Source organism: Thalassospira sp. SM2505 (assembly GCF_054901115.1).
Genome location: NZ_CM142731.1, coordinates 3,111,879 through 3,162,500, shown reverse-complemented (window position 1 = coordinate 3,162,500; position 50,622 = coordinate 3,111,879). Strand labels below are relative to the sequence as shown.

Sequence of the window (50,622 nt, the reverse complement as noted above, 5' to 3'; positions counted from 1 at the left end):
GAAATCTATTTAGGTAGAGCGTCAGATGAATACCTTCGGGGGTAGAGCACTGAATGGGCTAGGGGGCCTCACCGGCTTACCAAACCTAATCAAACTCCGAATACCGAAGAGTACTATCTGGCAGACAGACTACGGGTGCTAAGGTCCGTGGTCGAGAGGGAAACAGCCCAGACCGCCAGTTAAGGTCCCAAAGTTGTGGCTAAGTGGGAAAGGATGTAGGACGGCCAAGACAACCAGGACGTTGGCTTAGAAGCAGCCATCGTTTAAAGAAAGCGTAACAGCTCACTGGTCTAAATAAGCTGTCCCGCGCCGAAGATGTACCGGGGCTCAAGCCACACACCGAAACTGCGGATTTGTTCCTTATGGAACAAGTGGTAGCGGAGCGTTCCGTAAGCCTGTGAAGGTGTGCCGTAAGGCATGCTGGAGGTATCGGAAGCGAGAATGCTGACATGAGTAGCGATAAAGGGAGTGAGAACCTCCCTCGCCGAAAGCCCAAGGGTTCCTGCGCAAGGCCAATCCGCGCAGGGTGAGTCGGCCCCTAAGACGAGGCGGAAACGCGTAGTCGATGGGAAACAGGTTAATATTCCTGTACCCGTGAGAAGTGACGGCCTCTGGAAGTAGTTTTTCCTTATTGGATTGGAGAAGCTGCCAAGGAGGTCCAGGAAATAACTCTCACATATGGACCGTACCCCAAACCGACACAGGTGGGCAGGTTGAATATACCAAGGCGCTTGAGAGAATGGTGTTGAAGGAACTCGGCAAATTGCCCCCGTAACTTCGGGAGAAGGGGGCCCACCGTGAAGGCAACTTTACGGTGGGGGCACAGACTAGGGGGTGGCGACTGTTTACTAAAAACACAGGGCTCTGCGAAGTCGCAAGACGACGTATAGGGTCTGACGCCTGCCCGGTGCCGGAAGGTTAAGAGGAGATGTGCAAGCATTGAATTGAAGCCCCGGTAAACGGCGGCCGTAACTATAACGGTCCTAAGGTAGCGAAATTCCTTGTCGGGTAAGTTCCGACCTGCACGAATGGCGTAACGACTTCCCCACTGTCTCCAACACCAACTCAGCGAAATTGAATTCTCCGTGAAGATGCGGAGTACCCGCGGTCAGACGGAAAGACCCCGTGCACCTTTACTACAGCTTTGCAGTGGTATCAGGATGTGAATGTGCAGAATAGGTGGGAGGCTTTGAAGCCATGGCGCCAGCCATGGTGGAGCCACCTTTGAGATACCACCCTTTTGCTTCCTGATATCTAACCGAGGTCCGTTATCCGGATCCGGGACCCTGCATGGCGGGTAGTTTGACTGGGGCGGTCGCCTCCCAAAGAGTAACGGAGGCGCGCGATGGTAGGCTCAGGCTGGTCGGACATCAGCTTAAGAGTGCAATGGCAAAAGCCTGCCTGACTGCGAGACTGACAAGTCGAGCAGAGACGAAAGTCGGTCATAGTGATCCGGTGGTCCCGCGTGGAAGGGCCATCGCTCAACGGATAAAAGGTACGCCGGGGATAACAGGCTGATACTCCCCAAGAGTCCACATCGACGGGAGTGTTTGGCACCTCGATGTCGGCTCATCACATCCTGGGGCTGGAGCAGGTCCCAAGGGTTTGGCTGTTCGCCAATTAAAGTGGTACGTGAGCTGGGTTTAGAACGTCGTGAGACAGTTCGGTCCCTATCTGCCGTGGGCGTAGGATACTTGAGAAGAGCTGTCCCTAGTACGAGAGGACCGGGATGGACGCACCTCTGGTGTACCGGTTGTTCCGCCAGGAGCATCGCCGGGTAGCTAAGTGCGGAAGGGATAACCGCTGAAAGCATCTAAGCGGGAAGCCCCCTTCAAGACTAGGTATCCCTATCAGATCCCTGGAAGACCACCAGGTTGATAGGCTGGGTGTGGAAGCGCAGCAATGTGTGAAGCTAACCAGTACTAATTGATCGATCGGCTTGATTGATCCCTCTTGCTACTGATCTGCAATGACTTGCGCAGCGGTAAAATCATGCAAGACCAATACATACAACAAAACTTCGCAACTAAATCACGATCTCCGATCTCTTCGCTGTGTTTGGACGGCCCGGTGGCCATAGCGGCCGGGAACCACCTGATCCCATCCCGAACTCAGAAGTGAAACCAGCCTGCGCCGATGGTACTTTGTCTTAAGGCACGGGAGAGTAGGTCACCGCCGGGCCTTCCAAATACAGCAATCATATTCCCTATATACACACGACATTCAGAAACCCTCGACCTTAACCGGTCGGGGGTTTTGTCGTTTCTGATGATAAATGTCGGAAAAAACGGTGAGGCTTGGCCTTGATGGTGTCTTGCGCATGATATGCGCGGTAAAGTCTGTTTCTTCCACAGCGAAGCTCTTGTTTCTTAGTTCGCGAGAAAAGAATACATTAAGTTCTCGGAGGTTCTGTTGATGCCCTGATCGCGTCGTCAAATGCGATCTGTGATGGAAGTTCCGCCATATCGTGGCACCATCAACAGGATATATTAGATGAATCACCTCAAAAACCATCAAATCTTTGAGTCACAGGACTTGCATGAAACGCAAGCCTTTCTGTCGGATATGAACAGTATTGACACAATTGACGCGATTGGTAAAAACGCCATCACAGATGTTTCTATTCATTCTGCAGCCCTTGCCGATATTGTCCTTCTCGGTGCATCTTTTGGGGCTGGGCGCATTCATCTCAAAACCCCGGCGACCGAAACCGATGACTTGTTCCTTCTGTTTGTGAATGGCGGAAATGGTCAGGTCAAACACGGGGCGCATGAATTTGAAATTTCGCCCCAACGCGGGCTGATGCGCAACATGCGTGTGCCGTTGTCCGCGATTGAGGAAGAGTTTTCGGCTCTTGGTGCACATTTGCCGGTTTCAACCTTGCGCGAACATGCCCATGCCCTGACCGGGCGCGATATCTTTCGCAACGAACTGGTTTTCGATGCGGCAATCGATGTGACATTGCCGGGCCAGAGACATGTTGTAGACACGCTTCACTATATCGCAAATGCGCTTGACGGGCCGCTCTATGATCTTGAAAACACGATTATTTTAGGCGAATTGCGTGATCTTCTTCTGACCAGTATTCTGATGCAGTTGCCAAACTCCTATTTGGACGTTTTGCATGACCGTCCATCGACAGTTGCCTTGCCGCGATATGTCAAGCGCGCCCGTGATTACATCCATGAATATGCGCAGACTGCTATTCATCTCGCCGATCTGGTTGCTTATGCTGGATGCGGCTATCGCACGCTTCTGTTGGGATTCAACGATGTCTTTGGCATGGCGCCCATGGCCTATGTCAAGATTGTCCGTTTAAACCGGGCTCATAATGATCTGCTTGAAGCTGCCCCGGGAACGACGGTTGCCAAGGTTGCCGGGAAGTGGGGGTTTGGCCATGCCGGACGGTTTGCGCAAAGCTATGCCATGCATTTTGGCGTTTCACCGTCCGAAACGCTCAAACGTTGTCGTTAACTGCGACATGAATCCTGTTCGATTATTGGCCTGAACAAGGCAAGGCGATCCACTTTTATGCATTGCCTGTCCACTTATGGTTGGTAATCGGCGTGCGGTATTTATTTCTTCTGGTTTGATGAAAAACTTCTGCTTAATCCTGCCCCATGGCCGGGAAGAGGGGAGCGTTTTCAATGCCGTGCTTCCTGCGCGATATTCGTCATGCGGGGCCCTAATCCCGGATGCAGAAACAAAAAAGCAAGAAGGGTCCGGGCATGCAGATCAGACGACTGACGCCAATATTAAACTATGCGGGGTTGCTGTTGCTTGCCCTGTTGATGATGATCGTGATGGATCAACCTGCTTATGCAAGTCCGCAATGGAAGAACTTGCAAGGAGGGCCCGAATGCGGCGGCGTTGATAAACGCGGCAAACTGCAAGAACCGTGCGGACGCGTCTCTGCGAAGTTTCAGTCAAAGGCTGTCGGAAAATGCCCGGATGGATCATTTTTCGATTTGGGAACATGGACCTGTTATGCCTGCCCAGACGGATATAACCGCAACGCAAAAAGCATCAGCGGTGAGAAGGCCTGCGATAAGCCAACGGGCGTAAAGCAGCTTATGAGCGCCACGTTTCTTGGCAAAAAGGAATGCCCCGCCGGTTCGTTCCTTGATAAGCGCAATGGTGGCGAATGCTGGTCCTGCCCAAAGGGATATGGGCGTACTGCGGCCTCTGTCGATAAATGGAACGCCTGTGGCATGGTCATGAAAAAGGCCGTTAGTGCCACTTTCGAAGGACGTGCCTGCCCGCAAGACTCCTTTATCGATCCGCGCAATGGTGGCGAATGCTGGAGCTGCCCGGAAGGTTTCAACCGCACAGCAAATGCGGTCACCGGGAAAAATGCCTGCGTGAAAACCATTGATTTCTTGCCGGCCACGAAAATCACCGCTTTGACCTGCCCCGCGGGTCAGATTTTCGATTTTATCGATGGCGGGGCCTGCTGGTCTTGTCCTGAAACCTACCTTCGGACAAGCTTCTCGGTAAAAAGTGCCAAAGCCTGCAAGGCGACCGAAATGAAGTGGATTTCGCCAAACCGGGACATGCCGGGTTTGTTTGGCCTGAGCCCGGCGGTCGAGGAATTGGCACTTGAACTGGTGCGTGATCGCACAGAAATTGACGAGATCATTGCACAGACCGTGCTTGAACTTGATGACACGACCCTCGAAGAATTGTCCAATACCGAATGGTTGCTGATTGAAAATGAACCATGGCGTAGTGAAGCCCTGTCCGCCTTGATCGCCAAGCGCCTGATGAAAGCAGCAACAACCGCGCCAGGACAACGGACTGCACTTGAAAAACGACTGCTTGAAGATGTCGGAAAACAAATTCAGTGGAACCGTCAATTCATTGCATCGCAGCTCCGTCAATTATTTAACAACTGGCAAAAGACAAAAGATCTCGAATTCGCGGAAAGCAGTAGTCACAACATGTTGGCATTTGCAGGTTCAGTTACTGAACCGCCAAATTTCAACGAGGTTCTCTCTGCCACCTTGCAAGCCGGTGCAATGGCCGGCACCTTCGGAAGCGGTGTTGGGGTCGGCTTCTTTTTGCAAACCTTCAAGGCTGTGTTCCCGTATCGCAGAGTTATATCAAAAGCAGGAACCAAGGCGGGGGCCGCAATTGCAGGCCAAGCAGCTAAGGCAGCGACACAAAGTACCAAAGTCCTGACCACGATCGTCACGCCGCTGGGCAAAATCTCGGTCACCATGACACGCTTGGTAACCGGTGCATCAGGTCCGGTAATGACCGCCGTCACCACGGCAATTACCATTGCCATGGAACTCGACAAGTTCATCAAGATCGAAGCCGCCGAAGGCAAGATACGCCAAGCTGAAACGATTGCCAGCCGCCCGGCCGACATCACGCTTTTGTTGCAAGAAAAAGCCGGTGATGAGCAGTTGATGTATCACTGGACCACTCTGACAGCCGGTGATACGCGCCCAAGTGCGAACTATGCCCGCGCGATTGCGTCGATCAAAGCCGGTGGCACTGTTGCTGCGTCAACTGGGCCGGTTATGCCGGTTATTGTCGGGGGAACAGCCTATGATGGTGGCAAGGCGGCAATCGCAGCTGAATCGAAAGTCCTTAACGACGGTTTGAAAAAGCAGGAAGCCAAAGTTGCCGGGACTTTCCGCCTTGAATTCACCGCAAGACCGGGGCTTTGCCTTGTTAAGCAGGAAGGCGACAGTCTTGTTGCTGTCCTTGGCGAATGCAATACGCCTGAAGCACCATGGGTATTTCCAAATGCTCGCACCAGAGAACTCGTGGTTATCGACAATTATTGTCTGAGCATCGAGGCCGAGAAACTTGGTGTTAACGACCCGGTATGGATCCGTAAATGTTCCAGCGCAAACCTCAAGACCTGGGGGCTCGATCAAGCGGGGCAAATTCGATATGTCGGGACGGGCAAACGCATGTGCATGACCGTAGCCGACGCGAAACCTGCTATTGGCTCTGTGGTGAAAATGGAACCCTGCAAAGTCAAAAGGATTGAGTCGCAGGTTTGGCGTCCCTGGACTTATGCCGGTTAATTCAAACAACACTTAAACAGAAGCAGTTCGGTCAAAACACAGAAAATGTGTCGGCCGGATTGCTTCTGATTTCATGGGGAAATTGTCGGCATCCACTCATTGGTGCTGACAGGTGGGGATATCATTTTGCGTCAGTTTACAATTGAGCGTTCCGTTCATGGACGTCGCCGCATTTGCCGTCATGCCTTGATGGGGGTGTCTCTTTTGGCACTTGTCGGGTGTCAAACCACGGGCATGGATGGGGGGCAAACGCGATCTGGCGTGGTCATGTCAATCGACAAGCCGCTTGAATATAACAAATCTGTTCTGGGCATGCCCGCCGAAGACAGTGCAATTCAGGTGCTGGTGCGTGACAGCATCGATTTCCTGAAACAGGGAAATGCCAAAGAAGCATCAAGATTGATCAATCTTGCCCTTAAGCTTGATGTGACCAATCCGGATCTGCAATTTCTAAACGGGTTGACCTATCACTTGATGGGCGTTCTGGGCGATGCATCGAAGTTCGAACTTGCCGAGCAGGGCTACAAGCAATCCTTGAAATTTGATCCGGGAAACCTGCCATCGCGCTATCAGCTTGGCCTGCTTTATATGGATCAGCGGCGCTATCCATTGGCGCAGGAAAACTTTGCTGCCGTTGCGCTTCATCATAATGATGATCCTGCTGTTTTATACAGTCTGGCATCCGCGTCCTATTATTCCCGGGATCCTCGGACGGCTGCTGCTGCGTTGAAACGTTTGATGGAAATTTCCCCGGAATCACGGGAAAACCCGGAAATCCTCAAAGCGACGGCACTGGCACTTTCGGCGATGGATGACCGGTCATCTGCCCAAGAGTTCATTGCGACATATCGTGACGTGATCAAGGATGTAAACCGTGCACGCGACCTTGATCGGCGTGTTGAAGGCTGGCAGTCCTTTTATGAAAGCGAAGGCAAATATATTCAGACCCAGTTTAGCGGGGAGCCATTTGTCGAACCGGAAAGTGACGGTGAAATATCCCCGTTTGACAGCAACCCGTTCGGCCAGACTACGGAACCTTCCGATCCCTTCAGTAGTGTACGAGACCCGTTTGGCGAACAGAATACCAACCAGACATCAACCGAGTTCGTTGATTCCGGGATGGTCGTGGTTGATGTGGTTCTGATCGGAACGCAGGAAGATGTCCGTAATTCACGGGGCATCAATCTTCTCAACGGGTTGCAATTGCAGTTTGGTGATCCGTTAACCGGTGCGGCCGGGTTGGGATATGGTTCAACGAAAACCAAGGATTATCTGGGAACCGGGCTTGAAGAAAGTACGCAGACAATTACCCGCCAAATCGGTATTCCGGCGGTGACCTATTCGCTTAACATCGCCAATTCGGCGGATGCCAATAATCAGGTTCTCGCCAAGCCAAGCCTTGTCGCGCAGGCCGGTGAAACTTCGGAATTCTTTTCAGGAACAGAAATTCTTGCCGCCGCCGTTTCCGGGGGCAGTGGGGACAGTGTTTCGGTCCAGAAAGAAGTCGGTGTGAAATTGGCGGTTACGCCTGAAATTCTGCCCAATGACATGATCCGTCTGCATGTTGTTGCGGAACGAACCTTTTTGACCGATCCGTCCAATTCGGTTGTGTTTGAATTCCGTCTTGATACCACCAAAACCAACGTCAATTCGACCGTGACCATGAAATTTGGTGAAACCCTGATCCTGGGTGGTCTGAGTGAACGCGAAACGTCAAAGACGGCGGACGGTGTTCCGGGTTTGATGGATATTCCGGGCCTTAACTACTTCTTCTCCCAACGGGTTGAACGTGAGTTTGAACGTTCCATCCTGATCCTGATGACACCGCGCCGTCCGGTCTATACCCGGCAGGCCGGGGCTGATCGTGACGCCGTAAATGGTGAAATGTCGGAACTGGAACAGGAACTTGCCAAACTCGAACGGCGCCATGGTGACTGGTACACCCCGCGACCGACATTTGATGTTCTGCGTGAACATCTTGAAGGCAAGGCATTCTTTGAAGAGTTCCGTGCTGGCGATGTTCAGATCGATGCATGGCAAAGCAATCCTGAATCTCAGCAAATGATCGCATCCGTACGGGATCGACTGCTTGAAAACTAGGGTCTGGCCTTGGATAGAAGTCCAGTCAATGGACAGGCAAAGTAACAGCAAGGGTGGATAGACCAATGAAATGTTGTTTTCGGGTTCTTGTTTCCGGGATCTGGTTCCTGTGGGCCGGATTGGCAGTGGCACAGGAAGGCGATTCCGGCCCTTGGGTTCAGCTGCCCGGAACGGCTGTCGATATCTCGATCAATGAAGACGGGCAGGCTTATTCCGTTGCATTGGACGGGGGGACGTGGCGATGGGATATGGTAGAACAACGCTGGCGGCGAATGTCGGGTGATTTTGCCCGGATATCGGCTGCGATTGGCAATCGCCCTTGGGCGATCAATTCACTCGGCGAGCTGTCACAATATAACGGATTGTGGTGGGAGCCGCGTGAAGTAGATGTTCTGGATGTTGCCGCCGATACCCAAGGCAATGTCTTTATCGCCAAGATAAATGGCGACATCTGGAAATGGTATGCCTTGCGCAATGAATGGCAACCGATTACCGGAACGGCAAAACGCCTGACCATTGGTAAATCCGGGCTGCCATGGGCGGTCACAGATACGGCCAAGGTCCGCGCCTATGACGGTGATGTCTGGCGGACCTATCCGGGGCGCGCACGCGATATTGCCTTTGGTGCGACGGATGTTGTCGCCATGGCCGATGACGAGGGGCTTGTACGTATTTGGCTGGCCGCGCGCAAAAGATGGGAAATTGTCGGAGGTGTGAAGGATATTGTCAGTCTGGCCGTAACGCCGCAAGGCAACATCTGGGCGGTCCGAAATGATGGACTGATCTTTGCCAATGGCGGGCTGACGAGTGATGGCACCTCAGATGAGGTAACTGATCTTTCTGCGACAGTACCACGCCCAAAAGAAGCCAATGCGCCGGTCAATGTCGCAACCGATGCCGTTGCCGAAGTTGCAGCAGCACCCGTTGATGCCGCGCCATCTGCGGTTGCGCCCGGTGTGGTCGTGCCGGGGTCAAGCAACGCCGAGGCAACCTCGTCAGGCGATAGTTCAGGCGGGAATAATATCTTTACCGATCCGGTAACGGTCACGACAACCGATGCTATTGTCTTTGTAAATACACTGAAATCTGCCGCATCTCTTGCGATTGGCGGGGATGGCAGTGTATTTGGCCTTGATGGTGCGGGCGGGGTTTTACGGTGGTCGAACCGGCGAAACGAATTTGAAAGCTTTCCCGGTGAATTGGTGCGCGTCACCGTTGATCGCGACGGCAATCCATGGGGCATTTCCGCACTCGGGCGGGTGTTTCGCCATACCGGTACTCTTTGGAAGCAGATCACGGGCGCGACCGGATCAGATATATCCGCAGGCTATGACGGGACTGTTTTGCTGACCAATGCCCAAGGCCGGATTTTTCGTCTGAACGATGCCCAAACCCGTTTTGAAATGATTTCGGGAACCGGGGCATCCCTGATTTCCGCCGGGCCTGATGGTACGCCTTGGGCGGTTAGATCCGATCAGCTTGTTCAGCGCTGTGACACCAATCCGTGCGAGGTTTTTCCGCAAAAGGCCAAGTCGATCTCGGTTGGGCCGGATAACAGCGTTTATATCGTATCAGCCAATAATTTGCTGATGCGACTGGATCAGGACGGCAAATTCAACCGGGTTCAGACACCGGGGCATACGCCTGCGACAGTAGCGGTTGGTCCGATGGGATATCCTTGGGTGGTCAGTGACAAAGGGATCGCATTATCCTCAAAGTTCTTTGATCGTGACGAAGGTTCTGACCTGATGGTTGCCAATGCCACCAGTGGTGACACGGTGGGCACGGGTGAAACCGACCAGGTTGTCAGTACCGAAACATCCGGCATTGTGTTTCGAAAGAACATGCGATTTTCAACCGTGCCGATGGATCAAAGAACCAGCGCGGGGCAAGTCGCAACCGCCTCAGATGGTTCTGTCATTATTGGCGGCGGCGACCAGGGATTTGAAAAATATGACGAAAAACGCAAAAAATTCGTCCAGTTCTCGTCAAATCTGGTGGATTCGTCACGCACTTTTTCCGCCATTGATATCGCGCCAAATGGCGATATTTGGGCCATAGCTTCAAGTGTGACCGCAGAGCTTTACCGTGAACGTGATCAGGTCGTTAAGGAGTATTCAGTTAGTGGATATTCCCCGAGTGAAGTGACCGTCGCACCGGATGGGACTGTCTATGTGACTTTTAGATCAGGCAGCGACACGTTCCTCTATAGCAAGGCGGAAACCTCCGAAGAATTCAAGCGTTTCAGTGACTTCAGTATGGTTCTTGTGCCAGGGGCCGGGCCGGGAAACGATATCTGGATTGTTGATAGAAACAATCTGGTCCGGCAGTGGAATGGGTCAAGCTTTGAGCTGCGGCCAAAACGCGGAAGCCAGAAGGCTTCAACGATTGATGTGGGCGCGAACGGAACGGTTTATATCAGGGACACCAACAATAATGCCTTGCGCAAATGGAATGGTGCCAATGACAGCTTTGACGAAGTCAATAATGCACCGCTAGGTTCGATTGCTGTCGATGCTGATGGGCGTCCGTGGATTGCAACCGGCGGCTCTTCTCCGACCATCAGTCGCGCCAGAGACTGACGGGCTATAATCCTGCGCGCGGGCAGACTTTCCCAAGCACGTTAAATCCCCGCCAATGGTTTTGTCTTACTTGAAGGCAGGCATGTCATTGGCGGGCGAGGCTGCGCGCAGGCTGATCAGATAATCCTGACTGATGTCATGCACTTCCATGATGTGCGCATACAGCAATTCTTCGGTCGCCTTGCTGTCGCCGCGTAAGATTGCATCGACAATGCCCTGATGTTCCGCGTGCGAGGATGCAAGGCGCGCAAGGCTTGTGAATTGTACCCGTCTGAACGGGGCAACCCGGCGCCGGACAGATAATGTCACATCGACCAGAACTTCATTATGCGACCCACGATACAGCGTGTTGTGAAACGACCGGTTCAGGGTTTCATAGCCATCGCTGTCGCCAAGCCGGACTGTCTCGGCCAATTCATGATGGATCTTTTCAAGATTGTGCCGTTCACCACTGGTCATGCGCTTTGCTGCCAGTCGCCCGCACATGGCTTCAAGTTCGGCCATGCTTTCAAACATCGCTGTCAGGCGTTCGGGGGTGGCGAGTGAAACATAGACCCCCTTGTTGGGAATCTTTTCGGCAAGTTCGGTCGCGGTGAGCAATTGCAGCGCTTCGCGAACCGGGGTGCGCGACACGCCAAACCGTTTGGCCAGAAGCGGTTCTTCCAGTCTTTGCCCCGGTGGCAGCTTTCCCCTGACGATATCGTCTTCAAGCACCTGACACAGCTGCTGGGCAATGCCAAGCGGTTCTGTCTGTTCGGTTGGCGCAAAGAGCGTTTGACGAAGCTCGGTCATCTGATGTTTGAGCCCTTCTTGCGAGGTCTGGAAGCATTTCCCTTTTGGTAATGTATACACGAATTTTACCGGGAAATCCAAGCATCCTGCTGCTTGTAAAGCGGGGTGTGATTCTTCAGTCATGTTTTGCACAATAATTATGCATAAATAATATGCTGCATATAAAAATGATCATAAATAATGCATCGTGCGTGGTGATTGACGTGTCGAAATATTATTAAGTTATTGAAAAATATAGATTGGCATGTGTGTTGCAGGATGTATACACAATGCGGATTGCATTCCGTTGAGATTACTTTTCATAGAAATAGCTATCTCTATCAGGGAGACATCAATGACAAACGTTAAACGGCGCGACTTTCTGACGAAGTCGGCAATCGGGGCTGCAGCCACCGGGGCCGCCGTCATCGCAGCACCAAACATCGTGCGTGCAGAAGAAACCTTTAACTGGAAAATGACCAATGCCTATGGTCCGGGTTCGCCATTTTATGTGACCGGTCCGGGCAGCCCGGAAGACTTCTGTGCGCGGGTAAGGGAGATGTCGAACGGGCGTCTCAATATCCAGCATTTCGCCGCAGGCGAGCTGATCCCGGCCCTTGAGGGCTTTGACGCCGTTCAGGCCGGTACGGTCGAAATGAATGCCGCCAATGCTTATTTCTGGGCAGGTAAAATCTTTGCAGCCCAGTATTTCACCACGGTTCCGTTCGGCCTGAACTTCCAGGGCATGAATGCATGGCTTTATCATGCGGGCGGGCTTGATCTGTGGCATGAAGTTTATAAGCCATACGGGCTTGTTGCCTTCCCGATGGGCAATACCGGCGTTCAGATGACCGGCTGGTTCCGCGAGCCGATTGAAAGCCTTGATGACTTCAAGGGCCTGAAAATGCGTATTCCGGGTCTGGCGGGCAAGGTCTATCAGCAGATCGGTGTTGAAGTGAAGCTGCTTCCGGGCGGGGAAATCTTCCCGGCACTGGAACGTGGCGTGATTGATGCTGCCGAATTTGTCGGTCCCTATCAGGATCGTCGTCTTGGTCTGCAGAAGGCCGCAAAATATTACTACACCACCGGCTGGCATGAGCCGTCCAACGTGACCGAGCTTCTGATCAATCAGAAAGCCTGGGAAAGCCTTCCGGCCGACCTTCAGGCGATTGTCAAGAACGCGGCACAGGCCTGCAACCTTGACAGCCATTCCTGGTGCGAAGCCAATAACGCAGCAGCCCTGCGTGATCTGGTCGAGAACTTTGGCGTTACCGCCCAGACACTTCCGGACGAAGTGGTGACCAAACTTAAGGGCATCACCAAGGAAACCCTTGAAGCCGAAGCTGCCAAGGATCCGGTCACCAAAAAGGTCCATGAAAGCTTCATGGCGTTCCGTGATACGCATCACGAATGGGCCGCTGTCAGTGAAAAGCCCTATCACGGCATCATTTCATCCAAAGACGGGATGAGCTGATATGAAGTCGACCCGTACTGAGCCGTTATTCGACCGTGTTCTTGGCCTGATTGTTGATATTGCCGGATGGGGGGCTGCGATCAGTGGTCTGGCCCTTGTGCTGGTGGTCGGGGGGAATGTGTTGTTGCGCTATCTGTTTAACTCCGGAAGTGTGGCTATGCAGGAACTTGAATGGCATCTGGTGTCGCCGATTGCCCTGATGGGCATGGCTTACGGGATGCGCCACGGCGGTCATGTGCGGGTCGATTTTCTTTATGAACGTCTGGGCCCCAAAGCCCAGGCGATCATTGACCTGTTTTCAGCACTCCTGATGGCTGTTCTTGGCGGGGCATTGATCTGGTTTTCGATCCCCTATGTCGAACAATCCATCATGATGGGCGAAGGGTCCCCCGATCCGGGAGGCTTGCCATATCGCTTTTTGCTGAAGGCCTTCATTCCTGTCGGATTTGGCTTGTTGCTTGTTCAGGCAATTTCGCAAGCCTTGATGAATTATCGCCAGATCCGCGTGGAAGATGACGCACCCGCCTATAATACGTCCGCCGCGGTTTCGCAGAGCGGTGCAGGAGACTAATCAGACATGACCGGAAATGAATGGCTGGCCATCGGCATGGTCGGGGGCTTCTTTGGCTTCCTCGTGCTCGGTGTGCCAGTGGCGATCTCGCTTGCGATTTCGGGATTTGCCTTTGGGATTATGGGGTTTGGCACCGGCCTGTTTAACCTGTTGCCCGCACGTGTCTACGGGGTTGTGACCAACTATACGCTGCTTGCCTTGCCGCTTTTCATCTTCATGGGCGTGATGCTTGAAAAGTCGAAGCTTGCCGAAGAACTGATTGATGTGATCGGCCATGCCATGGGCCGCCTCAAGGGCGGCATGGGGTTGGCGATTGTCATTGTCGGGGTTCTGATGGGGGCATCGTCGGGCGTGGTTGGGGCAACCGTTGTGACGGTCGGATTGCTGTCGCTACAGCCGCTGATCAATCGCGGTTATGACAAGGGGGTGGCAAGCGGGGTGATCTGCGCGTCCGGAACGCTTGGGCAAATCATTCCGCCCAGTCTGGTTCTGATCCTGCTTGCCGATATTCTGGGTGAGTCTGTTGGTACGCTGTTTGCCGCGGCAATGGTGCCGGGATTGATCCTTGCCGGCATGCTTGGGCTTTATCTTGTGCTGCTTGGTATTTTCAAACCGGAAATGGTACCGGCCATCCCGCAGGACGAACGCGATGCACTCGGTTCGCGTGATTTGCTGATCAAGATCGTTAAGGTGGTTTTGCCGCCGCTCGCCCTTGTGTTTGCTGTGCTTGGATCAATCGTCGGCGGTATTGCAGCCCCGACCGAGGCCGCATCGATGGGGGCACTTGGTGCTTTGTTGCTCGCACTTTTCACCGGTCGGCTAAGTCTTGGTGTGATGCGCGAAGTCCTGCACGATACCCTGATCACCAGTGCAATGGTGTTCTTTATCCTGATCTGTGCGCAGCCCTTTGGTCTTGCCTTCCGGGGGCTTGGCGGCGAAGGCCTTGTTCATGCGATGTTTGAATGGGTGCCGGGCGGGGATATGGGCAACCTTCTGTTCATGATGGGGGTGATCTTTATTCTTGGCTTCTTCCTTGAATGGATCGAGATTTCCTATATCGCGCTTCCGATGTTCCTGCCGGTATTTCTCAATAGCGGGATCGACATGGCATGGCTTGCCATTCTGGTGGCGATGAATTTGCAAACGAGCTTCCTCACACCTCCCTTTGGCTGGGCACTGTTCTTCCTTAAGGGGGTTGCACCGCCTTCGGTGTCGACAACTGATATCTATCGCGGGGTGATACCGTTTATCGGCATTCAGGCGCTTGCCCTTATATTGCTGTTTATCTTTCCTGAGCTGACAAGCTGGTTGCCTGATCTGATCGGGTGGTGATGAAATCATTCTACGATGTGAAAAGCCGCTGAACTGAAAATCAAAACGGCGCTATGAACAAAAGTCACGGACATGCCGGGGAGCAAGCCCGGTATGTCCGAAGCGTTACGGCAGGGAGGCCGAAAGACAATGTTACGTTCCAGAACCGCCCTTGGGGGCATGGTTACCGCCCCGCATCATCTGGCCGCACAGGCCGGGCGTGATATCCTGCGCAACGGCGGCAACGCGGTCGAGGCGATGATTGCCGCAGCCGCCACCATTGCAGTTGTCTATCCGCATATGAATGCGATTGGCGGCGACGGGTTCTGGCTGATCGCAGAACCGGGCAAGGATCCGGTTGCCATTCGGGCCTGTGGCGGGGCGGCAGAGGCGGCAACGCCGGACTTTTATCGCGAACAGGGTCATGCGGCGATCCCGGCGCGCGGGCCGCTTGCCGCACTGACGGTGGCGGGGGCGATTGGTGGCTGGATCAAGGCAGCCGAAATTGCCAAGGGGCTTGGTGGCAAGGTTCCGCTGGCACGTCTGCTGGAAGATGCCGTACATCATGCCAAAACCGGCGTTCCGGTAACACAGTCCCAGGTCGAGCTGACCACCACCAAGATGGCGGATCTTAAGGATGTGCCTGGCTTTGTTGAGACCTATGCCGCCAATGGCATTCCCGAAATTGGTGACGTGTTAAAGCAGCCCGCCCTTGGCGCGACGCTTGAACATCTGGGCAAGGCCGGACTGGATGATTTCTATCGCGGTGACGTCGCGCGCAGCAACGCCAAGGGGCTGTCGCTGGTTGGAAGCCCGATTGCACTTGCCGATCTGGAAAGCTATCACGCCAAAGTCATGACACCGCTTTCGGTCAGACTTTCGGCCGGAACGGTCTTTAACATGGTGCCGCCGACCCAAGGGGTTGCGTCATTGATGATCCTTGGCCTGTTTGATCGTCTTGGTGTCAGCGCGGCAGACGGATTTGATCATATCCATGGACTGATTGAATCGACCAAGCGCGCCTTTATCGCGCGCAACAATCATGTCGGCGATCCCGACCGCATGACCATTGATCCGATGGATTTGTTGTCTGATGCGACGCTTGATCGCGAAGCTTCCAAAATCAGTATGAAGACGGCACTGCCCTGGCCGCATATCGCCAAACCCGGTGATACGATCTGGATGGGAACGGTTGATTCAAACGGCGTTGCCGTAAGCTATATCCAGAGCATCTTCTGGGAATTCGGATCGGGCATCGTTGTGCCCGAAACCGGCGTTTTGTGGCAGAACCGCGGGGCAAGCTTTACGCTTCATGATGGCCCAAATCAGCTCGGACCGGGACGCTTGCCGTTCCATACGCTTAACCCGGCGATGGCACGCCTGAATGACGGGTCGGTTCTGACCTATGGCACCATGGGGGGCGAGGGACAGCCGCAAACCCAGTCAGCCGTCTTTACCCGAAATGTCCTGTTTGGTCAGGATTTGCAGGAAGCAATCACCGCGCCGCGCTGGTTGCTTGGCAAGACATGGGGCGATGAAACCACCACCCTTAAACTCGAAAACCGCTTTGATCCGGCCCTGATTGAGAAACTGAAATCAGCCGGTCACGCGGTTGAGGTCGTTGGTCCCTATGAAGACATGATGGGCCATGCGGGCGGCATCCGGTTGCGTCCGGATGGTGTGATGGAAGGGGCGACGGATCCGCGTGCGGATGGGACGGTTGCGGCCATTTGATTTAAAGTGATCCAGTACCAGCTTTACGCTTTCGTGTTGTGGTTGTGGGAGTTGAGGTTCGGTTAAACTAACCATTTTCTTTTAAGGTGCGGTTCGCTACCTTTTACGAAACTGAAAATTGCCTGAAGATCAGGTCAGTAACGTTCGTAAAGGAAGTAAAGCTGTGAGCGCTTTTTCTGCAATCCTTATTGGTTTGACCGTTCTTCTTGTACTTCTGCTGCTGTACGGCGTGAGCATATACAACCGCTTGGTGTCGTTGCGTCAATCAGCCCGCGAGGGTTGGAGTGGCATTGATGTGCAACTTAAACGTCGCAGCAACCTTGTTCCAAATCTTGTCGAAACCGTGAAGGGCTATGCAAAGCACGAAAAGCAGTTGTTTGAAGAAGTGACTGAGTTGCGCGCAAAAACATCTGACGCAAGTTCGTCAGATGCAAATGCAAGGCAGGAGTTGGAGGGGCAAATGTCGACTGCGCTGATGCGGATATTTGCCGTAGCAGAGGCCTATCCGGAATTGCAGGCGGACAAGACCTTCATCGAGCTTCAGCAGTCTTTGTCTGAGCTGGAAAATCAGATCCAGATGGCGAGACGCTATTACAATGGCACCGTGCGGGATCTCAATATCGCCGTGCAATCGTTTCCAAGCAATATCGTCGCCGGTAGTTTTGGCTTTGTTGAGGGCAGCTACTACGAAGTTGAGCACGCGATTGAGCGTCATGTGCCTGGCGTGAAGTTTGATTGATGTTTGCTAGGGCGTCCAAAAAATCCATCATTTGGATGAATGCCGGTCCTGCTATCAGGCTGTGGCTTTGGTTGGCAGTGTTCATGACGCTGATAGTCTCCAATGCTTCCGTTTTTGCGCAGGCTATCGGGGCCGCGTCGGGCGAACGGATAACCACATTCAGATCGGAGGTTTTTGTTCAGCAAAACGGCGGCATTCGTGTCATTGAAGACATACATGTCGAAGCGCAGGGAGAGCTGATCAAAAGAGGTATTTATCGTGATTTTCCATTGGTTACGATGAATGCTTTGAAGTTCTATGATCTTGCCGATATTCAAATCGAAAGTATTTTGCTTGATGGGCGGATCGTGCCGTACCATACGGAAAAGCTGGATGGTGCAATACGGATTTACATGGGCGATCCACAGCGCACCCTGTCAATTGGTGAGCACAAGTTCACAATCACATATTTCCTGAATAATCAGATATCGCTCGGAGAAGGTGTCGACGAGCTTTACTGGAACGTCACCGGTAATGACTGGCAGTTTTCAATCGATATTGTTGACGCAAAAGTTCATCTACCTGTTGGGGCCGAGGTCAATGATCTGGCCGTATATGTTGGACCCCAAGGCCAGAAGGGGGGCCGTTATGAGGTCCTGTCAGGTGCAGGAAACTTTGTAGAAGTTAGAAATGCAGTTGCCTTGTCAAAAGGAGATGGGCTGACCATTGCGGTGTCATGGCCATCCGGATATGTGAGCCATCCTGCTTTCGTCAATGCAGTAGGAAAGCTTGTTTCCGATAACCTCGGAATTTTCATCGGCATGACTTTGTGCTTGCTGCTTTTGGTTTATCTGACGTTCTCCTGGCGCAAATTTGGCAAGGATCCAAAACCACCAACTGTTGTACCTCGGTTTGAGCCGCCTGTTGGAAGATCTGCAGCAGAAGTCGGGTTCCTGTGGTGCAATGCAAAAGGCGGTCAGAATTTCGCAACCAAGGCATTCGCCGTTGTGTTGACGAGTTTGGCGGTAAAGAGATGCCTGACGATCAGTGTGACCGGTAAGGGGGAATACATCCTGTCAAAGCTGCCAGGCGTGCGCGATGACCTGCCAGATGACGAGCAAACTGTCTTGAACTCGTTGTTGCGCCAATCGGATGTCAAGGAAATCACCATTGGCCGCGAGTACCGAAAGGAAGTTGAAAGTGCACGGAACTCGTTGCTTAACCGGTATTCTGCTGCTCAAAGATCCGGTTATTTCGTTCGGAATGACTTTCCCTGGAAAATTGGTTTTGTAATGGCCGTACTGGCCGTCGCTGCCGTGGTTATGCTTGACCCTGTAATTGGTGCGCGTGATCCAGAATCTTTCATTGGTACTGCGATTGGAAGCATCATGCTCGTAGGTGCCATAGTTCTGATCTTTAATTTTTTGCAGGCAATTCTGGCAGGGATTGTCGACCGAGGTAAGCCTGTCGAAAGGGCGATAGGAAAATTGGTTATAGTAAGTTTGGGATTTATGGCTCCGGCATGGGTTTTTGGCTTTATCCTGCTAGGAGCGATGTCACCCGTTGCGTTATGCGTTGCTGTTTTTGCTATTGTTGTCTGCTGCCTGTTCCGCATCTGGATGGAAGTTCCAACACAAGAATTCTTGAAGCTCCATGCCGAGATTGAGGGATATCGTCGTTACCTTACTGTGGCGGAGCAGGACCGAATGAACTTCATGAACCGCGAAATGGGGGATGCTATTGCGATTTTTGAAAAGCATTTGCCGTTTGCTATGGCGCTCGATGCAGAAGACGTCTGGACGCAGCGGTTTGAAGATTATCTGCGTTCATTGCCCTCAGAAGCCGATGGTCGGAACAAGGAATATAATCCAGCGTGGTACAGAGATGGTCGTGGGTGGCAGAATATAGGCAGTTTCAGTAGCAGCTCTGTCGGCCAGCTAAGTGCTGCTGCGGTATCTTTCGGTGCTCCAACAATTTCTTCTGCCGGAATTGCATCTGGTGGTGGCGGCTTTTCCGGCGGCGGTCGAGGTGGTGGCGGCGGTGGCGGTTGGTGATAGCGATGTTGCGTGTCCAGAAAAAAAGCCCCGCAAATGCGGGGCTTTTTCGTTTAGGTAAACTCCCACTCGATCACATGGCGATAGGTTTCACCGGGATTGAGCCAAGGGCTTGGGAAGTCTGTGCGGTTAGGGCTGTTGGGATAGGTTTGGGGTTCCAGCGCAATGCCTGCGGATGTGTGCAGGGGAACACCGGTTTCGGTTTTCATCGTCTCGTTGAAATGCTGGGCAAGGTAGAATTGTAGCCCGGCCTCGGTCGAGAACAGTTTGATCGAACGGCTGCTTTCAGGATCGGACAGGGTGGCGATTGGGCGCAGTGCGCCGCGATCACCGGTCAGGCAGAAATTATGATCAAAGCCCTGTGTGGCGTTGGGCTGCATGTCTGAAATGCGGGCCGGGCTGCGGAAGTCATAACCGGTCCCGGCCACGCCACGGGCATCCGCAAGAGGGATCAGCTTGTCATCGACCGGAAGCCATTGATCGGCATTGATCTGTAAAACGTGGTCCGCTGCGGTTTGATCGAATTTGCCCGTCAGGTTCCAATAGGCGTGGCTTGTCATATTAACCGGGCAGGGCGCATCACAGGTCGCCGTGATTTCAAGCCTAAGGCGGTTTTGTGCAACGATTGAATAGGTCGCGGTTGCAACCATATTGCCCGGATATCCCTGATCACCGTCAGACGAGGTGAGCTGGAAGGCTACACTCGTTTCCGTTTGATCTGTCACGTTCCAGATGCGTCGATCAAAACCGTCCTTGCCGCCATGCAGATGGGTGTCGCCTTCGTTGGCAGAAAGCATGACTTCGTGGCCGGTCGGATCGGTGTAGCGGGAATTTTCGATCCGGTTGGCATAGCGCCCGCAAATGGCCCCGATATAGCTGTCCTGGGCAAGATAGGCATCATCATCAGACAGGCCAACAGCGATGTTTGTCGGGGCAGGTTTCGAATCCTCATACAAATCAAGGGCGCAAATACGCGCGCCAAGCGCAGAAACCGTAAGGCGAATCTGCGATGTCGCAAGCGTCACACGCGGGGAATTTTTACCCGAAATACGTGTTTGTGCCGATAGTGTTGCCATGTCTGGTGCGTGGTGGCTTTCAGGCATTCGATCCTCTCGTAATCCTTGATTTTTCTACGTTTATTTCATGTTGTCAATCGCTGTGGGCGATGGGGGCTGCCTTGGAATAACTATATGGTTGAGCGGCTTCAAATCATATTGTAATACTATATGGCTTTTAAGCAATAAACCACACTTAGGGAGGAAATCGTGGTGAAATTCACAAAGCTTGCAGTTTCGACTGCAGCGCTTGGCGTTGCGCTTGGTCTTTCTTTTGCTGCCCATGCCGAAATGATGATTGGTTTTTCTCAGATCGGTTCTGAAAGCGGCTGGCGTACATCCGAAACCGCGTCGATCAAGGCTGAAGCCGAGAAACGCGGTATTGATCTGAAATTCTCGGATGCTCAGCAGAAGCAGGAAAACCAGATCAAGGCTGTTCGTTCATTCATCGCGCAGGGTGTTGACGGAATTCTTCTGGCTCCGGTGGTGGAAACCGGCTGGGACCAGGTTCTGAAAGAAGCAAAAGACGCCGGTATTCCGGTTGTTCTGGTTGACCGTGGCGTAGATGCCAGCGAAGACCTTTATCTGACCAAGGTCGCATCTGACTTTGTGGTCGAGGGTGCACTTGCTGCGGCTTGGTTGGCAACTGAAACCAACGCGGTTTGCGATGTTGTTGAACTGCAGGGAACTGTTGGTTCATCTGCCGCAAACGACCGTAAAGCCGGTTTTGAGTCGGTAATTTCCAACTTCCCGGGCATCAATATCATCCGTTCGCAGTCTGGTGACTTCACCCGCTCGGGCGGCAAGGAAGTCATGGAAAGCTTCCTGAAAGCTGAAAACGGCGGCAAGGACATCTGTGCTGTTTATGCACATAATGATGACATGGCGCTGGGTGCAGTCCAGGCGATCAAGGAAGCCGGCCTTAATCCGGGTGATGATATCAAGATCGTATCGATCGATGCGGTTCCTGATATCTTCAAGGCAATGGCCGATGGCGATACCAATGCTACCATCGAACTGAACCCGCATCTGGGTGGTCCGTCCTTTGATGCCATCAAGGCAGCCAAGGCCGGTCAGGAAGTTCCGAAATGGATCAAGGCAAATGGTCCGCTCTTCCTGCCTGATACCGCAGCAGAAGAATACAAAATGCGCAGCAAATAACAGCCCGACCCGGCATCATGAACGTGTTCGTGACGCCGGGGACGACTGGCTTGCCATTGCAATGACGTACCCCGGTCATGCCGGGGTGCGTCATGCTGTATCGGGATAAAAATCTGAATAACAGGGAGAGGGTGAGGCAATGACAGACACCGCACTTTCTGCAGGGACGGAAGATATCGTTCTTTCGGTGCGCGGTGCCGGAAAGTTCTTTCCCGGCGTCAAGGCGTTACAGGATGTCGATTTCGACCTGAAACGCGGCGAAATTCATGCCCTTCTTGGGGAAAACGGGGCGGGTAAATCCACCCTGATCAAAGTAATTACCGGGGTTCATCCCCGCGACGCCGGGGCGGTTATGCTCGACGGCGAGGAAATCCACCCGCAGCATCCGGGCGATGCGCAGGGGTTGGGGATTTCGACAGTTTATCAGGAAGTCAATCTGGTGCCGACCTTGTCGGTTGCCGAAAACCTGATGCTCGAACGCCAGACACGAAAGTTTGGCCTGATTTCATGGAAAAAGACCGAGGCCGATGCCAAGGCGGCACTGGAGATACTTGGTCTTGATATTGATGTGAACCGGCCGCTTGGATCCTATTCGGTGGCGATCCAGCAGCTTGTTGCCATCGCACGCGCCGTGGCGCTGGATGCACGCGTTCTGATTTTGGATGAACCAACGGCATCGCTTGACGGTGAAGAAATCAAGACGCTGTTTCGCATCATGCGCGAGCTGCGCGACAAGGGACTGGGTATTGTCTTTGTGACCCATTTCCTTGATCAGGTCTATGCGGTTACGGATCGTATCACGGTTCTGCGCAACGGACGTCTGGTCGGAACATTTGTGACCAGTGAACTTGCACAGATTGATCTGATCAATCACATGCTTGGCCGTGAACTGGCCGAGGTCAGTGCCCATCGTCATCAGGATGAAGGTAGCTATTCCGGGCCCAAACGCACCATTCAGATCAAGAATCTTGGCAAGAAGCGTGTGCTTGAACCGGTGTCCCTTGATCTTCAGGCCGGCGAAATCGTTGGTCTGGCAGGCCTTCTGGGATCCGGGCGAACCGAACTTTCCGAACTGATATTCGGAACGCAAAAGGCTGATAGCGGTCTTGTGTTCCTTGACGGGGAACCGGTGATGTTGCGATCCCCGCGTCATGCGATCCGGTCGGGCTTTGGCCTGTGTCCGGAAGACCGCAAACAGGATGGTATTGTAGCGGAACTGAGTGTGCGCGAAAATATTGTTCTGGCCCTTCAGGGGCGGCGTGGTTGGCTGCGTCCGATCCCGCGCGCCGAGCAACAGAAATTTGCCGATGACATGATCAAGGCGCTGGGTATTGCGACGCCAGACAGTGAAAAACCGGTCGGGCAGTTGAGTGGTGGCAACCAGCAAAAGGTCATTCTGGCGCGCTGGTTGGTTTCAAAACCGATCCTTCTGATCCTTGATGAACCGACCCGTGGCATTGATGTCGGTGCGCATGCCGACATCATCAAACTGATCAAGGAGCTTTGCGACGAAGGTCTGGCCTTGCTGGTCGCCTCAAGCGAGCTTGAAGAAATCGTCGCCTTTGCCGATCGCGTTGCAGTAATGCGTGATCGTGAAAAGGTTTCCGAACTGGTGGGTGCGGAAATCACCCAGAACAAGATCATCGAGGCAATTGCGCGATGACCAGTTTGCAAGACAAAAAGAAATTACGGGAAAGCAGCACCATGTCTGCATCTTCTTTGATAAGTCGGCCCTGGTTCGGCCCGGTCGCGGCACTGGTTCTGATTGTGCTGGGGATCGGGGTGATTTCGCCCGACTTCTTTAGTATCCGCATTGTTGACGGGCATCTTTATGGATCGCTGGTCGATGTCGTTCATCGTGGCGCGTCAACAGCACTTGTGGCTGTTGGCATGGCGATTGTCATCGGGACGCGCGGGATTGACCTTTCTGTGGGGTCGATCATTGCCATTTCCGGGGCGGTGATGGCGGTTCTGATCCGTGACACCGATTTGCATCCGGCAGTGATTATCCTGGCCGCACTTGGGGCCGGTGTGCTGTGTGGATTGTGGAACGGGGTACTTGTTGCGTTCCTTGATATTCAGCCGATTATTGCCACCCTGATCCTGATGGTCGCGGGACGTGGTATTGCCCAGATGATCACCGGTGGTCAGATTGTGACCTTCCATGGTGAGTTTTTCGAGGCCATTGGCAGTGGCTATTTGCTGGGTATTCCCTGGCGCGTGATCATTGCGGCTGCAGTGATTGCCGCGATCTATTTCATCATGCGCAAGACGGCCCTTGGCCTGTTTGTTGAGTCGGTTGGTGGCAACGCACGCGCCAGCCGGGTTGCAGGCATTGATGCACGTGGCATCAAGCTGATGGCCTATGCGGCATCTGGCCTGTGTTCTGCCTTTGCCGGGATCATTATTGCGGCTGATATTCGCGGGGCGGATGCCAATAATGCCGGGCTTTGGCTTGAACTTGATGCGATCCTTGCCGTCGTGATTGGCGGTGCATCGCTGATGGGCGGCCGGTTCTTTATTGCCATGACGGTGATTGGTGTTCTGATCATTCAGGCCCTGACGACCGGCATTCTTCTGTCGGGCTTGCCGTCGCAATATACCCTGATCGTCAAGGCAGCAGTGGTGATGGTTGTGCTTCTTGTGCAGGCACCAAAATCGCGTCAACTGGTCGGGCAGGCGATGGAACGCTTGAAGCGGGGAAAAGCAGATGAAAATTAATGAACGTTTTTACCCGATCCTGGCGACGCTGGCGGTTCTGGCCTTGCTGTATGGTTACGGGATTTTTGAACATCGCGCCTTTTCCGATACCTATGTTCTGGGCGCACTTCTGACCGATAATGCCTTTTTGATCATTACCGCCGTGGGCATGACATTTGTCATTCTTTCGGGCGGGATTGACCTGTCTGTCGGGTCAATGATCGCCTTTATCGGGGTTCTGATGGCCGAACTGGTTACCGGGTTTGGCATGCACCCGCTGATGGCAGCGCTGATTTCGCTGATTGTCGGTGCGGCGTTCGGGGCTTTCATGGGCGTCATCATCGCCAAGTTCGATATTCAGCCCTTTATCATCACGCTTGCAGGCATGTTCTTTTTGCGCGGGGTCTGCTTCCTGATCAATCTGGATTCCGTTCCGATTGATCACCCGTTTGTTGCGGCTTTCAGCGGTTTCAAGGTCCAGCTGCCCGGCCGTGGGTGGTTGACAGCATCAGCACTTCTGATGCTGGCGACCGTGATTGGCGGGGTGGTAATTGCCCATTACACGCGATTTGGGCGCAATGTCTATGCGATTGGCGGCGACCGTCATTCGGCCGAGCTTCTGGGCATTCCGGTTCATAGCACCATCATTCGCGTTTACACCCTGTCGGGTTTCTTCAGTGCGCTTTCAGGTGTGGTCTTTGCGTTCTATACCGCATCGGCCTATCCGCTGGCAGCTGTCGGGGTCGAGCTTGACGCGATTGCCGCTGTGGTGATTGGCGGGACGCTTCTGACCGGCGGGATGGGCTTTGTGATGGGAACGTTCTTTGGCGGGATCATCATGGGGGTTATCCAGACCCTGATCGCCTTTGACGGATCGCTTAACAGCTGGTGGACAAAGATCATGATTGGTGCCTTGCTGTTTGGCTTTATCGTCCTGCAACGTCTGATCACCCGGTCCTTCTCGGGGATGCGGGCCGGGACGACGTGATCCGGATCGCAAGTCTGTATCCATATCCATGCAAACAGGCACCCATCGGGTGCCTGTTTTTTTATGCGCGATCCGGAACGCGCAAACAAAAAATGCTGCGGTCATCGCGCAGCATTTTTATCGGGTGGAATGCAGCCGGTATTACAGCCCGATCTGGTCCCAGTCATGTTCGACCGACATGCCAAGTTGCTGGCGCAACTGGCGCATGGTGCCGCGCAGAAGGCGGCGCATGGCTTCGCGGGCGTCGCCCGGTTCTCGCTGGGCGATGGCCTTATAGACGGCCAGATGATCCGGAAGGGATTTGACATGGGCCTTTGGGCCGCCTGACGACAGGCGGAACGACCCGATGAGCGCCGTTTCGATCAACATGCCAAACGATTTCATGAAATCATTGCCCGACGCATCAAGGATCGCCTGATGAAAGGCAAGGTCGGTCATATAGACCGCGTCTGTACCCAGTTCGGCATTTTCCATGCCGGTATAGGCCGCTTCGATCAGGGCAAGCTGTTCTTCGGTCGCACGTTCGGCGGCCATGGCGGCGGTGTTCGGCTCGATAATCATGCGGGTTTCAAACAGGCCATAAAGGAATGCCGGGTCCGGGTCCGGGAAGTGCCAGGACAGAACATCGGGATCCAGCAGGTTCCAGCTTGAGCGTGGCTTGACGCGTGTACCGGTTTTGGGGCGGCTTTCGATCAGGCCTTTGGCCGATAGAATTTTGATCGCCTCGCGCAGGGCCGTGCGCGATACATCAAGGGATTCACTTAAGGCAGCCTCGGTCGGAAGCACATCACCCGGTGCCAGCTGGCCCGAAACAATCCGGGCTCCTAAATCGTGCGCAACAATGCTGTGCAGGCTGCGTTTGGCATAGGTTCTCGACATGGACGACATTAAATTCCCTCCGGCATGGCCTTATTGGTAAACAAAAAGGCAAAAGGCCCGCTTTGCAATTATTCATATAATATGAATTAATTTCGAGGGCAACTTATCTGACCCCATCAAGGCTTTGTGTTGCAAAGCATATAATTAATTCGGAGAGGGAGGAGGTCAGCCGAACGGGATGCCAAAGGTCACGAAGTTATAGACTACCATGCGGCAGATCGAAAGAACTCACTTCACCCGTTTGTCGCTTGACAGGCCCGGATATCCTGATCATTAATGTTATTGTATGAAGAATTAAAAAGCATAATTTTCAGGAGGAAGCATCATGAATACGAGCGGGGCGAAACAGCCGGACTGCTGAGCCCGATGCCAAACCGGTAAAAATTGCAGGCAGCAATCTGCCCTTCGGGGCTTTTGTCTTTTGCGCTGCACATATTCGGGATTGATGCAATTTCTGATAATTTTGAATAGAGAAACGGACCGTGCGGGGCGGAGTCCCTGTGTCCGGGCCGAAAGAGAAACAAAGAGAAACCAGACGACGGGAGAAGCAACGATCATGTCTGATCGCATGCCGACACACTATACCAGCCTTGAAGACAAGTCGGTGTTTATCACCGGTGGCGCATCGGGCATTGGCGAGGCGATTGTGACCGCCTTTGTTGAACAGGGCGCGAAAGTCGCCTTTGTCGACATCATGGAAGATGCGGGCGCAGCGCTTGTTGAAAAATTGTCAAAGGATGCGCGCAATGCGCCGGTCTTTATCAAATGCGACCTGACCGATGTTGACGCCTTGCGCGCGGCGATCGCCAGGGCAGCCGAGATCAATGGCCCGATCACCGGGCTTTTGAACAACGCGGCGAACGATACCCGTCATAAATGGCAGGACGTGACCCCGGAATACTGGGATGAGCGCCAGGCAATCAATATTCGCCCGTCCTTCTTTGCCATTCAGGCCGTTGCACCGATGATGCAGCAAAACGGTGGCGGCGCGATCATTAATTTCGGTTCTGTCAGCTGGATGATGGGGCAGGGCGGTATGCCCGGCTATACCACGGCCAAGGCAGCAACCCATGGCCTGACGCGCGGCATGGCGCGTGATCTGGGCAAGGATCATATCCGGGTCAATACGTTGGTTCCGGGTTGGGTCATGACCCAGCGCCAGCTTGATCTTTGGGTTGACGAGGCGGCCGAGCGCGAAATCGACGAGCGCCAGTGCCTTAAGAACAAGGTGATGCCACAGGATATCGCGCGCATGGCGCTGTTCCTGATTTCCGATGAAAGCCGGATGGTTACCGCCCAGAACTTTATCGTTGATGGTGGCTGGGTCTGATCGCAGACCCGCCAGCACGACATTCACGCACAGACAAAGATCACTCGGGACGAATTTTCATGAGACTGGTTCAATACAAGGATACCGCTGGCGCCCAGCATGTTGCCGTTGTCGAAGATCAGGATACCCTGATTGCCCTGACCGGTGTTGCCACCACCCGCGAACTGGCGGGTATCGCGATTGCGCAAGGGGTTACCATGATCGAGGCCGCCAAGGCCCGCATGGGCGAGGAACGCCTCGATTATAATGCAATTGCATCCGAAGGCCGCCTTTTAGCGCCGATCACCCATGCCGATCCGGCACATTTTCTGGTGACGGGCACCGGTCTTACCCATCTGGGGTCGGCATCCGCACGTGCGAACATGCACAAGGCCGACAACAAGGCGGCTGACGAAACCGATTCCATGAAGATGTTCCGCATGGGGGTTGAGGGTGGCAAACCTGCCGCCGGTCAGAAGGGCGTTCAGCCCGAATGGTTCTATAAGGGCGATGGTTCGGTTGTTGCCAATCCGGGTGCGGATATTCCGAGCCCGTCCTTTGCCCTTGATGGCAGTGAAGAACCCGAAATTGCTGCGATCTATGTCATTGATCAGGATGGCAATCCGGTGCGTATCGGCTTCGCGATTGGCAACGAGTTTTCCGACCATGTCATGGAACGCCAGAACTATCTTTATCTGGCGCATTCAAAACTGCGCGCATGCTCGATGGGACCGGAATTGCTGCTGGGCGATCTGCCCAGCCATGTCGAAGGCACCTCGCGCCTGTATCGCGATGGCAAGGTGATCTGGGAAAAGCCGTTCCTGAGCGGCGAAGACAATATGTCGCACTCGCTCGCCAACCTTGAATATCATCATTTCAAATATGACCTGTTCTGCCGTCCGGGCGATGTCCATGCGCATTTCTTTGGTACCGCGACGCTGTCCTTTGCCGATGGCATCAAAACGCAGGATGGCGATGAATTTGAAATCGAAGCTGCACCCTTCGGGCGTGCCATTCGCAACCGCCTGAAAGTTCAGGCGGAACGTCCGGTGGTGATCAAAACCATCTGATATTTCGGGAATTCTCGTAATTCCAAGGGGCGTAAAAGCCTCGTCTCCCTCCGAACGACACGAACTCCCCCGGCGCAGAAATGTGCCGGGGTTTTCTTTTTTAACTTTAGGTTGTGGTTTGGTGGTTGTTTGTGTTCTGCTAAAGTACGTTTTGGAGGGGCCGAAGCCTAATTAGGGAAGATAGATCTTTCCCTTTTTTCTAAAAATTGAGGATCGGATATTTAATGTATCTTGAGCAGGTTTCTATCAAGAATTTTAGACTTTTTGAAAATTTGGATTTGGTTTTAAATCCGGGTCTCAATGTTTTGGTGGGCGAGAATAACTCCGGTAAAACGGCGCTGATTGACGCAATCAGAATGGTTCTGGGCTCAAACTCTTCTGACCGAACTTTCGTATCAGAAACAGATTTTTTTGAATCCGCTGATACATTTTCGATCCAGCTTAAGTTTTCAGATGTGGACGAGCATGCACACAGGTTTGTTGAACATCTGTCTTCTGAGGAGTTCCTTGCAAAAGATGGTACGGCGAAGCGCAAATCCGTTCTATGCATTCAATTAACTGCCAAAAGGACTGGTAAGGAACGAAGAGGATATCCGTATATTAAGACCGATATTCGATCTGGAATCGATGGCAATGGGCTTCTTCTAGAGTCCGAAATTCGCGACTTTTTGGCTGCGACCTATCTTAAACCTCTAAGGGATGCAGAGGCCGAACTATCATCGGGGCGAGCTTCCCGGCTATCGCAGATTCTGAATTCCTCGAAGGATATTCGTGAAAGCGCTGACTCTATCCTTTCTATTGTCGCAGCTGCGAATGACCAACTTCTTCATGATGATAGTGCACTAAAGAAATCGGCAAACAGTATACGAGACAGCTATCTTCATAATCTGATCTTCGAGAATGACAAAGATACTCTTGGCGTTTTTGTTGATATTGCTGGCGTGCGCGGCAATGGTTTCGGCGAGTTAACAGATATAGCTAAGCGTCGTCATCTAAGGTCAATTCTCGAAGGTTTGAGCTTGGCGCTTACAGATGACCGAAAATTGCATGGATTAGGCTACCATAATCTACTTTTCATGGCGGCTGAGCTTCTTCTATTGGAGCAAGAAGTAGGAAGTGAGTTTCCCTTGCTTTTGATTGAGGAACCCGAAGCGCATCTTCATCCTCAGCTTCAAATGAAATTGCTCCAATTCATTGATCAGAAAGTCCACTCGGACGCTAACCCTGATGGAATTCAGTGCCTCTTAACAACTCATAGCCCGAATTTATCGTCAAAGGCTGATCCATCCACCGTCATTTTGCTAGGTGATGGCAATGCTTGGCCTCTTCGTCCTGAAGAAACAGAATTAGCCCCCGATGACTATATCTTTCTACGAAAGTTCTTGGATGCGACGAAGGCGAACGTCTTTTTCGCCAAAGGCCTCCTTTTTGTGGAGGGAGATGCCGAAAATATATTGCTTCCAACGCTATCAGAGTTTCTCGAGCGGCCGCTTGAAAATTATGGTGTTTCCATTGTCAAGTACGACAACAGCGGATCGTGGAAACGGTTTGCAAGGTTATTCCTTCGCAGAAACAAGAACGATTTGCCCCTCAAGTGGACTTCGACGCGAATCTGCATTCTGCGTGATCTCGACCTTTGGCCGCAATGTGCTGAAGAAACTTTGGGCGATATCAATCCTAATGGCTTTATCAAAAGGAAAGAGCCTGATGTGAACGGGCGAGGTGGAAATGTCAAATACTGGGAGCTTGCTGACGAAGATCAACGTGATATCCAAATCAGAGACATGAAGAGGCAACATAAGCAATACAATGGGGAAAGTTTAGAACGGCAAGGCATAAAAATATGTATTTCTGATCGGTGGACGTTTGAGTTTTGTCTTGCCCGATATGGTTTGTTTTCGGAATGCTGCTCAGCACTCGGTATTGACGCAATCGACGGGTCTGATGATGAAAAGGCTACATATATTCAGCGTGAGATAGACAAGACCAAGACCGATTTTGCTTACGCCCTAGGTTCTATTCTCTCCGATCAACGTAAAGAAGCAGTACGAGAAGCTCTAGAGAAGATTCCTGAGGATCAACGAGAGAATCTTGACGTTAAAGCACAGGCAATTCGCACGGCGAATACAGAGTATGCCGATGTTCTAAGAAGTAAACTGCCGCCCTATATTGTTGAGGCAATAGAGCATGTTACAGCTCCTTTTGATGATCGTGTTCGAGCTGCGGGGGAGGCGGAAAATGCCGAGCCCGCTTGATGGTCTTATCACGAGGCAAGACATTGCCGATTTTGCGGCGAACGAGCATCTTGTGCTCGACGACGAAGATCGTATTGGAGTTCTTGAGGCTACAAGATCTATTGATGTTCAGGCATGTCCGGGAAGCGGAAAAACCACACTAATCGCGGCTAAGTTGATGTTGTTGGCAAAGAAATGGCCGTTCCAAGATCGTGGTGTTTGTGTTCTCTCGCACACGAATGTTGCTAAGGACGAGATCTTTCGCCGCCTTCATCAGTCAAACATAATCGAAACGCAAAACCTTCTTGTGTATCCGCATTTCATAGGAACCATTCAGGAGTTCGTTAACCGGTTTCTTGCTCTACCAGCTCTTCGTTCTCGCGGTATAAAAGACATTACGGTGGACAACGATGCTTACGTAAAAGCAGCAAACACTCTGCTTGGGCGTGGCGAATTCGGCTGGCTTCAGGGAACGCTTAACGGTTTGGGGTCAGCAGAAAATATTGATGGGTTCCTTCGAAGTACATTTCGGTATTGGGTCAAGGGCAACACAGAAGTCCATATTAGTAAAAAACCAAAGGCGTGGAGTAGGCCTGATTATTTAGAGCGTGCCAAAAGAGACTTGAACCGCCTGAAATGCTATTTGGATGAGCAAGGTTTATACTTGTTTAGGGACATGTATACTCTAGCGGAAATTGCCTTGGATCAGAACCAAATCCTTGCAAAAACAGTTAGTTCACGATTTCCTTGTCTGTTCCTTGACGAGATGCAGGACACACAGAAATTTCAAGATGACCTCTTGCGTGTGATTTTTCCTGCCGACAACACCAATCTAAGTGTTCAAAGGTTTGGTGATCCCGATCAGGCGATATTTCATGGGATTGGTTCGGAGGATCCTAACGAGAGCTTCAACAGAAAAACTGATGACGATATGGATTTTGTGATCGATAAATCGCATCGATTTACAGCCAATATTTCAGAAAAAATTGCTAAATTCAGCTTCAATTCAATTGAATTGGAATCAGAGCTTTCGGATAAACATCTGGAAGAGCGAAAGCTTTTGCACGCGCAGGCGAACGAATTCGAGAATACTATTATCATTTTTGACAATGAGAGTATTACAAAGGTAATCCCCATCTTTCTAGACGTCGTTTCTCAGCAATTTAGTAATGAACATATCCGGTCAGATGACTTCACGGTAAAAATCATTGGTGCCGTAGGAAAAGAAACAGTCGAAGATGCTCAACTGACGATAGGTCACTATTGGACTGATTATGATAAGGCGAAATCAGTCAAAAATTTTCGGGAAAATACGCTGATCGAAGCTGTTCGACTATGCAGAGAACGTTCGCATTTGAATTGGGCGGACAATTATAAACTTTTGATCGATTGTTTTCTAAGGATACTGCGCAACGCCAGAGTTCGCGATCCTAATGATGCTTACTTTAATACAACGACGCTGCGTGAGCACTTGATCGAAAACGGAGGTTGGCGGAGTTTTAGGGAGTTCATCCATTTGTGTCTCAATCCAACTCGCGAACTGGATGCGATATTTTGGAGTAACTCAGTCCCTGCCTTATGCGCCAATCTTAATCTCAATTGTACGATCAATCCGGCTAGGGATTATTTTGCATTTAGTGAACCAGTATTAGCCGAAGCAGATTCGGACGGTCTGGATGAAAACGCTGATGTTGGACTGGTATGTCTTCCAGACAATGCCATTAGGCACCCAAAAGGGTTCAGGGTAGAGCTATCTACAATCCATGGCGTTAAGGGAGAGACCCACGACGCTACTCTCGTGCTTGAGACAAAATTTTACTGCTATGATCTAGGGGAAATGGTTCCTTATTTAACTGGCGAACTGCCAAGTGCAGATCATCCAAATTCTGCGCTAAGGTCTGGCCCTCACGCACGTGCCGCTTTTAAGCCCAATCAGAAATTTATGCGCCAGTTCTATGTGGCAATGAGTCGTCCGAAACATTTGCTGGGTTTGGCGGTTCATACTGACCGGATAACTGAAGAACAAAAAACAGCGCTGACCCGAATTGGCTGGAAAGTAAACGATCTTTCTCAGGTCGTGGAGTAACTGATAATGGCACGAGGTCAGGGAAAATGGTCAGAACCTAATGTACCGCATAAGGGTTGGTCTTGCGTGGATGTTGAAGATTTGGGTTCACCGGATGCAGTCTGCGAAATGTGCGAAACACAAGAAATTCGCTATGTCCACTATATGACGCATCCCGATCATCATGAAACTCTTGGTGTTGGGTGCGTTTGCGCTGAGCACATGGAAGAGGATTATGAAGCTCCTCGTCGCCGTGAACGTCAGTTGCGGAACTCCGTTCAACGAAAGCAACGTTGGTTGCGCCGGAAATGGCGAATTTCAAACAAAGGGAACGCTTACCTCAATACGGATGGCTTCAACATTACTGTCTTCAGAAAGCCGAACGGGACGTGGGGAGGTACATTGATCGACCGGCGGACAAATCAGTCTGTTTCGTCACGGCGCGTATACCGAACTGAGGATCAGGCGAAGCTCGCTGCATTTGATGCGATGATATTCTTGAAAAATGAACGCGGCTGGGGAGCATAGATTGCCCGCTTTGATAAATGGATTCCCGCCTGCGCGGGAATGACGGGGTTGGTGGCGTTCGGGGTGCTGGGTATCGGTAGAATGCAAAAAGGGCAGCGGATTGGTTTCGCTGCCCTTGGTTTTGGTGGTTGGTGTGTTTGCGGTCGTGACGCGAAGGGCGCGTTATGTTTGTTCACTAACCGCCGGAGCAGGGCGGAGCACCATGGTCACGATGATGGATGCAACGATCAGGACTGTGCCGCCGACAGCAAATACACCCATGGCACCGGTGAAATCGACCAGAAGTCCGCCAAGAACCGCACCGCTGGCAATTGCGGTCTGGAAGCCCGCGACAACAAGGCCGCCGCCGCTTTCGGCTTCGTCCGGAACCGTGCGCGTGATCCAGGTTGACCAGGCAACCGGGACGCCGCCAAATGCTGCACCCCAGATCGCAACAAGAACGATGGTCGGAGTGAGTGCGCCATTGATCATCACCATACCAAGGGTCGCAAGCCCCATGACAAGCGGCATCAGGGCGATGGTCATGCGAAGCGAACGGGCGATCAGCGCCCCTGCCAGATGGGTGCCGATAAAATTGGCAAGCCCGAAGCCCAGCAGCACGCCGGAAACACCCGCCGTTGCCACACCCGTCACATTTTCAAGGAACGGCCGGACATAGGTGAACAGGGCAAAGTGACCGGTGATGATGATGACCAGTGAAAACAGGCCAAACTTCATGCCCGGACGATTGATCAGGTCAACAAGGGTGCGAAGCGACGCCCGTCCGCGCGGTGGCAGGGATGGCAGGGTTGCGAACTGAACGATGAAGGTGATCACACCAATGCCTGCGGCCAGCAGGAACACTGCGCGCCAGCTTATAATGTCGCCAAGGAAGCTGCCAACCGGGGCGGCAAAGACCGTGGCAGCCGAAACGCCACTGAACATGATGGCAAGGGCGCGCGGCACCTGTTTTTCTGGCACCAGTCGCATGATGGTGGCCGCCGACATGGTCCAGAAACCGCCAAGGGCAATGCCCAAAAGAACACGGCCAAGCAGCAGGAAGGCAAAGCTTTCGGCCATGGCGACCATGACGCTTGAAATCACCAGCAAGATCGAGAAGCTCAGCAAGACATTGCGCCGGTCAAAACGGCGGGTCACGGTCGCAATCAGAAGGCTTGTGATCAGCGCGAGAAAGGCCGTGGCCGAAATGGCCTGTCCTGCCAGACCTTCGGAGACGTGAAGGTCGTATGCAATCGGGGTCAGCAGGCTGACCGGGAGGAATTCGGCTGTGACCAGTCCGAAGACCCCGAGTGTCATGGATATGACGGCAGCCCATGCGGCGGGCGCTGGCGCGACGGAAGGCGTCTGCGCGGGCCGGGTGCCTGATTGTGGTTCACTCATGGGGAGGTCCTTTGAATTTGCGTTTTTGCGTTGCACCCAAAATAGTCTGGACCGCCCGGACGATCTATGACAGTTTGTCTGAATTGAATGATCAATCGTCCGGAATATCATGTCGCCCATCGCAAATACCGCATTTAACAGCCCGTCAGACCATATCGGAGGCCCGTTCAATGCGGCTGGTCACGACATGGTCAATGAGCTTCTTTCGGGGGTGCGCCTGCGCGGTCTTGACTATCGCCGGATCGAGATTTCGACCCCCTATGGCCTGCGCTTTGGCGAGGATGTCGATGATGGCCGTGCATGGTTTCATTTCATCGGGCAGGGCAATGTCCATCTGCGCACCAAAAGCGGGGCGGTCCATGTTCTGGGCTGTGGGGATGCGGTGTTGTTGCCCTGCGCGGGTATTCACGACCTTTACAGCGAAGATGGCGTTGCACTTCGCAGTGTGGATACCTTTGAAAAGGCACCTTTATGTGATGCGGCATCGGAAATCAGGGCTTGTGAGGCCGATGTTTGCCGGTCAAAGGACAACCTGATTTTCAGTTGTGCGATGGAGTTTGATCTGGGCTGGTTGCACCCGCTGGCCCATCTCAAGCCGGAACTGATGCATATCGAAACCGTACCCGATCATGATCCGCAAATCCCGGCGATCCTTGATGTCATGACAGCCGAGCTTCGGGCAAAACGTCCGGGCTATGGCGTGATCCTGACGAGGCTAGCCGATGTTGTGGCCGCCGCCATTCTCAGGCGCTGGGTCGAGGCGGGCTGTGATGTGTGTGGCTGGGTCGAGGCAGTGCGTGATCCCAAGCTGGCAAGGCTTCTGGCAGCCCTTCACAAGGAACCGGGGCGGAACTGGTCGGTGGCCGATATGGCGTCTGAAATGGGGATGTCACGTTCGGTCTTTGCCGAACGGTTTGTTGAGCTGACCAAGGCAACCCCGCAACAATATCTGACCAATCTGCGCATGCGTCTGGCCAGTCAGTGGATCGGACGTGATAACCTGTCTCTGGACGAAGTTGCCGATCGGCTGGGTTATGCCTCGGTCGCGGCATTCAGCCGCGCATTCAAGCGCACCACGGGTATGTCACCCGGTGCGGTGCGCAAGGCAGATTATGCTGCCCTATAAAGGGTGGATTACGCTGCACCATAAAGGGCGTTACGGGCTGAAAGTGCGGCTGATTGCAGGTAGTCCAGATAAGATTTGCGGTTCTGATCAAGCGTTGCCGGTGACGCGCCAAATACCGACAGGGCCGATATCATCTTGCCATGCTGGGTCGTGATCGGAACGGCGATGGCGTAGATGTCATTTTCGCGTTCGCCATTGTTGGTGGAAAAACCCTGTGCGCGGATGGCCGCAAGTTCGGACTTCAGGGTGTCAAGATCGGTGATGGTGTGATCGGTCATGCCGGTCAGGGTGGCATTTTTGAAATAGCGGTCCTGATCTTCATCGCTCATATGGGTCAGCCACAATTTGCCATGGGCGGTGCAAAAGGCATCAAGTTTCGAACCAATCCGGATATCCACATAAAGCGGCCGGTCGGGCAGGGCCTTGGCGATGCAGATCGCCATATCGCGATCAAACTCGGTCGCCATGCAGGCCTCCCCGGTGTCACGCGCCAGCTGATCAAGGATCGGCTGCAGCAGGGTCGGCAGATTGCCGTCATGCAAAACCCGCTCGCCCAGATCGGCAAACATATATCCCAAACGGAAGACCCCGCGTGATGTGGCGCGAAGCGCACCGGCATGGACCAGGGTGTGCAAAAAACGATGTGCGGTGATCATGTTGATATCAAGCGCATCAGCGGTTTCCTTTGCGGTGAGTTCGGTCTTCCCCGCTGCAAACAGATCCAGAATTTTGAAGGCCTTAAGGACCGAACCGTTGAGCTGACTGGTCATGATGTTCCGCTGCCTGATGTGGTGGCTGGTGTGATTGGTGATAGTGCAAAGCTGATTGGCCGGATGTCATGCTTGACGACGCCCGGATTTCAATAATAAACTATATTATAAATCATATTTCAAATATAGAAATATTGAGCGTAAAAAACAAGAGGCGTCTGATGACAAAAGATACGCGTGAAACTTCCGGTCAAATCACCCTGACCGCCGGTGGGGCGGTTCTGGCCCGTATGAAGGCCATCGGGATTGATTATATCTTTGCCAATTCCGGCACCGATTTTCCGCCGATCATCGAAGGTCTGGCCGAAGCTGCGGCAAAGGATATCGATCTTCCCAATGCGCTGATCATGCCGCACGAAAATGCGGCGATGGGCATGGCGCATGGCTATTACCTTGCGACCGGAAAAACGCAGGCGGTCATGGCGCATACCAATGTCGGTCTTGCCAATTGCGCAATCGGCGCGATCAATGCCGCGACCGAACATGTGCCGGTCGTTCTGATGTCGGGCAGAACACCCGTGATGGAAAAAGGCCGTCTTGGTGCGCGCACCGTTCCGATTGGCTGGGGTCAGGAAATGCGCGATCAGGCAGCACTGGTGCGTGAAAGCTCCAAATGGGAATATGAGCTGAAGTTCCCCGAACAGGTGCCCGAAGTCGTTGATCGTGCCTATGCCATCGCATCATCCGTGCCCAAGGGGCCGGTTTATGTCAGCCTGCCGCGTGAAGTTCTGTGCGAACCCTGCCCGGGCGACGAGATTGACGGGCCGCTTCGCATGCAGCCGGTCCCGGTTGCCCCGCCGCAAGCCAGTGTCGAGGCAGCCGCCGACATTCTTGCCAATGCCAAAAACCCGGTGATCATTGCCCAGCGCGGGACGGGTACAGCCGAGGCCTTTGGTCGTTTGTCGGGCCTTGTGGATCAGTGGGGTATTCCGGTGGTGCAATACTGGGCGATCCAGCTTGCCATTGGCACCGAACATCCGATGTTCGCCGGTATGGATCCTGCGCCCTGGCTTAAGGATGCCGATGCGGTGGTGGTGATTGATTGCCTGGCACCCTGGTCACCGGAAATTCATGCGTTGCGCCCTGATTGCAAGGTCGTGCAGATCGGTCAGAACCCGCTTTACTCGCGCTTCCCCGGCCGTAATTTTGCCGCCGACCTGTCGCTTGTGGGTGAAACCGGTGATGTGATCATGATGCTGGCAGAAGCCATGGATCGCCGTCATGCCGATCATGGGGCTGTTTGCGCGGATCGCCGTGGCAAGGTTGCCGCGATCAATGCCGAAACCCGCAAAAAGGCGCTGGCAGCCGCCGATGCCGGGGCGGTGGATCCGATGACCAAGGCCTATGTGTCGCGCTGCCTGTCCGAGGCGATTGCCGGGCGCTCGGCCACCGTGTTTTCCGAGCTTGGCTGCCCGCTTGAACCGCTTTCGCTTTCGGAACATAGCAGCTGGTATCAGGAACCGCATTCCGGTGGTCTTGGCTGGTCGTTCCCGGCGTCGATGGGCTATCAGCTTGCGGATAAGGACAAGCTGGTTGTCGCGACCATGGGCGATGGTTCCTACATGTTTGCCAACCCGACGGCATGTCATCAGATTGCCGAGGCGCTTGAACTGCCGATCCTGATCCTTGTTCTGAACAATAATGAATGGGGGGCGGTGCGCCAGTCGGTGGCGGGGATGTATCCCAACGGCTATGCGGCAAAAACCAATGAAATGCCGCTGACGGCCCTTAAACCCAGCCCGGATTTCACCAAGGTTGCCGAAGCCAGCCGCGCCTGGGTGGCCAAGGCCAAGCGTCCCGAAGACCTTCCGGGTATTCTGCGCGATGCGATCAAGCATATTGACACCAAGCGCACCCATGCGCTGGTCGAGGTAACGATTGCGCCGTAAGACCACAATGCCGTAACGGAAAAGAATGCGGGTGTCGTTTGATCGATGCCCGCATTTTTTATGATTTTGACCAGTCACCTGACTATGATCGGCTTTCATCGGACCAACGATAACGAACAACAGGTTGACGGGTATATGGAAAAGCCGATCAAAAGCAGTCGTGACAACAGTCATCAGAAAGGGGCAAAGCCGCCTGTTGATGTGCATGACGGTGTGCCGCTGCTTGATAGTGGCGTGAATTTCATTGGCGAGCAGGTTTCCTATCCATCGGGCAAGGCACGGATCAAATCAATGCTGGCAACGATGGAGCCGGGGCAGAAAACCGGATGGCACAAGCATGGTGTGCCGACCTATGGCTATATCCTTGAAGGCCAGATCACGGTTGATTACGGCGATCGGGGCAAAACAACCTATTTTGCGGGCGAGGGGGTGCTGGAGGCCATGGATTATTGGCATGAAGGGATCAACGATGGTGATGTTCCAGCCCGTGTGGTTGTTGTCTTCATGGGGGCAGAGGGGGCTGAAAACGTGATTTACAAACCCGACGCTGTTGCGGATTAGGTCTTTATTTTCCGGGCTGTCATGGTCGCCGGGTGATGATCCTGCTTGGTTTTTCGGCATGAAAAAATCCCTGCTTGCATCCTGTGCAGTTTCATTATTTCATTGGTTTAACCGTTTGAATTTCCTGCCCGGAAGGAGCCAGTATGAATCGTGTTGTCGGAACCTCGGGGCGGATTGCGTTTGCCAGCGCGATGCGCAACCTTCTTGCCGATGTGTATCCCGGACATGATCACGAAGCCCTGGTGTTGCGTGTTTTCGACGAGCTGGGCCTTCCGATTGAAGGCGACGGACCGGAGCCAAAGGAAGAATATCTGCGCAAATGGGATCAGCGTGATGCGTTTCTGATTACCTATGGCGACAGTATCCATCAGGATGGCAAAAAGGGCCTGCAAAGCCTTGGCGAATTTCATCGCAAGTGGCTTAAGGACTGGCTGACGGGCATTCACATCCTGCCATTCCATCCCTTTACATCCGATGACGGTTTTTCAGTCAGTGATTTTGAACAACTGCGTCCCGAACTTGGCGACTGGAGCGATGTAGAGGAACTGTCAAAGCACGGAACCGTCATGGCCGATCTGGTGGCGAACCACATATCGGCATCGCACCCCTGGTATCAGCAGTTTCTGGCCGGTGAAAAGCCCGGTGTCGATTACATCAAAACCGCAAGCCCCGATGATGACCTTTCCGATGTTGTGCGCCCGCGCAGTCATGCGTTGCTGAATGATGTGGTGACCAGGGACGGTGAAAAGCATGTCTGGTGCACATTCAGCTATGATCAGGTCGATCTGGATTATGGCAATCCCGATGTGTTTTTTGAAATGCTGCGCGTGGTCCTGAATTACCTGAAACATGGTGTGCGCGTCGTGCGCCTTGATGCCATCGGCTTTATCTGGAAAGAGGCCGGGACGACGTCAATCAACCTTGATCAGACCCATAAACTGATCAAGGCGATGCGACTGGCCTGCAATGCCGTGCATCCCGATGTGCTTTTCATTACCGAAACCAATCTGCCGCTTCTGGAGAATCTCTCCTATTTCGGTAATCAGGATGAGGCGCATCTGATTTACAATTTCTCGCTGCCGCCGGTGATCATTCATGCATTGCTCAGCGGCCGGTCTGACTATATCCGCAAATGCATCATGGCGATGCCGCCCGCCCCGGCAGGCTGTACGTTCTTTAACTTTACGGCCAGCCACGACGGTATTGGTCTGCGTCCGGCCGAGAACCTTATTCCTGATGAAGATATCGACGGGCTTCGCGAACATGCCCTTAGGATGGGCGGGCAAGTCAGCTATCGTGCGCTTAAGGGCGGTGGGCAAAAGCCCTATGAGCTGAACGTCACGCTATATAGCATGCTGGCCGAAAACTTTGCCGGTGAGGCGACGATGGGGCTTGAGCGCTTTGTGATGAGTCAGGCGATTGCCATGTCTCTGGAAGGCATTCCGGCCATCTATGTCCAGACCATCCTTGCCACCGAAAATGATCAGAAGGCCTATGAAGAGACCGGCATTCCGCGCCGTCTGAACCGCAAGGTCTGGCAACTTGCGGATGCCGAACGGGTCTTGTCCGAAGATGGTCCGGCTAAATCGGCGTTTGATCAGCTACGCGCCCTGATGTCGATCCGCATGGGGCAACCGGCATTCCATCCCAATGCGACGCAATATACCCTTAATCTTGGCCCTGATCTTTTGGGGATATGGCGGCAGTCGCATCTTAATGAACAAAGTATTTTCTGTGTCTTTAACCTGACCGAAGAACCGCAGGCGCTTGATCTTTCGAAGATCAACCTGATCATGACAGAAGGCTGGCAGGATCTGATCACCCAGCAGGTGATCGAGGATTATGACGGCATCATGAAGCTCGCCCCCTATCAGATCGTCTGGATTTCCAATCTTGATGGCCGGAATCGCACCGAAAGCCGGTTGCTGCAACGCTATCGCGACGCGATGCCGGTTTAGGAAGCTACGTGAAACTGCCGATGGATTTTCAGGTTTCTGCACCGTTTCAGAAGTTTTTACACAAATTTGACAGTGCTTTCGAGTTTGTCATTGCGTCGTGATTTGTGCTTTGCAAAAATTATGAGACATAGAGAAGACCTAGAGGGCATTTTACGCAATGGCGTATGCGCAGGAAGTTCTTATTCCGCAATTGCCCGATGATACAGACAGCCATGTCCGGGCATATTATGAGACATGGCGCGAGGCGGCCAGGAATGGCAGCGTGCCGGATCGCAGAGTGCTGACCAGTGACGTTTTGTCACCGTGGCTTGATGATATCTGTATCTATGAATATCTTCCCCAAAAGCGTGATTTTGTGATCCGCATTGATGCGCCCAATATCATTGCCGCCAGTGGCGAGACATATCTTGGCTGTTCGCCGCGCCAGATTGATCTCGACTTCGGGACGACCCTGCATGCGGTGTTGCTTGAAGTGATCGACAATGGTGCACCTGCCATACACAGGATCGGGTATGAACGCAGAGTATGGGAAGAATGGTTGCGGCTTTTGTTGCCTGTGACAACCTCTGACCGTCAGGGTGGAGTAATCCATCAGGTGTTTGTCACCCATTTCCTTTATCGTGGCCATTAGCGAATATTTATTAGCCGTTACTTGTTTTGAAGCAAGGCTTTCCCACGTGAATAGTCGGGGGATATGCCATGACATCATCACGCGTGCTTGAATCATCGGATACCGAGCTGGAAGGTTTGCCAGATCACACAGATGCCAGGGTCATTTCTTTGGTAGATACCTGGTATGATGCGGTGATGCATGCTGGCGGGGAAGGTATCCCGACGCGTTCGATTTTAAGTGCAGAACGCCTGAGCCGGTGGCGTGATGACATCAGTATTTACGAGTATCTGCCAATCAAGAATGATTTTCTGATCAGGATTGATGCGCCGTCTTTTGTTGCCGCAAGTGGCGAAAGTTTTCAGGGCACGACCCCGCGTGAGATCGATCTGAAATATGGAACCTGCCTGATGGCGGCATTGTTGAAAACCCTGAATGAAAAGCGCCCGACATTTCATTATATTCAGTTGGTCGGGCAATATGGAAAATGTCGGCAATGGTTGCGGGTTTTGCTACCTGCACGGACAACCGATCAGTGCGGCGACCCGATCTTTCAGGTTCTTGGCGCGCGATTTCCATGCGAGCCCATCCACGATAATTGACGGGTTAAGGATGACGACGCTTTACAGCTCACAGGAAAAAGAAGTGCCGTTGCAAACGCTTGCAGCGGATGCGCCGCGTCAGGCCCATGATCTGTTGTCCTTTTGGCTGCGCTTTGCCAAAGCCGGAAATATTCCCACGCGGGATGACTTTACCCCCGAAAACCTCGCGCCATGGATCAATGATATCAGCATTTATGAATATCACGCAGGCAAGGATGATTTTCAGATATTGCTGGAGGGGGAGAATATTGTTGCCCTGACCGGCGAGGATTGGCGTGGTGCTTTTGCCCGCGAGGTCGATTGCCATTTCTCGACCGCGCTGCATGCGTCGCTATCTTTGGCGCGCCTCACCGGACAGCCGCAAATCCATCAGTTGCAGATTTTTCAGAAGGAATGGCGAAGCGGTATCCGTCTTCTGTTGCCGGTATTGCTCAAAAAGAAAGGCCAGAAAGACATTATGCAGGTCTTTCTGGCCATATTCCCGATGAGCGAAATGCAATCGTAATTCGCCCGATCCGTTTGATCGGAGTGCCTATTCCTTGCCGATATCCATATCGTTCAGATCATCTTCCACAGCGCCGGACAGATGTTCGAAAATGTCACCCATCGCACTTTCAACGCGCTGCCAGCTTGGAATAAACGGACTTTCAAGCGGGTTTTCAAGATAGTGCTGACCGGCGCTTATGATGACCTCTGACAATACCTCGACGCATTTTTCTTCTTCGTCGCGGTTGATCTTGAGGCCGTTAAACAATGCGTCCGCGCGATATTGTTCAATCAGATCAAGGGCGACGCGGTAATAAGTCGCCTTGATCGTGCGAAATGTCTCGTGCGAGAAAATCGTGCCCTGGGTTGCGAGTTTGCGGAACAGTGATTTGGCGATATCACCAGCCATCCTTGAAAGCCCGTCATCTTTTTGCGCCGGGGCAAATTCACGATGCTTGTGATCATAGATATCGGCAATATCGACCTGGGCGAGGCGATGGACCGTGTGGTTGCGATACATTTCCGAAAGCATCGAAATTTCAAGTCCCCAGTCCGATGCGACCCGCAAGCCATAGGCAACATCGGTACGGATTGCCATTTCCCCCGATAGGGAATAGCGGAAGCAGTCAAGATAATTCAGGAAGTCGGTCTTGCCGATAACCTGCTTGAGCGCGCGGATCAGCGGGGTGACAAACAGGCGACAGACCCGGCCCTTGAGTGTGCCATTGGCAACGCGTGCATAATAGCCCTTGGCAAAGGCAAAGTTGAATGCCGGATTGGCAATCGGATACATCAGCTTGGCCGGAAGGTCGGGCGTGTAGGTAGCAATATCGCAATCATGAATGCCAATCACCGAGCTTCGCCCCGATGCCAGCGTATAGCCCATGCAATACCAGACATTGCGACCCTTGCCCGGTTCGTATCGGGCCAGCCCAAATTCATCAAGCCGGTCATGGACATTGCGCAAACGCGGACCATCATTCCACAGAATGCGCACATGTTGCGGCAGGTCCTTGAAGAATTCACGGGCATGAAGATATTGCTGAGCGTTGGCGCGGTCGAGACCCACGACGATCTGGTCAATATAGGTCGCCTGTTTGAGACCTTCGACGATGGTCGTCATGGCTGGCGTTTCAAGCTCGGAATACAGGCACGGCAAAATCAGGGTCTGTCGGCGTTGCCGCGCAAAGGCGGTCATTTCATAAGCGAGTTCTTCCGGATTACGGTCAATAATGCGATGAAGGGTTGTGATCGGGCCACCCTGATGGAAATCAGCCATGAAGTACCTCGCTGTTTTTATTGGTATTTGTTATCTCGTCCAAGATTTCATTAAGTGCGACATTCCACCCCGCTGGTCCGGGGTGCGGGGCAAGGCGCAAGTTCGAATGTTCAAGCAAAGGGGCCTTGCGACCGCGATTTTTTGTCGGGATCTGCACAGCAAAATCGGCCTCGGCCAGCATCGGGATATCGTTGGGGGAATCGCCAAGGGCGATGGTCGTGAAGCGTTTGACAGGTTTGCCTGACATGTCGCGATAAAATACGGCCAGCCGTTCGAGCATCCGCTTCATCGCATGCCCCTTGTTTGATGGCCCGCAGATCGTGTGAAAACGCCCCCCCTTGACCAGATTGAGCCCCTTTTGTTCCGCGATAGTGCGCGCGATCCTGACATCCTGTGCCGAGGGTTGCCAGATCAGCGGGTCGGAGCAATGGCGTTGCCCGGCGCGAATGGCATCATCAAGTGACAGGCCTGTTTCCGCGGCAATGATTTCCGGTTCCACGGTTCTGAAACTGCGAAGCGGGACATGGATCGCCGATCTGATCTGTTCGCGGACCATATCGATTGTTTCGGAAGACGGGCCGTGCTGTTCCATCGCGCTTTTCAGCGACACAATCCCGCCATTCTCGGCGATCAGACCGTCAAACAGTTCCGCGTTCTGATTGATATGTTCAAGTTCGGCCAGCGTTTTGGAAGATACGGCAATCAGCGGAATGGACAGAAGATTCACGCGATCAAGTGCCGGGCGAGCATCTTCCCAGCTATAGGTGTCATGATCAAGCAATGTGCCGTCAAGGTCGGTGAAGATGACGATAGCGCGGCTTTCTGGCATTATCCCGTTCTGTCGCGGTTTTAAGATGGTTTGAGACCGTGAATTGATCTCTTGTGCAACAGTTTAACACAGCGATCCCGGCGGATCGACCTTTCGCAAGATTAATTTTTGCTCACAGGTTTGATCTGGTTAAAAAACGAGCGCCTTAAATACAGCTTTGTGAATAAATTCCAGCTGCAACCCATTTTCTGCATCAACCGTGTCAGCAGGTGATATTGTCTGTATGGTATTGATCCGTTGTTGGTTCTTGTCGTGGTTTTGGGGACGAATAACGGATTTCACAATTCCGGAGATGCCTATGAGGTTGCGTCGGAAAAGTCACGTTTGCCAAGTGCTGGCGGCATTGTGTTTGTTGATCACGCTGAGCGGTGCAAGTGCCGCGACACATGCTGCGACTGCCGCACAGTTGGCCGGTGACCGGGATGCCAAAGCGATAACCCCGCCAATCCGCGATGTCATTGGCGAGCAGGCTTCTGAGCGCGTTGATCTTAAGGAAGGATATGAGTTTCGGGTTGCGGTCGGTGAATGGCCGCCAATGATCAGTGAAACCCTTCCGGACTTTGGCAAGCACGCCAAAAGGTTCCAGACCATTTTCAGCGCCATGGGCTTCAAGGTGCAGTTCGTTTTTGTGCCCTGGCAGCGGGCTTATGAGCAAACCCGGCGGGGTGTCTATATCGCGACATTCCCATGGCTTAGAACCGATATACGTATCGATGAGTTTCACGTTCCGCACTATCCGATTGCCCATGCACACCAAAAAGGCTTCTACAAAACCACGCGCTTTCCCGATGGTATCAACTTGAACCGGCTGGCCGATGTTCCATTGCTTGGATTGCGGCCCGTCGGGATTGCAAGTTACTGGTATGAAGAGGAATTCAGGAGGCTTGGTATCGCGGCTGATATGGTAAGCAATCCTGAATCAGCCTGGCGGTTTCTTGATGCCGATCGCGCCGATATCCTGTTTGAGGAAGAGGAGGTCGGATGGTTTGATCTGACCAGATTACTGGGTGAAAAGGTGGCTGCGACCTATGCCACCACCGATCCGATAACAACAAACAATATGTTCATCCTGTTTTCGCGCAATCATCCGGATGGCGAAGCATTGATGAGGGCGTATGAGCGTTATATTGCCTCTGATGAGGGGCAGGAAATCTGTAAGGAATGGTCCATCTGCAAGGAAGATCTTCCCGCAAGATCCGGTCAGGATCGTGACAGGAACAGCGAATAGTCGCCCGGCCCAAGCAACCCTTGCAGGGATTCCCCGAGGACGGGAGCGATCCAGAACCATATCGGAATTGATCCATAACCAAATATGAATACGTGTTCGATTTGTCCAATCATTATCCCGGTTTGTCCATTCTGTCCAAGCACTAACCAGCGTATTGTTTCCGCAATGGAATGGTTCTTGTTCCAATTAAAAAAGAACAATCAACAACCGTGATCTTGTGAGGAAATCGTCATGCATGTCCCTGTCGTCATTATCGGTTCCGGCCCGGCTGGCTTGCTTCTTTCCCACCTGTTGCATGTACAGGGAATTGAATCCGTCATTCTTGAACGCAAAAGCCGCGACTATGTCGAAGGCCGCATCCGCGCTGGCGTTCTTGAAATGGGGACAGTTGACCTGATGAAGCGGGTCGGTGTTGATGCGCGCATGAATAAGGAAGGCATCATTCATGGCGGCATCTATATCAGCGTGAATGGCAAACGTACGCACGTGAATATGGAAGAACTCACCGGTGGTTCGACGGTGATGATCTATGGTCAGACCGAAGTCACCAAAGACCTGATCTCGGCCCGTCTTGCCCATGGTGGCGAGATCGTGTTCGAAGCCGAGGATGTCAGTCTGCATGACATTGATGGCGACAAACCGCGTGTTCGATATGTCAAAGACGGCAATGAAACCGAATTGACCTGTGATTATATCGCTGCCTGTGACGGGTTCCATGGTGTCGGCCGCAAGACGCTTCCGGGTGTGCAGGAATTCGAAAAGGTCTATCCGTTTGGCTGGCTGGGTGTTCTGGCCCATGCAAAACCGGTTGCCGACGAACTGATCTATGCCAAGCATGATCGTGGTTTTGCGCTGTGCTCTATGCGCTCGGAAACCGTTGTGCGCCACTATGTTCAGGTGCCCAGCACCGATAAGATCGAAGACTGGTCTGATGACCGCTTCTGGGCCGAACTGCGCACCCGCCTTGGTGAAGAAGACGGTGAACTGGTCAATGAAGGCGAAGTGTTTGAAAAAAGCATCGCGCCGCTGCGCAGCTTTGTCGCCGAACCGATGCAGCATGGCCGTCTGTTCCTGGCAGGGGACGCTGCCCATATCGTGCCGCCGACCGGTGCCAAGGGCCTTAACCTTGCGGCAAGCGACGTTCACTACCTGTCCGAAGCCCTGATTGCGAAATACAAGAACAACCGTCAGGACCTGCTTGAAAGCTATTCGGAGACTGCGCTTGCACGCGTCTGGAAGGCAGAGCGGTTCTCATGGTGGATGACCTCGATGCTCCATACTTTCGGGGATCAGAAAGAATTTGACGGCCGCATCCGCGATGCCGAATTGCAGTATATCCTGTCGTCAAAGGCAGGATTGACCAACCTGTCGGAAAACTACGTCGGTTTGCCTTACTGATTGACGTAACGGGGATACCCACTCCCGTAAGAAGAGCTCCCACTCTTCATTTCCGCCCAGAAATTTCCGACAGGATCTTGGAACGGCCCGCAGCCCACGCGGGCCGTTCCTGTTTTCGCGGTTGAGCCAGGCTGCCCGAAAATGATCACAATTGAATTCGGAACCATTTCCACGACCGACCGTTTCCTGTGTGTTGGATTTCAATACAACAGGAGAAAATCATGGCGACCAAAACCGAGACGACGGCCGATACCGCAAAGCTGCAGGCCGATGTCGATGCACTTCGCAAGGATCTGGCAGAGGTCACCAAGACGCTCCGGACCATGGCGGGCGAGGGGGCGCAAACCCGTACACAGGCCGCAGCCGAACGTATCCGTGAAGTATCCGATCAGGCCCGCGACCAGTTTGATCATGCCCGCGAAGTCGCGGTGGAACGTGTGCGTGAGCGTCCGTTATCTTCCGTCGCCGTGACATTCGGTGTTGGCCTTCTGATTGGCCGACTGCTTCAGAAATGATTGACCAGTTGACGCAAACGCTTTCGGGCGCGTTGACAGATCTGGCAAAGGCTGCTGTACGAAAGTGCGCGGTCTTTGCCGTGATCGGTCTTGTGCTTCTGACGGGTGCTGGATTTTTGCTGGCTGCCGTCTATATGGCTCTGGCTGCGAGTTTCGGAGCAATTGTTGCTGCTATAACGCTTGGCGGCACCCTGATCACGCTTGGTCTGATTGCGCTTGCGATCATCATGCAGCGTGATCCCGGCGACGCGATTGACAGGCCGGCGAAGGATGAAATATCGTCAGAACGTGATGCAAGGGAAGATGACGTTCTGTTTGATCTTCTGATCCATTCCGCCATGACCGGCTATGCGACCGGGCAGGGCAACCACCCCAAAATGAAAACGGGGTTTGACCAGATGGTTACGGACCTTGATGCCCTTGGCGTTTTTGGCCGAAAACCCGATGTCAGGGAACCTGATGCCCGTACCACAGACACAACAAAGGCGGGATAGCATTGCTTCCCGCCTTTTTGATTATCCGATGCGTATCCGGCTTATTCGCCGTGGAAATGCACGGTGCCGATATAGGGCAGGTTGCGGTTGTTCTGGGCATAATCGATGCCATAGCCAACCACGAATTCGTCGGGAATATCAAAGCCACAGAAATCAATCGGGATTTCTACTTCGCGGCGCGACGGCTTGTTAAGAAGCGTGCAGATTTCCAGACGGTTCGGATCGCGGGTCTTGAGCAGGCGGACAACTTCCGAAAGCGTATAGCCGGTATCAATGATGTCTTCGACCAGAAGCACATCCTTGCCACGGATCTGACCATCAAGATCCTTTACGATACGCACATTGCGCGAGCTTTCAGTAGAGTCGCCGTAAGATGATGCGACCATGAAGTCGACTTCGACCGGAACGGTCAGCTTGCGGGCCAGATCGGCGATGAATACGAAAGAGCCGCGAAGCAGGCCGACAACTATCAGCTTTTGGGTGTCTTTGAAGCTCTCATTGATCTTGGCGGCAAGCGCGTCAATCTGGGTGGCAATTTCGTCCGCCGTGATCAGCGGCTTGACATCATAATCGGCCATAAATTCTGGTCCTGAAGCGTTGGGTTGTGATGTTTGGCTTGCTAGCACACGAAGGTCGTTCTGACCAGCCCGTGAATGGTAACAGAAGTATAATCCCTTAGATCACAAATACATTATCGCGCCATGGGTGAGGCAAGACATGCCTTTGCGCGGCAGAGATGCGAAGTCTTGCGCCTGAATGTCCCGGCGATCACTAGGATGTTGGCGAGCTGATTGTATTTTCAATGGTGGAATGGGGGATTAGTGATTTCAGGTTTCGATTTCTGACCAAGCTCAGAAAGGCCTGTGCCGCAGGGGATAACGTGCGGCCGGACCGCCAGACCAATCCGATTTGCCGTAACAAGACCGGACTTTCCAGTGGTCGGAATATAAGCGGCGAACGTCCAAGAACCGGCAATGTAAGTGATGGCAACGCCGTGATGCAAAGCCCCTGGGATACGAGCGCGCCTGCCGTTGCAAGATGTGCGACTTCAAACCGGGGACGAAATAGAAAATTGTTTTGCGCACAGGCGGCATCAATGACGGCTCGGACACTTGTTTCACGCGACATCGCCACCATCGGCTGTGACAGAATTTCTTCCCATTTATAGGTGCGTTCTTCCTGCAAGAAGCTGTTTGGTGCACCGACTGCGATAAACCTGTCACTTAACAGGCGCTGAAATGAAAGATTGTCGCTGTTTTCAACCACATCTGCCGTAAAACCGATATCGGCACGGCCCATTTCAACCTCGCGAAGCACGCCATCAGATAGCATGTCATTGAGTTGAAGGTCGACATCGGGGTGGGTGTCCATGAATTCGGCAATCAGCGGCGGCAACAGCCCGGCAGTGACAGAAGGCAGTCCCGCAATCGTCAGCTTGCCGCGTCTGGTATTCAGATATGTGTCAAATTCTGCCAGTGCAGAATCAGTGGTGTTCAGGATGCGTTCGGCGAGTCTCAGGAACATTTTGCCCTGATCGGTCAGCGCAACATTACGTGTGTCACGATCAAACAGTCGCGCCCCGGTGCGTTCCTCGATACGGCTGATCTGGCGGCTCAATGTTGATCCGGAAATGCCAAGTCGTTGAGCTGCCTTACGAAAACTGCCGCTTTCTGCCAGAAGACAGAAGGCACGTACTTCATCGGTATCAAGATTGATGCGTTTCATGCATCAATTATCTCACTATTTGATCTTCCTGCAATAAAAAATCTGAACCACACTTTCTGTCCGCCGAGAATAATCAAAGCCCAAGACTTGCCGGCGGAACATCAAACATGCCTGATAAGGCATAGGGAGGAAATATTATGAAAATCACGAAACTCGCCTTGGCGGGCGTGCTCGCCTTTGGTCTGTCTGTGCCTGCATTCGCACAGGACAAATTGCTGATCGGTTCTACTTCGGCTTCTTCGTCGCACTATGGCTATTTCGTTTCTGTCGCCAAGCTGATCAATGATGCGAAGAATGATATCGAAGCATCGGTTGTGGAAACCGGTGCCACGATGGACAATCTGCGTCGTATCGAACGCAACCAGATTGACCTTGGTCTGGTAACCACCAACGTTGCCCAGCACGCCCATTCCGGGACCAAGGC

General features: G+C 53.0%; 40 protein-coding genes and 2 rRNA genes (2 of these 42 running past the window's edge). 33 read left to right on the top strand and 9 right to left on the bottom strand.

Annotated elements, in window-relative coordinates; translation table 11 throughout:
- From ACTU44_RS14875 to ACTU44_RS14850, 6 genes are all read left to right on the top strand, one after another.
- Window positions 1-1,947 (top strand): 23S ribosomal RNA (locus tag ACTU44_RS14875) (it extends 803 nt beyond the left edge of the window).
- Window positions 1,948-2,066: 119 nt separating this feature from the next.
- Window positions 2,067-2,181, top strand: a 5S ribosomal RNA gene (rrf, locus tag ACTU44_RS14870).
- A 312-nt stretch (window positions 2,182-2,493) separates the two neighbouring features.
- Window positions 2,494-3,474 carry an AraC family transcriptional regulator gene (locus ACTU44_RS14865; protein ID WP_462095787.1) on the top strand — a complete coding sequence of 327 codons (981 nt, stop codon included), beginning with the start codon at window positions 2,494-2,496 and terminating at the stop codon, window positions 3,472-3,474.
- Window positions 3,475-4,073: 599 nt separating this feature from the next.
- Entirely contained in the window at window positions 4,074-6,044 is a 1,971-nt protein-coding gene (locus ACTU44_RS14860; RefSeq protein WP_462095786.1) for a ricin-type beta-trefoil lectin domain protein, read from the top strand.
- Window positions 6,045-6,170: 126 nt separating this feature from the next.
- Window positions 6,171-8,144 (top strand): hypothetical protein, encoded by a 1,974-nt coding sequence (locus ACTU44_RS14855; RefSeq protein ID WP_462095785.1) that lies wholly within the window; start codon window positions 6,171-6,173, stop codon window positions 8,142-8,144.
- Window positions 8,145-8,209: 65 nt separating this feature from the next.
- A complete protein-coding gene (locus ACTU44_RS14850) occupies window positions 8,210-10,726 on the top strand; it encodes a tectonin domain-containing protein (protein WP_462095784.1) in 2,517 nt (838 codons plus the stop codon).
- 66 nt (window positions 10,727-10,792) lie between these two features.
- On the opposite strand, the gene ACTU44_RS14845 is transcribed toward ACTU44_RS14850, so the two are convergent.
- Window positions 10,793-11,518 (bottom strand): GntR family transcriptional regulator, encoded by a 726-nt coding sequence (locus tag ACTU44_RS14845; RefSeq protein ID WP_462095783.1) that lies wholly within the window; start codon window positions 11,516-11,518, stop codon window positions 10,793-10,795.
- 334 nt (window positions 11,519-11,852) lie between these two features.
- On the opposite strand from ACTU44_RS14845, the gene ACTU44_RS14840 reads away from it, so the two are divergent.
- The 6 genes from ACTU44_RS14840 (at window position 11,853) to ACTU44_RS14815 (ending at window position 19,359) form a co-directional block, all read left to right on the top strand.
- On the top strand, window positions 11,853-12,971 hold the full coding sequence (locus tag ACTU44_RS14840) for a TRAP transporter substrate-binding protein (protein WP_181850164.1): 1,119 nt from the start codon (window positions 11,853-11,855) through the stop codon (window positions 12,969-12,971).
- Window position 12,972: 1 nt separating this feature from the next.
- The gene (locus ACTU44_RS14835; protein ID WP_462095782.1) at window positions 12,973-13,542 is read left to right on the top strand and encodes a TRAP transporter small permease subunit; all 570 of its coding nucleotides are present in this window, start codon (window positions 12,973-12,975) and stop codon (window positions 13,540-13,542) included.
- Window positions 13,543-13,548: 6 nt separating this feature from the next.
- Complete coding sequence (locus tag ACTU44_RS14830; protein WP_114097222.1) at window positions 13,549-14,874, top strand: TRAP transporter large permease; 1,326 nt, start codon at window positions 13,549-13,551, stop codon at window positions 14,872-14,874.
- A gap of 129 nt (window positions 14,875-15,003) precedes the next feature.
- Window positions 15,004-16,587 carry a gamma-glutamyltransferase family protein gene (locus ACTU44_RS14825; protein WP_462095781.1) on the top strand — a complete coding sequence of 528 codons (1,584 nt, stop codon included), beginning with the start codon at window positions 15,004-15,006 and terminating at the stop codon, window positions 16,585-16,587.
- A 118-nt stretch (window positions 16,588-16,705) separates the two neighbouring features.
- Window positions 16,706-17,326, top strand: coding sequence for a LemA family protein (locus tag ACTU44_RS14820; protein ID WP_462095780.1), 621 nt, complete (start codon window positions 16,706-16,708; stop codon window positions 17,324-17,326).
- A gap of 83 nt (window positions 17,327-17,409) precedes the next feature.
- Window positions 17,410-19,359 (top strand): DUF2207 domain-containing protein, encoded by a 1,950-nt coding sequence (locus tag ACTU44_RS14815; RefSeq protein WP_462095779.1) that lies wholly within the window; start codon window positions 17,410-17,412, stop codon window positions 19,357-19,359.
- A gap of 53 nt (window positions 19,360-19,412) precedes the next feature.
- Here ACTU44_RS14815 and ACTU44_RS14810 read toward each other — a convergent pair whose 3' ends face one another.
- The gene (locus ACTU44_RS14810; protein WP_462095778.1) at window positions 19,413-20,462 is read right to left on the bottom strand and encodes an aldose epimerase family protein; all 1,050 of its coding nucleotides are present in this window, start codon (window positions 20,460-20,462) and stop codon (window positions 19,413-19,415) included.
- A gap of 165 nt (window positions 20,463-20,627) precedes the next feature.
- Between ACTU44_RS14810 and ACTU44_RS14805 the strand changes: the two genes are divergently transcribed.
- The 4 genes from ACTU44_RS14805 (at window position 20,628) to yjfF (ending at window position 25,263) form a co-directional block, all read left to right on the top strand.
- Window positions 20,628-21,575, top strand: coding sequence for an ABC transporter substrate-binding protein (locus ACTU44_RS14805; protein WP_220150283.1), 948 nt, complete (start codon window positions 20,628-20,630; stop codon window positions 21,573-21,575).
- Between the two features lie 139 nt (window positions 21,576-21,714).
- Entirely contained in the window at window positions 21,715-23,238 is a 1,524-nt protein-coding gene (locus ACTU44_RS14800; protein ID WP_462095777.1) for a sugar ABC transporter ATP-binding protein, read from the top strand.
- A gap of 41 nt (window positions 23,239-23,279) precedes the next feature.
- Complete coding sequence (locus ACTU44_RS14795; protein WP_258548638.1) at window positions 23,280-24,296, top strand: ABC transporter permease; 1,017 nt, start codon at window positions 23,280-23,282, stop codon at window positions 24,294-24,296.
- Window positions 24,286-25,263: a galactofuranose ABC transporter, permease protein YjfF gene (gene yjfF / locus ACTU44_RS14790; protein WP_114097229.1), complete on the top strand. Its 978-nt coding sequence runs from the start codon at window positions 24,286-24,288 to the stop codon at window positions 25,261-25,263. Before ACTU44_RS14795 ends, yjfF begins: the two co-directional genes overlap by 11 nt.
- A 141-nt stretch (window positions 25,264-25,404) precedes the next feature.
- On the opposite strand, the gene ACTU44_RS14785 is transcribed toward yjfF, so the two are convergent.
- Complete coding sequence (locus tag ACTU44_RS14785) at window positions 25,405-26,151, bottom strand: FadR/GntR family transcriptional regulator (RefSeq protein WP_114097230.1); 747 nt, start codon at window positions 26,149-26,151, stop codon at window positions 25,405-25,407.
- Between the two features lie 547 nt (window positions 26,152-26,698).
- Here ACTU44_RS14785 and ACTU44_RS14780 point away from each other — a divergent pair.
- From ACTU44_RS14780 to ACTU44_RS14760, 5 genes are all read left to right on the top strand, one after another.
- The gene (locus ACTU44_RS14780; RefSeq protein ID WP_114097231.1) at window positions 26,699-27,472 is read left to right on the top strand and encodes an SDR family NAD(P)-dependent oxidoreductase; all 774 of its coding nucleotides are present in this window, start codon (window positions 26,699-26,701) and stop codon (window positions 27,470-27,472) included.
- Window positions 27,473-27,531: 59 nt separating this feature from the next.
- Window positions 27,532-28,521, top strand: a complete 990-nt coding sequence (araD1, locus tag ACTU44_RS14775; protein ID WP_114097232.1) for an AraD1 family protein — start codon at window positions 27,532-27,534, stop codon at window positions 28,519-28,521.
- A 224-nt stretch (window positions 28,522-28,745) separates the two neighbouring features.
- Entirely contained in the window at window positions 28,746-30,776 is a 2,031-nt protein-coding gene (locus ACTU44_RS14770; protein WP_462095776.1) for an ATP-dependent nuclease, read from the top strand.
- Entirely contained in the window at window positions 30,760-32,841 is a 2,082-nt protein-coding gene (locus tag ACTU44_RS14765; protein WP_462095775.1) for a UvrD-helicase domain-containing protein, read from the top strand. Before ACTU44_RS14770 ends, ACTU44_RS14765 begins: the two co-directional genes overlap by 17 nt.
- 6 nt (window positions 32,842-32,847) lie before the next feature.
- Complete coding sequence (locus tag ACTU44_RS14760; protein ID WP_462095774.1) at window positions 32,848-33,348, top strand: hypothetical protein; 501 nt, start codon at window positions 32,848-32,850, stop codon at window positions 33,346-33,348.
- A gap of 162 nt (window positions 33,349-33,510) precedes the next feature.
- On the opposite strand, the gene ACTU44_RS14755 is transcribed toward ACTU44_RS14760, so the two are convergent.
- Window positions 33,511-34,728, bottom strand: a complete 1,218-nt coding sequence (locus ACTU44_RS14755; RefSeq protein WP_462095773.1) for an MFS transporter — start codon at window positions 34,726-34,728, stop codon at window positions 33,511-33,513.
- 109 nt (window positions 34,729-34,837) lie between these two features.
- Here ACTU44_RS14755 and ACTU44_RS14750 point away from each other — a divergent pair, with 109 nt between their 5' ends.
- Window positions 34,838-35,854, top strand: coding sequence for a cupin domain-containing protein (locus ACTU44_RS14750; RefSeq protein WP_462095772.1), 1,017 nt, complete (start codon window positions 34,838-34,840; stop codon window positions 35,852-35,854).
- A gap of 8 nt (window positions 35,855-35,862) precedes the next feature.
- On the opposite strand, the gene ACTU44_RS14745 is transcribed toward ACTU44_RS14750, so the two are convergent.
- Window positions 35,863-36,624: an IclR family transcriptional regulator gene (locus ACTU44_RS14745; RefSeq protein ID WP_462095771.1), complete on the bottom strand. Its 762-nt coding sequence runs from the start codon at window positions 36,622-36,624 to the stop codon at window positions 35,863-35,865.
- A gap of 161 nt (window positions 36,625-36,785) precedes the next feature.
- On the opposite strand from ACTU44_RS14745, the gene ACTU44_RS14740 reads away from it, so the two are divergent.
- The 6 genes from ACTU44_RS14740 to ACTU44_RS14715 all read left to right on the top strand — a co-directional run bounded on the left by ACTU44_RS14740 (window position 36,786) and on the right by ACTU44_RS14715 (window position 42,749).
- Complete coding sequence (locus ACTU44_RS14740) at window positions 36,786-38,513, top strand: thiamine pyrophosphate-requiring protein (protein WP_462095770.1); 1,728 nt, start codon at window positions 36,786-36,788, stop codon at window positions 38,511-38,513.
- 84 nt (window positions 38,514-38,597) lie between these two features.
- Window positions 38,598-39,074, top strand: coding sequence for a cupin domain-containing protein (locus tag ACTU44_RS14735; protein WP_181850166.1), 477 nt, complete (start codon window positions 38,598-38,600; stop codon window positions 39,072-39,074).
- A gap of 143 nt (window positions 39,075-39,217) precedes the next feature.
- Complete coding sequence (locus ACTU44_RS14730) at window positions 39,218-41,032, top strand: alpha-amylase family glycosyl hydrolase (protein ID WP_462095769.1); 1,815 nt, start codon at window positions 39,218-39,220, stop codon at window positions 41,030-41,032.
- Between the two features lie 157 nt (window positions 41,033-41,189).
- A complete protein-coding gene (locus tag ACTU44_RS14725; RefSeq protein WP_336081423.1) occupies window positions 41,190-41,663 on the top strand; it encodes a hypothetical protein in 474 nt (157 codons plus the stop codon).
- A gap of 68 nt (window positions 41,664-41,731) precedes the next feature.
- Window positions 41,732-42,244 (top strand): hypothetical protein, encoded by a 513-nt coding sequence (locus tag ACTU44_RS14720; protein WP_114097240.1) that lies wholly within the window; start codon window positions 41,732-41,734, stop codon window positions 42,242-42,244.
- A 10-nt stretch (window positions 42,245-42,254) separates the two neighbouring features.
- The gene (locus ACTU44_RS14715) at window positions 42,255-42,749 is read left to right on the top strand and encodes a PAS domain-containing protein (protein WP_336081420.1); all 495 of its coding nucleotides are present in this window, start codon (window positions 42,255-42,257) and stop codon (window positions 42,747-42,749) included.
- Window positions 42,750-42,776: 27 nt separating this feature from the next.
- Here the strand turns inward: ACTU44_RS14715 and ACTU44_RS14710 are convergent, their stop codons facing one another.
- Together ACTU44_RS14710 and ACTU44_RS14705 are read right to left on the bottom strand one after the other, a co-directional pair.
- On the bottom strand, window positions 42,777-44,009 hold the full coding sequence (locus tag ACTU44_RS14710) for a glycosyltransferase family protein (protein WP_462095768.1): 1,233 nt from the start codon (window positions 44,007-44,009) through the stop codon (window positions 42,777-42,779).
- Window positions 44,002-44,838: an HAD-IIB family hydrolase gene (locus ACTU44_RS14705; RefSeq protein ID WP_462095767.1), complete on the bottom strand. Its 837-nt coding sequence runs from the start codon at window positions 44,836-44,838 to the stop codon at window positions 44,002-44,004. The genes ACTU44_RS14710 and ACTU44_RS14705 overlap by 8 nt, the downstream gene beginning before the upstream one ends.
- A 298-nt stretch (window positions 44,839-45,136) precedes the next feature.
- Between ACTU44_RS14705 and ACTU44_RS14700 the strand changes: the two genes are divergently transcribed.
- The 4 genes from ACTU44_RS14700 to ACTU44_RS14685 all read left to right on the top strand — a co-directional run bounded on the left by ACTU44_RS14700 (window position 45,137) and on the right by ACTU44_RS14685 (window position 48,473).
- On the top strand, window positions 45,137-46,066 hold the full coding sequence (locus tag ACTU44_RS14700; RefSeq protein ID WP_462095766.1) for a hypothetical protein: 930 nt from the start codon (window positions 45,137-45,139) through the stop codon (window positions 46,064-46,066).
- A 231-nt stretch (window positions 46,067-46,297) separates the two neighbouring features.
- Entirely contained in the window at window positions 46,298-47,464 is a 1,167-nt protein-coding gene (gene pobA, locus ACTU44_RS14695; RefSeq protein ID WP_114097245.1) for a 4-hydroxybenzoate 3-monooxygenase, read from the top strand.
- A gap of 221 nt (window positions 47,465-47,685) precedes the next feature.
- The gene (locus tag ACTU44_RS14690; protein ID WP_336081412.1) at window positions 47,686-47,979 is read left to right on the top strand and encodes an ElaB/YgaM/YqjD family protein; all 294 of its coding nucleotides are present in this window, start codon (window positions 47,686-47,688) and stop codon (window positions 47,977-47,979) included.
- Window positions 47,976-48,473: a phage holin family protein gene (locus ACTU44_RS14685; RefSeq protein WP_462095765.1), complete on the top strand. Its 498-nt coding sequence runs from the start codon at window positions 47,976-47,978 to the stop codon at window positions 48,471-48,473. Before ACTU44_RS14690 ends, ACTU44_RS14685 begins: the two co-directional genes overlap by 4 nt.
- A 41-nt stretch (window positions 48,474-48,514) precedes the next feature.
- On the opposite strand, the gene hpt is transcribed toward ACTU44_RS14685, so the two are convergent.
- Together hpt and ACTU44_RS14675 are read right to left on the bottom strand one after the other, a co-directional pair.
- The gene (gene hpt, locus ACTU44_RS14680; protein WP_114097248.1) at window positions 48,515-49,051 is read right to left on the bottom strand and encodes a hypoxanthine phosphoribosyltransferase; all 537 of its coding nucleotides are present in this window, start codon (window positions 49,049-49,051) and stop codon (window positions 48,515-48,517) included.
- Window positions 49,052-49,244: 193 nt separating this feature from the next.
- Window positions 49,245-50,198 carry a LysR family transcriptional regulator gene (locus ACTU44_RS14675; protein WP_336081410.1) on the bottom strand — a complete coding sequence of 318 codons (954 nt, stop codon included), beginning with the start codon at window positions 50,196-50,198 and terminating at the stop codon, window positions 49,245-49,247.
- A gap of 137 nt (window positions 50,199-50,335) precedes the next feature.
- On the opposite strand from ACTU44_RS14675, the gene ACTU44_RS14670 reads away from it, so the two are divergent.
- Window positions 50,336-50,622 carry the 5' portion of a TAXI family TRAP transporter solute-binding subunit gene (locus ACTU44_RS14670; protein WP_114097250.1) on the top strand. Its footprint extends 682 nt past the window's final position, so 287 of the gene's 969 nt are visible here — the first part of the coding sequence; it begins with the start codon at window positions 50,336-50,338; the stop codon falls past the right edge of the window.

Bases quoted from the DNA above. Each gene is read 5' to 3' on its own strand.
- ACTU44_RS14865 (WP_462095787.1), top strand. From the start codon at position 2,494: ATGAATCACCTCAAAAACCATCAAATCTTTGAGTCACAGGACTTGCAT.
- ACTU44_RS14860 (WP_462095786.1), top strand. From the start codon at position 4,074: ATGAGCGCCACGTTTCTTGGCAAAAAGGAATGCCCCGCCGGTTCGTTC.
- ACTU44_RS14850 (WP_462095784.1), top strand. From the start codon at position 8,210: ATGAAATGTTGTTTTCGGGTTCTTGTTTCCGGGATCTGGTTCCTGTGG.
- ACTU44_RS14845 (WP_462095783.1), bottom strand. From the start codon at position 11,518: ATGACCGAGCTTCGTCAAACGCTCTTTGCGCCAACCGAACAGACAGAA.
- ACTU44_RS14840 (WP_181850164.1), top strand. From the start codon at position 11,853: ATGACAAACGTTAAACGGCGCGACTTTCTGACGAAGTCGGCAATCGGG.
- ACTU44_RS14835 (WP_462095782.1), top strand. From the start codon at position 12,973: ATGAAGTCGACCCGTACTGAGCCGTTATTCGACCGTGTTCTTGGCCTG.
- ACTU44_RS14830 (WP_114097222.1), top strand. From the start codon at position 13,549: ATGACCGGAAATGAATGGCTGGCCATCGGCATGGTCGGGGGCTTCTTT.
- ACTU44_RS14825 (WP_462095781.1), top strand. From the start codon at position 15,004: ATGTTACGTTCCAGAACCGCCCTTGGGGGCATGGTTACCGCCCCGCAT.
- ACTU44_RS14815 (WP_462095779.1), top strand. From the start codon at position 17,410: ATGACGCTGATAGTCTCCAATGCTTCCGTTTTTGCGCAGGCTATCGGG.
- ACTU44_RS14810 (WP_462095778.1), bottom strand. From the start codon at position 20,462: ATGCCTGAAAGCCACCACGCACCAGACATGGCAACACTATCGGCACAA.
- ACTU44_RS14800 (WP_462095777.1), top strand. From the start codon at position 21,715: ATGACAGACACCGCACTTTCTGCAGGGACGGAAGATATCGTTCTTTCG.
- ACTU44_RS14795 (WP_258548638.1), top strand. From the start codon at position 23,280: ATGTCTGCATCTTCTTTGATAAGTCGGCCCTGGTTCGGCCCGGTCGCG.
- yjfF (WP_114097229.1), top strand. From the start codon at position 24,286: ATGAAAATTAATGAACGTTTTTACCCGATCCTGGCGACGCTGGCGGTT.
- ACTU44_RS14785 (WP_114097230.1), bottom strand. From the start codon at position 26,151: ATGTCGTCCATGTCGAGAACCTATGCCAAACGCAGCCTGCACAGCATT.
- ACTU44_RS14780 (WP_114097231.1), top strand. From the start codon at position 26,699: ATGTCTGATCGCATGCCGACACACTATACCAGCCTTGAAGACAAGTCG.
- araD1 (WP_114097232.1), top strand. From the start codon at position 27,532: ATGAGACTGGTTCAATACAAGGATACCGCTGGCGCCCAGCATGTTGCC.
- ACTU44_RS14770 (WP_462095776.1), top strand. From the start codon at position 28,746: ATGTATCTTGAGCAGGTTTCTATCAAGAATTTTAGACTTTTTGAAAAT.
- ACTU44_RS14765 (WP_462095775.1), top strand. From the start codon at position 30,760: ATGCCGAGCCCGCTTGATGGTCTTATCACGAGGCAAGACATTGCCGAT.
- ACTU44_RS14760 (WP_462095774.1), top strand. From the start codon at position 32,848: ATGGCACGAGGTCAGGGAAAATGGTCAGAACCTAATGTACCGCATAAG.
- ACTU44_RS14755 (WP_462095773.1), bottom strand. From the start codon at position 34,728: ATGAGTGAACCACAATCAGGCACCCGGCCCGCGCAGACGCCTTCCGTC.
- ACTU44_RS14750 (WP_462095772.1), top strand. From the start codon at position 34,838: ATGTCGCCCATCGCAAATACCGCATTTAACAGCCCGTCAGACCATATC.
- ACTU44_RS14745 (WP_462095771.1), bottom strand. From the start codon at position 36,624: ATGACCAGTCAGCTCAACGGTTCGGTCCTTAAGGCCTTCAAAATTCTG.
- ACTU44_RS14740 (WP_462095770.1), top strand. From the start codon at position 36,786: ATGACAAAAGATACGCGTGAAACTTCCGGTCAAATCACCCTGACCGCC.
- ACTU44_RS14735 (WP_181850166.1), top strand. From the start codon at position 38,598: ATGATCGGCTTTCATCGGACCAACGATAACGAACAACAGGTTGACGGG.
- ACTU44_RS14730 (WP_462095769.1), top strand. From the start codon at position 39,218: ATGAATCGTGTTGTCGGAACCTCGGGGCGGATTGCGTTTGCCAGCGCG.
- ACTU44_RS14725 (WP_336081423.1), top strand. From the start codon at position 41,190: ATGGCGTATGCGCAGGAAGTTCTTATTCCGCAATTGCCCGATGATACA.
- ACTU44_RS14720 (WP_114097240.1), top strand. From the start codon at position 41,732: ATGACATCATCACGCGTGCTTGAATCATCGGATACCGAGCTGGAAGGT.
- ACTU44_RS14715 (WP_336081420.1), top strand. From the start codon at position 42,255: ATGACGACGCTTTACAGCTCACAGGAAAAAGAAGTGCCGTTGCAAACG.
- ACTU44_RS14710 (WP_462095768.1), bottom strand. From the start codon at position 44,009: ATGGCTGATTTCCATCAGGGTGGCCCGATCACAACCCTTCATCGCATT.
- ACTU44_RS14705 (WP_462095767.1), bottom strand. From the start codon at position 44,838: ATGCCAGAAAGCCGCGCTATCGTCATCTTCACCGACCTTGACGGCACA.
- ACTU44_RS14700 (WP_462095766.1), top strand. From the start codon at position 45,137: ATGAGGTTGCGTCGGAAAAGTCACGTTTGCCAAGTGCTGGCGGCATTG.
- pobA (WP_114097245.1), top strand. From the start codon at position 46,298: ATGCATGTCCCTGTCGTCATTATCGGTTCCGGCCCGGCTGGCTTGCTT.
- ACTU44_RS14690 (WP_336081412.1), top strand. From the start codon at position 47,686: ATGGCGACCAAAACCGAGACGACGGCCGATACCGCAAAGCTGCAGGCC.
- ACTU44_RS14685 (WP_462095765.1), top strand. From the start codon at position 47,976: ATGATTGACCAGTTGACGCAAACGCTTTCGGGCGCGTTGACAGATCTG.
- hpt (WP_114097248.1), bottom strand. From the start codon at position 49,051: ATGGCCGATTATGATGTCAAGCCGCTGATCACGGCGGACGAAATTGCC.
- ACTU44_RS14675 (WP_336081410.1), bottom strand. From the start codon at position 50,198: ATGAAACGCATCAATCTTGATACCGATGAAGTACGTGCCTTCTGTCTT.